This window comes from Vibrio sp. Vb1166, from assembly GCF_033338695.1.
GTDB lineage: Bacteria > Pseudomonadota > Gammaproteobacteria > Enterobacterales > Vibrionaceae > Vibrio > Vibrio alginolyticus.
Map to the genome: position 1 here is coordinate 403,701 of NZ_JAWOTE010000002.1, position 44,312 is coordinate 448,012.

Consider the following 44,312-nt stretch of genomic DNA (forward strand, 5'->3'; position numbering starts at 1 on the left):
CATGCCTGATTAGGCTTCGTTAGACTAAAACAACCTAGGGTTAATAAGTGATATCAACCCTGACTCCATCATCAAAATATAAAATACGAACTTCATCCCCTCGACTAAATAACATATTTTTATCAACATCTTGGATGACATTAATTAGCTTATCACCCTTCACTTTGATGAGTAGCTCAACTAACTTATATTCAACCGTGTATTGGTAATTACTTTGGTTTTGAGCAACTGCGGCACCTGCAAGCGCACCCACTGCCGTCGCGACTTCTCTTCCCGTACCGCCACCAAATTGATTACCGACTAAACCACCGATAGTGGCACCAAGTAGTGTCTTCCAACCGTTACTTTTCGATTGAACAACCTCTTGTTGAGTAATATAACGGACAGAGTCAATCTTCCCGTAAACTACTTCATTAACTGGCTTGGCAACATTTCTTTCATAGGCTGCGTTGGCGACAAGTGGTAAAAACAGTATGATCCCAAGCCATACTTTTACGATATTTCTTAACCAGGTCATCATAAACTCCTCTGACTCCAATGTTGGTAACGACTTCTTATGGCTATTTATTTAACTGAACTCGATGAAACGTTCAACTTCCCCTCACCCTATAAAGCACTCAGCGACCCCAATGGTTTGCTGGCTTTTGGTGGTGACTTAAACCCCATGAGAATCCTCAATGGTTACTATCAAGGCATTTTCCCTTGGTATGGTCCTGGTGAACCTATTTTATGGTGGAGCCCTTCTCCGCGCGCTGTGTTTGACCCATTGCAGTTTAAGCCATCTAAAAGTCTCAAAAAGTTTCAGCGTAAACATAACTATAAAGTAACACTCAATTTCGCGACAGAAGAAGTGATTAGACTATGTTCTTCAACACGCCCTGCAGAGGAAACATGGCTCAACGAGGAAATGCAAACTTCCTACATTGAGTTAGCCAAACTTGGTCACTGTCACTCTGTAGAAGTATGGCATGACAACAACCTGATTGGCGGACTATATGGCATTTGCGTGGGCCAACTTTTTTGCGGGGAGTCGATGTTTAGCCTAAAAGATAACGCATCCAAAATTGCATTGTGGTACTTATGCAACCATTTGGCGTCAAAGCAAGGTCAATTAATCGATTGCCAAGTTATGAATTCTCACTTGGCATCACTTGGCGCATTTGAACTTGAGCGTGACGAATTTATGCAAAAACTACTATCTTTAAGAGAAAAGCAAACACTATTTGATGCCTATCAGCCCCAAGTTTTGCAGGATTCAGTATGAGTACGGATATACAACATATTCGAATAGGGTTGACGAATAATCACCCTTGTAGTTATTTGCCTGAACGGCAAGAGCGGGTTGCGGTGGCGCTTGATGAAAGGCTGCATACTGAAGAAAATTACCAGTTGCTCATGGCTAACGGTTTTCGTCGTAGCGGAGATACCATATATAAACCGCATTGCGAGCATTGCACCGCTTGCCAGCCAATTCGAGTCTCGATTCCAGACGTTAGATTATCAAAAAGTCAGAAGAGGCTGCTTAATAAAGCACAGTCTTTACGCTGGGAAATGAAACCTGAAATGGATGAGGAATGGTTTGAGCTTTACAGTCGGTACATCTGCAAACGGCATAGAAACGGCACTATGTACCCACCAAAGCGTGATGAGTTTGCTCGATTTGCTCAAACCAGCTGGCTGACAACGTCGTTTTTACACATTTACGATGAATCAGATCAATTGCTCGCCATTGCAGTGACAGATTTGATGCCACAATGCTCGAGTGCTTTTTATACTTTTTTTGACCCTGACTACGAGTTATCTCTTGGCACGTTAGCAGTGCTTTATCAAATTAAATACTGCCAAGAAAACAAACAACAGTGGCTATATTTGGGATATCAGATTGATGAGTGCCCAGCAATGAGCTACAAAACACGCTTTCAACGCCACCAAAGGCTAGTAAATCAGCGTTGGCGAGGGTAGAATACGCCTCAACTTTACATAATTACTATTTAGCGGCAGAATATAGCCCGCTAATATTGCCTAATTTCTAAAGAGGATTAAATGGCTAAAGAAGACGTAATCGAGATGCAAGGCACTGTCCTTGACACTCTACCAAACACTATGTTCCGTGTTGAACTTGAAAACGGTCACGTTGTGACTGCTCACATCTCTGGCAAGATGCGTAAGAACTACATCCGTATCCTAACGGGTGACAAAGTAACTGTAGAGATGACTCCATACGACCTGTCAAAAGGCCGCATCGTCTTCCGCGCTCGTTAATCTCTGATTTTCGGATGCAATAAAAAACGGAGCAAGCTGCTCCGTTTTTTATTGCACAATTTTTTCCGATTTAGTTCAGATAAAAAAAAGCGTACGATCTTCTCGTACGCTTTTGCGTTTGTTACCGACTAACGATTAATGCATCGCTGTCTCTTTCTCACTTAAGTATTCAAACTCAAGCGTATCGTTGACCAGCGTTACCTTCACTGTACCGCCGTCAACTAAAGATCCAAACAACAGTTCGTTAGCCAAAGGCTTCTTAAGCTGTTCTTGGATAACACGCCCCATTGGGCGAGCCCCCATAGCTTTGTCATAACCTTTATGTGCTAACCAATGGCGAGCGTCTTGCGATACTTCCATTGAAACGCCTCTCGCATCAAGTTGCACTTGCAGTTCAACAATGAACTTATCAACCACTTGATGGATAACGCTTTCATCAAGGCTGTTAAACCAGATGATGTTATCAAGACGGTTACGGAACTCAGGAGTAAACACCTTCTTAATTTCCGCCATTGCATCATGACTGTTGTCTTGTTGAATCAAACCAATTGATTTCTTCTCGGTTTCCGCCACTCCTGCGTTAGTTGTCATAACAAGAATGACATTACGGAAGTCTGCTTTGCGACCATTGTTGTCCGTTAGCGTACCGTTATCCATGACTTGCAACAGCAGGTTAAAGATATCAGGGTGCGCTTTTTCAATCTCATCAAGTAATACGACTGAATGTGGGTGCTTAATAACAGCATCAGTTAGCAAACCACCTTGGTCATAACCGACATAACCAGGAGGCGCACCAATTAAGCGACTTACGGAGTGACGCTCACCATACTCAGACATATCAAAACGAAGTAGCTCGATACCTAGAAGCTTAGATAACTGCACCGTCACCTCTGTTTTACCAACCCCTGTTGGGCCTGCAAACAAGAATGAACCAACAGGTTTGTTGTCTACACCTAAACCTGCACGTGTCAGCTTGATCGCCTCGGATAATGCATCAATCGCATTATCTTGACCGAATACCAACATCTTCATTTTGCTATCTAAGTTTTTCAAAATGTCTTTATCTGAAGAAGAAACCGACTTCTCTGGAATTCGCGCCATTTTGGCAACCATTGATTCGATATCAGCCACTCCGACCGTTTTTTTACGACGGCTTGCAGGAGCAAGACGACTACGAGCACCAGCTTCATCAATGACATCAATGGCCTTATCTGGTAGATGGCGTTCATTAATGTATTTAGCCGACAGTTCTACCGCGGCACGCAGTGCTTTATTGGTATAACGTACTTCATGGTGAGCTTCGTACTTCGGCTTCAAGCCCATCAAGATTTTAGTTGTATCATCCAATGAGGGCTCTACAACGTCTATCTTTTGGAAACGGCGAGACAGCGCACGCTCTTTCTCGAAAATGTTGCTGTATTCTTGGTATGTCGTCGAACCAATACAACGCAACTTACCACTACTTAAAAGAGGCTTAATAAGATTTGCTGCATCGACTTGACCACCAGATGCCGCGCCTGCACCGATGATGGTATGTATTTCATCGATGAACAAAATGGCATCTTCTTCTTTTTCAAGTTGTTTCAAAATCGCCTTGAAGCGCTTTTCAAAATCACCGCGATATTTGGTACCAGCGAGCAAAGAGCCAATATCTAGTGAATAAATCACGCTGTTTTGAATGACCTCAGGGACCTGCCCTTCAACAATTCTCCATGCAAGACCTTCCGCAATGGCTGTTTTACCAACCCCTGCCTCACCCACTAGTAGGGGATTATTCTTGCGGCGTCGACAAAGTACCTGAATAGTGCGCTCTAACTCTTTATCACGTCCAATGAGTGGGTCGATGTTTCCATCTTTAGCGACTTGATTAAGATTCGTCGCAAAGCTTTCTAGGCGTTCTTCAGAATTAGGCTCTTCAACACTTTCTGAGCTAAACGAGTCTGATGATGAATCCTCACCTGCACCTGATGCTTTAGTAATACCGTGGGAGATGAAATTAACAATATCTAATCGGGAGATGTCATTTTTCTTCAGTAGGTAAGCGGCATGCGACTCTTGCTCACTGAAGATAGCAACAAGCACGTTGGCGCCTGTTACTTCATTACGACCAGACGACTGTACATGAAAGACGGCGCGTTGTAGTACACGTTGAAAACTCAAAGTCGGCTGCGTTTCACGCGTCTCATCACTATCTGGGATAAGAGGCGTAGTTTGATCGATGAAAATATCGAGTTCGTTGCGTAAAGCGTCAAGATCCGCCTTACAAGCTAGAAGGGCTTCCTTAGCTGCATCATTTTCCAACAATGCAAGTAGGAGGTGTTCGACAGTCATAAACTCGTGGCGTTTGTCGCGCGCCCGAGCAAATGCACCGTTAAGGCTTGACTCTAGTTCTTTATTTAGCATAAGTACCTCCCGAAAAAACAACTGGGGTTGTTCGAGCAAGTCTTCTTTGTTTACGCTTGCTCCATAGTGCAAAGTAGCGGATGTTCATTTTCCCTTGCGTACATCGTAACTTGCGCTACTTTTGTTTCGGCAATTTCTGCGCTGTATGTGCCGCAGATTGCCTTTCCTTCATAGTGGACCTGAAGCATGATTTGAGTTGCTTTATCAATATCATGTGAGAAAAATCGCTCAAGCACCTCTATGACGAAATCCATAGGTGTATAGTCATCATTATTGAGTACGACATTGTACAGCTTAGGTGGCTGGACTTTCGTACTTTCTCGCTCCAGAAGATCAGAGTCCGGAGTGACCCATTCAAAATTTTTACTCATGGCAATCTAAAGATATCGTATCAAAGGGTTGATGTTTTCGACCTATAAAAACAATCTACCACAAGCGTGCAGCGCGGTGTAGTGAGTTATGGCACCGAATTCGATCTTTGATCGATAAAAGTTGCTACCTAATATAGAGACTAATGCACGTCTTGATACGGCGCAAATAAAAGATGCTTGTCGATAAGTTACACATTTTTTCTTATAAAAGAACTTTCTATTTATTGCTTTCGGACTATTGCAAACCACCCCATCATCTTCTACCTGGATCACACATCCTCATTGAGAATACGGTAATTATCACGAAAACTTCATTTTTTATTCAGTTAGAGGATTCTTCTCCCATAAGCAACACGGACAGTATGGCTTTTTAAGTATGAGCCACTTCATAGGCAAATTGACTAAACTTCTGCGTATATACGAAAAACTGTTTGCAAATTTGTTAATCTCAAAAGTGATTTGTTTTCAATTATGTTTCTGTTTGTTGCTCACTGCTATTGACTGTCGAAATTCATTGACTACAGTGGAAAGTGTCGATGCATAAATCATCATTTTGAAACCTCTCTTCTTTAAGTGGTTTTTTGATGAATGTGACTTATCATTGATTTGACGTTTGTTGGCATTCGCTGACAATGGTAGTACCAAGTTAAAGGTATAACTTGGTTGCAGTAACAACATCAGTAAAAAATGCATGAGGGATGTAAAGCATGGCTACAGGTACAGTAAAGTGGTTTAACAATGCCAAAGGATTTGGGTTTATTTGTTCAGATGAAGAAGAGGGAGATATCTTTGCCCACTACTCAACTATCCAGATGGACGGTTATCGTACACTGAAAGCAGGCCAACAAGTCTCTTACGAGATTGAAAAAGGTCCCAAAGGCTGTCACGCGAGTAGCGTCGTGCCTCTTGAAGGCCAAGCCAAATAATTAGAGCGCTGTCGAAATATAAAAATATTGCTCTCGAAACGCCACGTTGATGTTTTGAAGAGAAAAATAAACCCGCCAAGATAGCGGGTTTCTTACTATTTAGAGCACGTGTTACAAAAGGAACACTTACAACGCACTTACAGGATAGGAAACACGCCGAAAACGACGTGTTTTTTAACACTAACTTACTTGTTAATGATTGCGTTAAAGGTTTCGCTTGGACGCATCAATTTAGAAACCAATGCATCGTCTAGTAAGTAGTAACCTCCTAGCTCACCTTTCACGCCTTGCGCATTATTTAGCTCAGCAACGATCGTTTCTTCCTGCTCTGACAGCGCTTTTGCAATTGGTGCAAATTCAGCAGCAAGATCCGCATCATCCGTTTGCTCTGAAAGCGCTTTCGCCCAGTAAAGTGCAAGATAGAAGTGGCTTCCACGGTTATCTAGCTCACCCACTTTGCGTGACGGAGATTTGTTGGTGTCTAAAAACTCACCGGTCGCTTTATCTAGTGTATCTGCGAGAACCTGAGCCTTAGGATTGTTTGTCGCTACACTTAAATGCTCTAACGAAGCTGCAAGCGCTAGGAACTCGCCCAAAGAATCCCAACGAAGGTGATTCTCTTTTTCTACTTGTTGAACGTGCTTAGGAGCAGAACCACCAGCGCCTGTTTCAAATAGACCACCACCATTCATCAATGGAACAATAGATAGCATCTTAGCAGACGTACCTAACTCTAGAATTGGGAACAAGTCTGTTAGGTAGTCACGAAGAACATTACCTGTAACAGAGATAGTATCTAGGCCCGCTTTCATACGCTCTAGTGAGTACTTACAAGCTTCAACAGGAGATAGGATCTTAATCTCTAGACCGTCAGTATCGTGATCTGGTAGGTAGGCGTTTACTTTCTTGATGAGCTCAGCATCGTGCGCGCGGTTTTCATCTAGCCAGAATACAGCTGGAACACCTGTTGCACGTGCGCGAGTCACTGCTAGTTTAACCCAATCTTGGATTGGTGCGTCTTTAACCTGACACATACGGAAGATATCACCTTCTTCAACCGCTTGCTCTAACAGTACGTTACCTGAAGCATCAACAACGCGAACAGTACCCGCAGCGTCTAGAATGAATGTCTTGTCGTGAGAACCATACTCTTCAGCTTTCTGAGCCATTAGACCAACGTTAGGTACGCTACCCATAGTGGTTGGATCAAATGCGCCGTGCTCTTTACAGAAATCAATAACCGCTTGGTAAATACCTGCGTAGCTACGATCTGGAATCATCGCTTTGGTGTCTTTTTGTTTACCATCTGGTCCCCACATTTGACCCGAAGAGCGAAGCATTGCTGGCATAGAAGCATCTACAATAATGTCACTTGGTACATGTAAGTTTGTGATACCACGATCAGAGTCAACCATCGCAAGTTCTGGTTGAGTTTGGTAAACCGCTTGAATGGCCGCTTCAATTTCTGCTTTTTGCGCTTCAGGTAGAGACTCAATTTTTGAGTAAACATCACCGATGCCATTGTTTACATCAACGCCTAGCTCTTCAAACAGCTTACCGTACTTATCGAAAACGTCTTTGTAGTAAACTTTTACGGCATGGCCGAAAATGACAGGGTCAGAAACTTTCATCATCGTCGCTTTCATATGAAGAGACAGCAGCACGTCTTGTGCTTTCGCTTCAGCAATCTCTTTCTCGAAAAATTCAACCAACGCCTTCTTCTTCATTACTGAAGTATCAATGACTTCTTTATCTAGTAATGGGAATGCAGACTTAAGCTCTTTAACTGTACCATCATTACCGACAAACTCGATTTTGACCTCTGTTGCACCAGAGATAGTTGTAGACTTTTCGCTACCAAAGAAATCATTGTCTGACATGCTCGCAACATGAGACTTAGATTCTGCTGACCATGCACCCATTGAGTGTGGGTTTTTCTTCGCATAGTTCTTAACCGAAGTCGGAGCACGACGGTCTGAGTTACCTTCACGAAGTACTGGGTTAACCGCACTACCTTTGATTTTGTCGTAAGCCGCTTTAATCGCTTTCTCTTCGTACGTGCTCGGCTCTTCTGGGTAGTTTGGTAAATCGTAACCTTTCGCCTGAAGCTCTTTAATCGCCGCTTTAAGCTGAGGAACTGAAGCTGAAATGTTAGGTAGCTTGATGATATTTGCTTCTGGAGTTTGAGCTAGTTCACCAAGCTCAGTCAACGCATCGCCAATGCGCTGTTCTTCTTTTAGATGCTCTGGGAAGTTAGCGATAATTCGACCTGCTAGTGAAATATCACGAGTATCTACATTGATGCCAGACGATGCTGTGAATGATTGAATGATTGGTAGTAATGAATAAGTTGCTAGCGCCGGCGCTTCATCAGTGATGGTGTAGATAATTGTAGGTTTTTCTGTAGGCATGAAATTTCCCTATTTTTTAATCAACTTGTTGGCTGATCAACTCAGCGTCTGAGTTGGTTTAATTGACGCATTGCTGCACGTTAGCAGTACATGTCTCCTCACTAACGCCACATGCGGTTCGCACTCTTTGTTGTAGTTTGAAGCTCTAAGCTCTGAATCCATGAGTGCACTGATATAATTAAACAAATAACACGAATTAGTCTATCATTCTGTGCGCGTTTGTTAGTTTTAGGCGCGCAAATCATATCCGATCATGAGAAAACTTAAAACTTTCAAACACAGTTCATTTACATTTTTGCAGGGTAGTTAACATGTCATCTCGTACAGGTCAGGAAAAAGGTCGCAGTCGTAACCAGTCTAAAACGGGCCATTTTAAACACTCAGGAGCTCGCAATGGTTCGAAGACTCGTACTCAGCAAGACCGCCGCCCTAATCGCCCAACAAAAAGCCAAAAGCCAAAAGTGGCCCCTAAAGAACGTAAAGTCATTATTTTCAATAAGCCTTACGATACGCTCAGTCAATTTACCGATGGCGATGGTCGCAAAACGTTAGCGGACTATATCCCAATCAAAAATGTCTATGCGGCTGGCCGATTGGACCGAGACAGCGAAGGTTTGATGGTACTCACTAACGATGGCATCTTGCAGGCGAAGTTAACGCAGCCAAAGTCAAAATCGCCGAAGACTTATTGGGTTCAAGTCGATGGCGCTCCTCAGGAGCAAGATCTTGAAAAATTGAGGAAGGGAGTAGAGCTAAAAGATGGTATGACTCTACCAGCCGAAGTTGAAGTTATTCCAGAACCACAAGTCTGGGACAGAACGCCTCCGGTTCGTTTTCGCGCAAATATCCCTACCACTTGGTTAGCCATTACCATTATCGAAGGAAGAAATCGTCAGGTGCGTCGCATGACTGCGCACATTGGCTTCCCTACTTTGCGCCTCATTCGTCATTCGATGGGTGATATCGTCCTTAACGACCTAATGCCTGGTGAATGGAGAGAAATCTCTCTCTAATAAGCAGAAAAGATAAAAGCAGGCTTAAAGCCTGCTTTTTAGATTCGTACTTTTTCAGTTAAGCCCTATCTAATGAACTAAGGGATTACTGCTCAGCAAGCCAGTTTTTAAATGCCTCTTTTTCCGCCGGAGACGCTTTCTGGTACATAGTCTTTAATACATCAACCATTGGGCTGTCGTTCGATGCGGCTGTTGAACGGGTATCACTAGTCTCAACTCGAGGCTCGATATCACTTACTGATTGTTGATGCTGATTCACAGTTACATAACTAACGGCAACACTCGCGATACCGCCAGCAATATTGTAGTTACGAGATTCTTGAGGGTAATTACGACCAATTTGAACACCATCTGACTCTAATACATCTTCGACCAAAGCAATAGGTTGGCCTTTGGTATCCAGTAATTGCCAATCTAGAGGCGAGATGTTGTTTTGCGCTTGGCGAAGAGTTTTAAACTCTGGCAGTTCAAACGTTAGCTTTTCGTTTTCAGCATCAAATTTAGCAACGATTACATCACTGTAAACCGTCTTAAGGTTTTCGTTAATTTCGAATGTAGGTTGATATTTGAAGACAATTTGATTCGTTCCGTCAGGTAGTTCGATTGTCTTCTCACTAGAAAAAAGACCACCTTCTAGCTCTGGCTTCTCCATGTTGACGGCCAATAACTTCACGTCTTCTGGAACCACTAAAGTCGCTGCAGCGTAGAGGTTTGTACTGGCAAAAATAGACAGTGCCATTGCCACTTTTAATGATAACTGCATAGAATTTTTCATCCTTATCTTCATAGTAAAAGACCCAGCATATAGCTGGGTCTTACAATATCAAACTGGGTATTGATTACCAGTAGAAACGAGCACCAACACCGAAGTTAGTTGCGTCGTCTGTGTCTTTGTTGTCGAAGTCAGTACCTTCGAAAGTGTAACCCGCTTCTGCGAATACACGTGCCCATTTAGAGAACTTGTATTCAACACCAGCGTAGAACCAAGAAGAGTCTGCGTCTACTTTACCTGCTTCGTCAGTAGACTGAGCTAGGTACTCGTAACCAGAGTATAGAGTTGTTTTAGGAGCAACAGCGAACATACCAGCTACAACGATGTAGTGTGAATCAACTGTTGATTTACCTAGCTTATCTTCGTTTTCGTTGTAGTAGTACGTAGCACCTAGAGTGTGCTCGTTTAGTGCGTACTCAGCAGTTACTTCAAAAGATAGGTTTTCGTTATCAGTACGCTCTGTGTGAGAAACTGTTTGCTCTACACCATTAAGAACTAGTTTTTTCTCTTTAGTTACGTTGATGTCGTTGTTCGCAGTAAGTACACCAGCGTGTAGAGATAGGTCGTTGAAAGATTTACCAACGAATACTTCTAGTACTTCTTCGTTAGAATCTTTTTCGCCTAGCGCGTAACCAGCTTTTAGCCAGAATGCGTCATTTTCGTAAGCGTATTTGATTTGAGAATCGTTGTTCCAAGCGTGACCGTATGCAGTTTCCGCTGCGTTACCACCGAAGAAGTAAGAGTAATCTGCGAAGTATACGTCATCAGCCCAAGTACCTTCTTTACCGAAGCGAAGAGTACCCATATCACCCATATCAAAGCCGATGATGTGGCGACGTACGTATACAGAGTCATCTGTACGCTCGCTTGAATCAGCACCTGCGTCGTAGTTGTCACCTAGAGCAACACCGATTTCAACTTCACCCAGAACTTTTAGGCTTTCGTCAACAACGTAAACCGCGTTCACACCAGTACGAGAAGAGCTAGTGTTTAGCTCTGCTGTGTGATCAGTTTTTTCTGTGAATAGAAGAGTTGGACGTAGCTGACCGTAGAAATCTACAGAACCTTCTTCAGATTTGAATACTTCAGCTGCGTTCACTGAAGTTGCAGACGCAACTACAGCTAGTGCTAATAGAGTTTTTTTCATAATTAATCCACTGCCTTTTCTTAGTTCGGGATATCCTTGTCCGGTTCCCTTTTTTTATATGTTTGAGGTAGAGCGTTAACAAAACGTTATACAGCACCTCCTCAAAATCTGGAGCTAAGAGTGCAAAAGATTATTCTGGCTGTCAAATTTTCTAAATACCAATGTAAAAAAAACAAAATACCATTACAAAACAACAACTTGATAAGTTTACCTTTATTTATTCGACGAACATCTAACCAATCCCCGTTATTATTTGTAATTTACAAAATTATTAGCAAATGGTTTTTTAATCCAATAAGTAAATTTTAAAAAAACAAAAAAAGAATAAAAACCTACAAATCAGGCCAAGTTGGAGTTTTATATTTTTCATATAATGAAATTAATTTCATTAAGATTAGGTTCAATATTTTTTTGTGAAGGAGATCTACATTCCTTATAAAAGCATTCCGTTTTGTGAACTACTGTACAACTAGTGATGTGTGCTACTATTCGCCTCCAACGCATTTGAGGCCCGTATGCTGACCAGTAACATTCAAAAATCGATTCGTAATAGCTATCAAAACCTTCAAGATCAACTTGATAACTTTGTGCCTAGAAGAGCACAAAACTACCTTGTTGCAGAGATTGCAAAAACGCTTTGCGGTCAGTATCACAAATCTAACCGAATACTCGTTGCAGAAGCAGGGACTGGAATTGGTAAATCGCTCTCTTATCTAATGGCGACCATTCCCGTGGCTGTACATAACAATAGGAAAGTGGTTATCTCAACGGCGACCGTCGCTCTGCAAGAGCAGCTCATAAATAAAGACCTCCCTCTTTTTCGTCGGATTACCGACCGAGAGTTTTCTTTTATTTTGGCAAAAGGCCGTCAACGCTATTGTTGTGCAGAAAAGCTCGCCACTGCTAGCGGTGCTGATGGTGGCCAGTTAGCCATGTTTGAAACCAAACCTAAGCAAAAAGATATAGAGCTGTTAGAAACAATGCATCGCTCTCTTGCGCAAGGTAAATGGGACGGTGACCGTGATTCTTGGCCTAACCCCATCGACGATAAGCTTTGGCAACTGATTGTCAGTGATAAACACAGTTGCAATAACAGTTTACCAGGCCACCGCGGCTGCCCATTCCAAAAAGCGCGCTCAGAGTTGGATAAAAACGATGTCATCATTGCTAACCACTCTCTCGTCATGGCAGACGCAGATTTAGGTGGCGGCGTGATTTTACCTGAGCCAGAAAATACGATATACGTCTTCGACGAGGCACATCACTTACCTCACGTCGCTCGTGACCATGCTTCAGCATCTGCGAGTTTAAAAGGTGCGGCAGCATGGCTTGAGAAGTTAAATCAGTCGATTAGTAAGTTTTCATCACTCGCAGACGAGAAACGCGTAGCTCGATTTCGCAACGACCTTCAAGACGCGGTTCAGAACTTGATACCGGCACTGACTCAATTGCCCAAACAGTTCGACCCAGCTCAATTTGAAGAGGGTATCTACCGCTTCGAACACGGTGAACTACCTGAGTGGCTAGAGAACCAATCCAAAGAACTAAAACAGTTCAGTAAAAAAGCAAATCAGAGCGTGGCAAAAATTGCCGACCTTATTGCGGAAAGAGTAAAAGACGGGGAGCTTGCGACAAGGTTGGCTGAACCAGCGCTTGCAGAGCTCGGTTTCTACATTCAAAGGTTAGAAAACCTAGCGCAAGTATGGCATTTAATGGCTGAACCAACTCGTGAAAAAGGTGCGCCTTTAGCTCGCTGGTTAGAAACCCACCCCGATCGCGAGGGTGATTTCATTGTGAGTGTTTCGCCACTTGAAATTGGATGGCAACTCGACCAACAGATTTGGAGCAGATGTATTGGCGCCATTTTGGTTTCCGCAACGATGCGTGCATTAAACTCTTTCCATTACTTTTGCCATCAGGTTGGTATTGATGGAAAACCAGAATCAGGCACTCAGTTTTTAGCGCTTGCGTCACCATTCGATTACCAAAACCAGGCAGAATTGCTCATCCCTGCGATGAAATATGAACCACCAGCGCCTCAATTTACTGAATATCTTATCGAGATATTGCCTAAGTACTTGGAAGACAAGAAAGCCAACTTAGTATTATTCTCATCCTATTGGCAGATGAACCAAGTCGCGAAGGCACTCTCTTCGGAGTTCATAAAAAAAGGCTGGGCGTTGCAAGTTCAAGGTGAAAGCTCACGTCAAGAAATTCTAAAAAAACATAAAAAGTTAATAGAATCAAATAAAACCAGCGTCTTATTTGGTACTGGCAGTTTCTCTGAGGGGCTAGACTTACCTGGCGAATTACTTGAAAACTTGGTGATTACAAAAATTCCATTTGGCGTTCCAACCTCCCCTGTTGAGCAGGCTCATTCCGAATACATTGAGAAAAAAGGAGGAAACCCGTTTATGCAAATAACTGTACCAGACGCAAGCAAAAAGCTGATCCAGAGCGTAGGTCGCTTACTGCGTAAAGAGAGAGATTCTGGTAGAGTAACGATTCTTGATCGACGCCTAGTCACTAAGCGATACGGACAAGCCTTAATCGACTCACTACCTCCATTTAAACGTAAAATAGAATATTAGAAGAATCACCATTTATGGAAATGATTGAGCCAACCATGCTGTTGGTGTTGGCGCTTGTCGCTTTTGTCGCAGGATTTATTGATGCAGTTGCCGGTGGTGGTGGCATGCTTACCGTACCTGCTCTACTTTCGCTAGGCTTGCCGCCTCATATTGCACTAGGCACCAATAAACTTGCCGCTACCTTTGCTTCTTCTACTGCGGCATTTACGTACTACAAAAAACGTCTATTCAAGCCTCAATGCTGGCGGCGTGCATTCGTGGCGACACTCTTCGGAGCGACATTAGGTACGCTATTTGTAGATGCGATTAGTACGGATTGGCTGGAAAAAGGATTGCCGCTTGTTATTTTGGCGGCAGCGTTGTATACCGTTTTTCATAAAACGCCCCACTCTGCTCATCAAAGTCCAATACCCGAGCCTTGCCCAAAACTTCATAAAAAACAGTACATGCAAGGCTTATCCATAGGATTCTACGACGGACTCGCAGGGCCTGGAACTGGGGCTTTTTGGACAGTAAGTTCAATGGCGCTGTACCGACTGAATATCTTGCTCGCCTCTGGCTTAGCAAAAGCAATGAACTTTACCAGTAACTTTACCTCTTTGATCACTTTTGCATTCCTCGGACACATCAACTGGGTGCTAGGCTTAACAATGGGAGTATGTTTAATGGCTGGTGCTTTTGTTGGCGCGCACTCCGCTATTAGATTTGGTTCTAAATTCATTCGTCCTGTATTTGTTACTGTCGTCAGCATACTAGCCATTAAATTGGCTTATGACGCATGGTTTGTAGGCTTGTCATGAACATTTCTCAACTCCAGGAAAATCTAGAACAAATGGCGAAGCAAGCCGCTGTTCTTGACCGTCAAAGAGGCGAACATCATGTTCCGCTTTTTGATGAGCGTTTATTTGGTTGCCGCTCTCGCTTACTTACTCCTTGCGTAAAAGAAGCAAAAGCCACGCTGGATGCGATTGTGCGTGAGCAAAATGAAGGTAAGCTCACCGCTTTGCGTGCTGAGTACCTCACTGAACGGTTAGTGGCGCAAATCGGTGCAATTCAACGCGAGATTTCTACCACTAAAATTCGTAAGAATGAAATCAAACATAGCAGCTATTTCCGCAAGCCTATCAACGTGCTTTATCAGGAACTCGCTCAACACCAAGAGTGGGCAAGACGCTTGCGCGAGATGGTGTTAGAAAAAGAACGTGCTGTCGAAAGCGCTCCGAGTTTTATGCGTGCCGACGCTCAAAAAGTATTACTAGCAACCGAGCAACGTTTAGCGCGTTGTGAAGCAGCACTTCTTAAGCTAGAGAACCAAATTACACATAGGGAAAAACATCAATAATGGCTGATCAACCAACCTCGCCTTTAGATGACGCACCTGAAGAGATCAAACTGGCTGTCGATTTAATCTATTTGCTTGAGAGCAATGAGATAGATCCAGAAGTTGCGCTTAACGCTTTAAAGATCGTGCAAAACGACTTAGAAAACAAATTAAAAGCAAAGTAGCTCAGAGCGTTTCAATCCTTTCACCGAGACTCATTTTCAGTGCTCTTACACAATGATACTATTCATAAAAAAGTACGCCCCCAAAAGGATAAATAATGAAAGTAATCAGCTTTAACATCAATGGACTACGTGCGCGACTGCACCAACTCCAAGCGCTAATCGACAAACACCAACCTGATGTGATTGGTCTTCAGGAAATTAAAGTTCACGATGAAGCATTCCCGATTGAAGCTGTCGAAACCATGGGCTACAAAGTGTATTTCCATGGTCAAAAAGCACATTACGGCGTAGCAATGCTTTGTAAGCAAGAGCCTCTACACGTACAAAAAGGGTTCCCGACGGATAACGAGGAACATCAAAAGCGCATGATCATGGCAACGTTTTTAAATGAAAACGGCGAAAAGGTCACTGTGCTAAACGGCTATTTCCCTCAAGGGGATAACATCAGCCACGAAACCAAATTCCCATACAAGCGCCAATTCTATAAAGATCTGATGACCTACCTAAACGATCATCACAATAACGACGAGCAATTGATTGTTATGGGTGACATCAACATCAGCCCTATTGATGCAGATATCGGTATCGGCGAACCAAACCGTAAACGTTGGCTAAAAACAGGTAAATGTTCATTCCAACCTGAAGAGCGCGAATGGTTGAAAACCTTACTAGACTGGGGCTTTGTGGACACCTTCCGTAAGCTATACCCAGAGGTGAACGATCAATTTTCGTGGTTTGACTACCGTTCTCGCGGTTTTGATGATAACCGTGGCCTACGAATTGATGTCATTTTGGCAACCCCTTCTCTAGCGGAAAAGTGTATTGAATCTGGTATCGACTATGAGCTTCGTGGTATCGAGAAGCCTTCAGATCACGCACCAATCTGGTCAACATTTAAGTAATATATTGCAAAGCTATAAGCGAGACTCAACGCTAAGCTTAGTCCAATAAAAAGGGAGACTCTGTCTCCCTTTTCATACAAATTACCAGTTAATCACTGATTCAGCGGCCAAACCGTTTGACCATCAATAGTTATCGGTGTTTGAGCAAATTCGTTCAGACAGTAGCCTGTATTACTACTTGCAAAGTAAGTGAGCGGCATCGGCGGTAGATTCAGCGCCACAACCTGCTGTTTCGCTTTTTCTGTGAACGAGAACCCCCACATATCGAGATAGTTAGTCATATCTCGCTGAGAGATGTAGCTCAGAGCAATAAGCAACCAGTCGTTGTTCGAGATGCTATTTGCTTCTTCCCGAGAGTAGTTGGCAAAACCAATGCTCAATCGTCTCTCATCCCAAAGCGCGTCGTCCGATTTTAAGCGGTTAAACTCACGTTCAATCAGGTGCAAGCGCGCCAATAAATGCCAACCATTTTTAAGCACACCTTCATGCTGCGCCGCCATCATCATTTGAATGTAAACACGAGCGCCCCAACTCCAACTGGTTTGATTTTGCGCAGCCATGTATGCGTTTGGATCCGCTTGAGTTCGGCTAGCTTGCAATAATTCAAACTGGCCTTTGAAATCCAAGCTTTGGCAAGTTGAAACTTTTCCCGTATTCTGGAAGAAACGAGACTTACTGTAATACGAGTAGTAATTGGTCGTTGAATGCCCTTCCCAGCCTGAAAATCGGAATCGACCTTTTTCTAAACCATGACCAAGCTCATGTAAATCACCGTGACCGAGTGGGCTGAATGACCAGTAAGCATCGTAAGGGTTACCCGAACAACCATAACCACACGTCGCTTGGTCAGCGTTCATGTGCTTCACTGTATCAATATTGGCGATTTCCCAACCTTGGTTTTGGGCGTATTGAATAATTTCAGGCACTTCATCTATGCCCGGCCCTTGGAAACCTGCCAGCACATGCGGGTAGTTGTGAACATATTCTTCTGTTGCAAGCGCCATTTCCGAAGGGGTAGACCACATTTCATCGTTGACCGACTCCAACATTTTGTCGCGCTTTGAGTGTACTTCAAACCCAGGAGTGATCAGCTCAGCCCAATCGAATAAATTGGCTTCTAACTGTTGAATAAAAGCGTCGTTGTCCTTCTCACTTCTCCAAACTGGATGCTGTGCCACATGATTAAATTTCAGTTCAACCGGAATATCATTTTTGTCAAAGTGAACCTGTACTGGGCCGCCATAAGGAGAAGTCAGCGTGATGGTTTCACCCGCTTTGACTTCGTAAGCAAATGAAGTCAGCAGTTTTGGTCGCGTGTATCCATCTTCGCTGAACTCATGAGTTGCACCACTTCTTAAAGTGTTGATGACAATCTTAGTCGCCACATCATTGCTGTCATTACGTTTAACCGTAAAAGTTTCCCCAGGAAGCGCATACACACCAGCCGAACGGAAGTTACGCTTTGATTCCATATTAATCGTTGCACTGATTCTCTTTATTTCAGGGCTAAACTCACTACGGCTGAAGTTCCCCATATTTGGTTGTTTTGGGTTCACGCTTCGGCTGTTGTATTGCACGTAATCGGCAAAGTACGACTTTAGGAATTCGGTCGTTTGGGTTGACTGTTTGTCCATCGGGAAGACAACCGTTTGACGATAATGATCAGCCAGCAATACCATGAGTTTTTCGTATTGGTAGCCGTTTTGATTAAACAAATCTACTTTTTGTTCATCAAGCTTTTGCAACCAATGGCGAATGCTGTTTGCCCCTGCATAAAATTGACTGTCCATATTCGCAGTGTCAGGGCAGGATTTGTCATCACACTTTGACAAGTCAACGTTGAAATTTTGAGATTCAAAACGAGACAACAGCGCTTGTTGTGTGATGACAGAGTCCGGCACAACGTTCATCAACGATGAAGGTTCCCAGTCGACCAAGCCTAACTTACGCCAATAGTTATCTCCCACATAATCAACATGGAATTTTTCCAAAATGTCTTGGCCAAGATCAGTTAGTCCTCCATCCCAATGCAGGTATAGAACAGGAATTTGGGCTTGCTCAGCGTATTCCAAAGCTTCGAGTACTGGTTTGTTGGTATCTCCAGATTGCAGATGCTGTGACAAGATCAATAAGTTTGGAGTATTGGTTTGCAAGCAGCTAAGTAGCTTCGAACCATCGCATAGGTTGGCCTCGTTAAACGCCAGCTCTTGTGAAACAGTGTCTTTCAGCCAATTGCGAGTCGCTTGCTCATCCGGAAAGTAATAAGACTGATCCATTTGCGCGATGACGACGTTTGAAGTAACTCCGCCCGACAACCAAGTGACCAGGTTACTTAACCATTGCGTCATCGCAGAGTTGGAAGAGTCGGGAAAACGTTGTGCCGTTCTAAATGGGTTACTCCCTAATAGTGCGTAACGTTGACCATTAGACTTTTCCCCGGCAACGCCAATTGACAGAGCTTGATCTTTGTAACCGCTTGCCATGGCCTTATTGGTCATCAAGATGGTGTCGTTGAAGCCATACTGAGGTGCCAAGATCGCGGCATCATGGGTTGGATCCCAATAAAGACCTGAAAGGTTTTTCGCAATTGCAGATTTGATCGTATTCGACTGCATCTTGTGAGCTTCTACAACCTGACGACTTTTACGAATGAATTCGCTCGGGTCAGAAACGAGCAGTGCATTACCAGTTTCAAGAGCTTGTTGAACTGGAGCTGGCGTTGGTTTTACTTGAGCATTAGGTTGTGATTCTCCCTCTCCCCCACTACATCCTGTGGCTAAGGCGGCAATGCCCAACGATAGAATTGTTTTTTTCATTTTTACTTACTAAACAATGAGTTTACCGAATGTTAATGTAAGTTGATGAATAATAAGAAAGAGTCTTTTACATCGACTGAAAAAATAGGAATGAAGATAACAAAATTATCAAAAGCAATAGCATCCACTCCGATGCTATTGCCTCTATTGATAATTAGCTTAAAGGACGCAGATAAGCTAAGAAACGCTTCTCTGCCACTTTGAAACACCACAAGATCATAAACGTCAGTGCCATGTAGAACAGCCCCGCCGTCAGGAAAGACTCAAATGGTGCATAGTAGCGCGAGTTAACTAGACGCGCAGCACCAGTTAAATCCATGATGGTAACGATGCCCGCGACTGCACTTCCGTGCAGCATAAATATGACCTCGTTTGAATAAGCTGGTAATGCTCGACGCAATGCACTCGGCAAGATAATACGTCTGTATGTCATAAACTTACTCATGCCATACGCTTTCGCAGCTTCCACCTCACCTTTCGGCAAACCATTAATCGCACCACGAATAATTTCTGCGGTGTAAGCCGATGTATTCAGAATAAAAGCGACCAAAGCACAGAACCAAGCGTTCTCCCATAAGGTATCTTTCACAGGGAAAAACTGATCCATGCCGTAGTAAATCAAATACAGCTGAACCAATAGCGGCGTTCCACGGAAAAAGTAAATGAATCCCCAAGAAGGTAAGCTTAGAGCGTAATTGTTACTATTGCGTGCCACGGCTAATGGGATAGAGACACACAAGCCAATAACCAACGCTAATCCCACTAACCAAACTGTTGTCCAAAGTCCCTGAAGATAAGTTGGAAAGCTTTCAATAATCAAAGAAAAGTCCATAACTTACCTCGCATGAATACTGAACTTACGCTCAACAAGCTTGAGTAGCCCGGTCGAAACGCTGGTAAAAAATAGAAAGATGAGCGCGACAGCCATGTAAAAGGTGAACGGCATTTTCGTTGTACCTGCTGCCAATGAGCTCATTCTCACCATGTCATCCAGACCAATAATGGAAACTAACGCTGTGGTCTTAAGTAACACTAACCAGTTATTACCAAATCCAGGTAATGCATGACGAATCATCTGAGGAAGTAAGATTCTTCTAAACGATAAAGCAGAACTCATCCCATAAGCTTTCGCCGCTTCTAATTCACCCTTGTCCACCGCCATGATCGCTCCACGAAAAGTCTCCGCCATGTAGGCGCCAAAGATAAAACCAATCGTGAGTACACCAGCTATAAATGGGCTGACATCAATATAATCAGGTAAGTAAGACGTCCATTCATGGTTTGGATCACTCGAGGCAAACCACTCGTTGAGCGTTTCGTTGATGGAGTAAAGGCTGTTATTTAAAAGTATTTGTCCACCAAAGAAAATTAGCATCATCAGAACCAAATCTGGAATGCCGCGAATGACGGTGGTGTAAAGAGTGGCAATCGCCCTTGCCCATTTGTAAGGTGCTAACTTAGCTAATGCGCCAAGCATGCCTAAGACCATGGCGAGAATGAGTGAAAGCACTGCAACTTCTATTGTTACTAAAGCTCCTTTCAAAATCGAAGCTTCGTATCCTTGTAAATCTAGCATAGGTGAGTTCCTAATCCCTAAACTCAAAAAATCGACCGTTGACTACTTCTAGGAACAAGCCAACGGTCGCTTAATTACGGTTTATTCACCGTACACATCGTAGTTAAAGTATTTACCAGCAATTTCTTGGTAAACACCTTTCTCACGTAGTGAAATAATTGCTGCGTCGAGTTTCTTCGTTAGATCTTTGTCTTGTTTACGAACAGCGATACCCATACCTTCGCCAAACCATTTTGGATCGGTTAACGATGGTCCAACAAACTCATAAGCTTCGCCACCTGCTTTGTTGATCACACCCTCTTCTAGAGCAGAAGCATCACCTAAAACAGCAGCAATTCGACCATTTTCTAGATCAAGATACGCTTCATCAAAAGAGCCATAACGCACAATTTCAACATCATCGCCGTAGTTGTCAGTTAAGTACTTGTCATGTGTCGTCGCACGTTGCACGCCAATTTTGACATCTTTAAGATTATCAAAATCTAGACCAGCACCTTTCTTAGCGATAAATTTATTTGGAATTTGTGCGTACTTGCCAGTGAAATCGACTTTTTTCTTGCGCTCTTCAGTGATAGACATTGCTGCGATGATGGCATCGTACTTACGTGCAAGCAGAGAAGGAATAATACCATCCCAATCTTGAGCGACGATTTTGCACTTCACTTGCATCTCTTCACAGAGTGCATTTGCCATGTCTACGTCAAAGCCTTTTATTGAGCCATCAGTTTCTGTCCAGCTAAACGGAGGGTAAGCACCTTCGATACCAAAGCGAACTGTTTTCCATTCTTTCGCTTGGGCAACACCTGATACTGCCGTTGCAGCAATCGTTGCTGCTAATAACCACTTTTTCATTTCCATACTCCTGTGATTGCTATTTTATTTCGTTTTGTTTGTTGTGTTGGCTTAGGAGGCAATAGTCTGCCGCCTAACAAATATTAGTAAATGGATGAGATAAACTGCTGTAATCGTTCTGAATCCGGGTTTGTAAATAGCTTAGCTGGATTTCCCTGTTCTTCCACTAAGCCTTGATGTAAAAACATCACATGGTTTGATACGTCACGCGCAAACGCCATTTCGTGCGTGACCACCAGCATAGTTCGCCCTTCATCTGCCAAATCTCTCATTACCCCCAGAACTTCTCCTACAAGTTCTGGGTCAAGCGCAGAAGTTGGCTCGTCAAACAACATCACCTCTGGGTCAACTGCTAGCGCACGGGCAATAGCTGCACGTTGCTGCTGGCCGCCAGATAAGTGCCCAGGGTAATAATCTTTACGCTCATACAAGCCTACTTTCTTAAGCAAGACTTCTGCATTTTCAATCGCTTGAGCTTTTGGCACGCCTAAGACATGAACAGGCGCCTCAATCACGTTTTCTAGTACGGTTAGGTGAGACCAGAGGTTGAAACCTTGGAAAACCATTGCCAGGCGTGAGCGAATACGTTGGACTTGCTTTTCATTAGCAGGAACAGATTCACCTGCTCTGTTGTTCTTCATTTGGATTAATTCACCATTTACCCAAATTTCGCCCGCGGTAGGCGTTTCTAGCAAGTTGATACATCTGAGAAAGGTACTCTTACCTGAGCCGGAAGAGCCAATGATGGAGATAACATCTCCTTTGTGCGCGGCAAGTGAAATGCCTTTTAAAACTTCATTTTGTCCAAATGTTTTGTGCAGGTCTTTTATATCTAGCGCTGGTACATCATTCATGCGCCCTACTCCCTGTGTTTTTGTCACTGCCATTAAGGGACTCCGCCCTCTCTAATTCGGAACAAATTAGCACCGCCCTTTGAAACTTGCAACAAATTATTAACCTAAATAATTCGAATAGAAAGATACTATAGACAAATTAATATGCAATATATAGCAACATATTCTTCAAAAGTTGAATATTAAATATAAAAAAGCCCCTTTCAAAGGGGCTTAGTAAATTTACAAAAGTGTTAATTGAAACCTATTCGAGGTCGCAATGAATTAATTAAAACGACTGACTACCAACGAGTTTGAAGTACGTAATGTCACCTCATTTTCTAAGCCTTCTTTTTCAGAAGTAATGATGCCATCTAGGTCTTCATCTAGTTCAGGCTCTGACGCTTCACCATTGGAGAAGAAGCTCATGAAAACTTTAGAATCAATATTACTATCTTCATTCACTACCAAAGCAGTGCGATTAAAATCGTCCGAAGCTGAAACTTTCAAACCGTTAACGGCCGATGTTGGGAAGTTGTAGTAATGCAATTCTGGAACAACAACAGAATCACTATCACTTGTTGTGAAAATGCGATGTGTGACCCTGTAGTCGCCTGAAGTTGCAAAGTAAGCGACACGAGTAAAGCCTTCAGTAGACGATGTTAAGCCCATGTCCAGATCAATCACGGACTCTGCACTTCCTTGCGTTGATACACTTGGTTTTGTGTTCGGCAGGTTATCAATATTTAAGTAAGCACTCGGATCAACGTCAATATCCCATCCGTCAGAGATCGTTTCGTTAAGTAGAGACTCCCAACCATTAACTTGATTCTCTGAGAACGCCATGTATACCCAAGTTTCTTTATTCGTTGCACTAGGGCGATTATATTCAACGGCCGTTTTATCCAGCTTCAACGCGTCATATGCAAAGCCGTTAGTAACAAAGCCAATGTTGAGCGAGTCGTAAGTATAGTCAGAAGACGAATAAATGTTTGACGTATTATCCGCTCTAACTAAGGCTATCTCACCAGTTCCCCACGAACCAATACCATACTGGTAAAGCGCTTTGTCGCTTGAACCTGATTCATACTGAAACAATGCCGTTGGTTCACCTTTAAGCCCCATCAGTTCATCAGTAGGCAACATATCAGGGTTCGGAGACGTGAAAATATCGGTTTGCGAGACAAAGTTGTAATCTCCGCCACCTGATTCAGCGTTTCGGTAATCTAAGTTAGTAAACTTATTGCTTGCTAAGTTACCGCCAGTAAAGCATTTGTTCAAAGAGTCTCGGTTTAGTGCAAAAGTAGCATTACGTAGTTTCTTATCTTGCAAGAACTCTTTTGAAAACGTGTTTACGCGAGCTTCTTTGCCGTTAAATTCTATTGCTTGAAACGTTACAAAGCCGCCGTCAGGGATATCTTCAAGATAAAACTTAAAGTTATCAGTGGTAGGTTTGATAATGTCTCCGGATCTTTTGCCATCGGCATCAGAGTAGTAACCGATAACATAGTTGGTCACTTGCTCTTTTGACGCTGCACTATAGGTTAAAACCGTTTTATCGCCGTTCAGCTCAGTTTTGTGGTCATATACAGTACAACCTTTCGTAGTTGCTTCACTTTCAGTCATTGTTGCTGGTATAGCAAAATCAAAAGTAAAGGCAGTTTTCGGCGCTGCACCACCGCCACCGCCGCCACCGCCGCCGCAACCGACCATTAACCCTGAGATGATTGCCACTAGTGGCAGTACTTTAAGCTGTTTCATGTCTTTTTCCTAAACTGAGCGGCAATGATTAGCCAAAAAATTGTCTTTGCTCTGTCCAAAGCAAGAATAAAGCCAGCTTTATATAATCACCGTGAATATTGACATTTAATCTGCATCTCGTGCAAAAGGACAAAAAGTTCTAATTTTATGCAACTTGTGTAATGAAATTACACAAGATCTCCGCATCTCATTCGCATGCCAGAAACTTTCTGTAGTTTTATTTCACAACCATTCTTAAAGTGATCTAAATCAATCACCCTAAATGGCTATCTTGCTAGACTCCTGCCAAAAGATGAGGCTTTTTTTTGCGCCTCAACACAATAAGTTATTAGCTATGCTTAGGCACAGTGTCGACGTGTAACAAATCTAACAATAGCTAGCATAAGCGTGCCGCAGGATGCGGATTAACACAATTGAATGAAGAATTCATAACTTTTAAATATATGAGGAATCTATGTCAGACGCAGTTAACAAAACGCACTCTGATTCAGATATCGAGACCAAGAGCTACCGTGAGCTTCATCGTCCAGCATCTGAGTTCGCAAGCCGTTCAGACTACCTAGACCACGAACTACAAATTATGAAGCCACGTCGTTTTGGCTTGAACTTGCCAGGTCGTGACTTCCGCTTTGAGCTTGAAGACCTTGTTCCAGCGCTTGCTGGTACTATCGGTATTATCGCAATGTACTCTGCGGTAATGATGTCTTGGGCTGAAGGTCTTACTGCAGCATGGGACCACGTAAACTTAGGCAAGGACTTTGCTATCGAAGTTGCGCGTGTAGAAATGCTCATCCCTGCACTTCTTTTCTGTGTACTTGCCTCTGGTTTTATTAACCCTAAAGCCAACCTAGCAGGAAACCACGGCCCAATGATCCCTCTTATTGGTACCATCGCTCTTGCTGGTGCTCATCCTCTTGCATTAGCAATTCTCATTGGTGTGTTTGGTTTGATTTTGAGCCTCTTAAAAGGTGGGTCAAAACTGGTTAACCTCACCTCTGAAGGTACGGCTGGTGGCCTTCTTATTTTCCTAGGTTTAACCGGAACCATGAGCCAAATTAACTCTATTCAAGCTTGGGCTGTTGGTTTGCAATCCGATACGGTTGCCGCTGGTAGCATGGGTTACATCGGTCTAATTGTTCTTGCGGTTACCATTGGCTTATACGCGTTCCTTGCTAAAGTGAACAAACGCTGGCTAGCGATCCCTGTTTGTGCCTTCACTGGGCTTGCAATCGCACTTGCTCTTGGCGCAGGCTTCGATATTAAATTCGTAACCGAGACAGGCCTTCCAAACCTAAATCCAATCTACTGGTGGGGTTCAACAGAAGAAGGTTGGATGCTTGGTCTTCCTAATATGGAACACTTCATCGCTTCACTACCATTCGCCATTCTTGCGGTAGCAATGTGGTCACCTGACTTCTTGGGTCACCGTATCTTCCAAGAGATGAACTACCCACGTAAGAGTGAGAAAGTGCTGATGGACGTTGATGACACAATGACAATGTGTTCCGTTCGCCAAATGGTCGGTACTGCAGTGGGTGGCGGTAACATCACATCATCTTGGGGGACTTACATGATCCCTGCTGCAATCGCGAAACGCCCTATTCCTGCTGGCGCCATCTTACTAGGCTCTCTATGTATTATTGTTGCAATCCTTGGTTTTCCTATGGACGTTGCAGTATGGCCTCCAGTTATGCGCGTTGCTCTTCTCGTTGGTGTATCTCTACCACTGCTTGAAGCTGGCATGCAGATGGTGAAGGACTCGAAAGACTCACAAGCAGCAGGTATCTGTATCTTTGGTTCTGCCGTTGTTAACCCAGTTCTAGCTTGGGCACTAACTATGCTTTTAGATAACAACGGTTTAATTGGAGATAAAGAGCGCGCGTCTCGCCTATCATTTGTAGACAAGATTGTGATCCCAGTAAGCGTACTTGTTATCTGTTTAGTTGCTATGCTTGCAGTTGGTATGCTTGAAGGCCAGTATGGCATCCAAGCTTGGCTATAAGCTAGCAGTCCAGAAATTTGTGGGTAGCGCTCGTCGCTACCCCATTTTTATCGAGATTTTTTGAGGATTTATTGATTTAGTTTAAGGTTTGCAAAAAAATTTTAGTTTAACCTCTAACTGTTGCTTAAAAAGAGAAACGTTAAAACTAGTGACAATATTTATAGTTTTGTAAATCGAATACGTAAATTTAAGACTATAAATATTGTTATTCATAAGAGTGTACTGTTCCCCTCTTTTATCTGGGGATAGCTGGCTCAACGGCGAAGCAGTACGTATTTTTTTCTACTAAAAAGGTAGGTATGTCATGGCAGAGCAATTTGCTAAAGCTTGGGAAGGTTTTGCTGCAGGCGACTGGCAAAACGAAGTAAACGTTCGTGATTTCATTCAGAAGAACTACACTCCGTACGAAGGCGACGAATCTTTCCTAGTTTCTGAAGGTACTGAAGCGACTAACAAGCTTTGGGCTAAGGTAATGGAAGGCATCAAACAAGAGAACGCGACTCACGCTCCTGTTGATTTTGATACTTCAGTTATCTCTACCATCACTGCTCACGATGCAGGCTACATCGAAAAAGACCTAGAAACTATCGTAGGTCTTCAAACTGACGCTCCTCTAAAACGTGCGATCATCCCTAACGGTGGTATCCGCATGGTTGAAGGTTCATGCAAAGCCTACGACCGCGAGCTAGACCCACAAGTTAAAAAAATCTATACAGAATACCGTAAAACTCACAACCAAGGCGTTTTCGATATCTACACTCCTCAAATCATGGCGTGTCGTAAATCTGGCGTACTGACTGGTCTTCCAGATGCATACGGTCGTGGTCGTATCATCGGTGACTACCGTCGTGTTGCTCTATACGGTATTGACTTCCTAATGAAGGATAAATTCGCGCAGTTCTCTTCTCTACAAGAGCGTTTTGAGAACGGCGAAGACCTACAAATGACAATGCAGCTTCGTGAAGAGATCGCAGAGCAACACCGTGCTCTAGGTCAAATCAAAGAAATGGCTGCAAAATACGGTTGTGATATTTCTCGTCCTGCTGAAACTGCGCAAGAAGCTATTCAGTGGACTTACTTCGGTTACCTAGCTGCTGTTAAATCTCAAAACGGTGCGGCTATGTCTCTAGGTCGTACTTCTACGTTCCTAGACATCTTCATCGAACGTGATATCGCGGCTGGTAAGCTAACTGAAGAACAAGCTCAGGAAATGATCGACCACTTCGTAATGAAACTACGTATGGTTCGTTTCCTACGTACTCCTGAGTACGATGATCTATTCTCTGGCGACCCTATCTGGGCAACTGAGTCTATGGGTGGTATGGGTCTTGACGGTCGTACGCTAGTTACTCGTACAAACTTCCGTTTCCTAAACTCACTATACACTATGGGTCCTTCTCCAGAGCCAAACATCACTGTTCTTTGGTCTGAGCAACTACCTGAAGGCTTCAAGAAGTTCTGTGCGAAAGTATCTATCGATACTTCTTCTATTCAGTACGAAAATGACGACCTAATGCGTCCAGACATGAACTCTGACGACTACGCGATCGCATGTTGTGTATCTCCAATGGTTGTTGGTAAGCAAATGCAGTTCTTCGGTGCTCGTGCGAACCTTGCGAAAACAATGCTTTACACCATCAACGGTGGTGTGGATGAGAAGCTAAAAATCCAAGTTGGCCCGCAAATGCCTAAGATCGAAGGCGATGTTCTTAACTACGATGAACTGTGGGAGAAAATGGACCACTTCATGGATTGGCTAGCGAAACAATATGTGACTGCACTAAACGCTATCCACTTCATGCACGATAAGTACAGCTACGAAGCGGCACTAATGGCTCTACACGACCGTGACGTTAAACGTACTATGGCTTGTGGTATTGCTGGTCTATCTGTTGCGGCTGACTCACTATCTGCAATTAAATACGCAAAAGTTAAGCCAATTCGTGACGAAGACGGTCTAGCAACCGACTTCGAAATCGAAGGCGATTACCCTAAATTCGGTAACAACGACCCACGCGTTGATGACATTGCATGTGAACTTGTTTCTGTATTTATGGGCAAAATCCGTAAGCTTAAGACTTACCGTGATGCAATCCCTACTCAGTCAATTCTTACTATCACTTCAAACGTGGTTTACGGTAAGAAAACTGGTAACACGCCTGACGGTCGTCGTGCTGGTGCTCCATTTGCTCCAGGTGCAAACCCAATGCACGGTCGTGACGAGAAAGGTGCTGTAGCATCACTAACTTCAGTTGCTAAACTGCCGTTTGCTGACGCACAAGATGGTATCTCTTACACATTCTCTATCGTACCTAACGCACTAGGTAAAGATGAGGGTTCACAACGCGCTAACCTTGCTGGTCTGATGGATGGTTACTTCCACCACGAAGCGGGTATCGAAGGTGGCCAACACCTAAACGTGAACGTTCTTAACCGTGAAACTCTAGAAGACGCAGTTAAGCACCCAGAGAAATACCCTCAGCTAACAATCCGTGTATCTGGTTACGCTGTTCGCTTCAACTCTCTAACTGCAGAGCAACAAGCTGACGTAATCGCACGTACATTCACTGAGTCTCTATAAGACTATAGCGAAATAACGTTCTAGTAATACAACAAAGGCTGATGCTAAGTAGCATCAGCCTTTTTTTATTTCTTGAATGAAAGTTGTGATATCGCGAAAGACTTTTGCCCGCATTCTTACGTATGATGCGAAAAAAGTTAGCAAATAAAGTCTATGAGATTTAGTAAATTAATTATTCTTACCCTTCTTTCTCCAGTTGCAATAGCATCCACTAAGTCTACGGTTTCTTTTACCATCGACAACGATGGTATTTTTGGCGTCGATCAAGACTATACGAATGGTGTTTTCCTTTCGTACGCGACAGACCAACTGATACAAGAAAGCCAATGGAAATGGCTGAGTCTAGCTAACTCAGAGCACGCCAATATCGATAAAATAGAGTTGGTTCTTGGCCACAAAATGTGGACTCCAAGCGACATTGAAGCCGATTATCCACTAATCAATGATCGCCCATATGCCGGTTACCTACACACCGAAATCAACTACCTTTCCCTAACGAGTGACAAAGCTGTACGGTACAATTTCACCATAGGAGCTACGGGTGAAAGTTCGCTATCAGAAAAGGCGCAAGAAATCGTTCACGGCATAACAGGATCGACGGACCCTCAAGGTTGGGATTACCAGATTGAAGATAAAGTTGCGTTCAGCCTTGGTTACCGCGTATTTAACAAATTGATGCGCAGCGAAGAACAAAAAACACAATGGGAGATCACCAACATTAACGACATCAATGCGGGTAACTTCCGTAGTGATGTCTCTCAAGGCGTCATGTTTCGTTGGGGTACAAACCTAGCGAATAGCATCGGAGCCGCCAATATCAGTGTCGAAAGCCCTTTTTCAGCAAGTATGATCGCTCAGAACACGTCGAGTTGGTTCTTGTTCACCGGGTTTGAAGGTCGTTACCGCTTTAATGACATGACTATCGAAGGAGATCGTCCTGGCATTCCTGAACCGTCAGCGCCATACGACGTCACACTGCAAAATTGGCAAGCAAGTGCCGTCGCGGGGGTATCTTGGTACAACCAAAATTACGGTGCAAGCATCACCTTTACAATTAAAACACCGGATTATGAAGAAGCCCAAACCGATGTTTATGGGACAGGCTCGTTCTCCGTGTTCGCCTTTTTCTAAAAACTGGATTATCCCAGCATCGAAGTCAATCTAGATACACGGCAAGTTCTCGGGGTAGGTATTAACCACCTCGTGTTCAAGCGTTTATGTAGATTGGCTCCATCTATTTTCTTTCTTCAAATAACCTTGCCTTTAGTACCGACAAAGCTGTTTTAACCCTGCTTTTTGTAATAAAATAACAGCTAGAATTTACTAGTAATGAGAGCAAAAGATGTCAACAGCTGGTCGTATTCACTCATTTGAGTCATGTGGTACCGTAGACGGACCTGGTATTCGATTTATCGTCTTCTTGCAAGGTTGTTTAATGCGCTGTAAGTATTGCCATAACCGCGATACTTGGGACACGCATGATGGCAAAGAAGTCACGGTTGAAGAAATCATTTCCGAAGCGAAAAGTTACCGCCACTTCATGAATGCATCAGGTGGTGGCGTTACTTGTTCTGGCGGCGAAGCGATGCTTCAACCGGAATTCGTACGTGATTTTTTCCGCGCAGCTAAAGCCGAAGGCATTCATACATGTCTAGATACTAACGGTTATGTTCGTAAGCACACTGATGTTATCGATGAAGTACTGGATGCAACAGACTTAGTCATGCTTGACATCAAACACATGAAAGACGAAGTGCACCAAGATCTCATCGGTGTATCCAACCGACGCACATTGGACTTTGCTCGTTACTTGCAAAAAATCGGAAAGAAAACATGGATTCGCTATGTCGTCGTGCCTGGTTACACAGATGACCCAGAAGCAGCACACATGCTTGGTGAATTTATTAAAGACATGGATAACATCGAAAAGGTCGAGTTACTTCCTTACCACAAATTAGGGGCTCATAAGTGGGAAGCGTTAGGCTTAGAATACCCACTCGAAGGCGTAAACCCGCCACCGAAAGAAACCATGGATGAAATTCAATCCATTCTTGCTCAATACAACGATAACGTAAAATACTAAGTGAACCGCAAGACTAACCTCTTTAAAATACCAGCTTATTGCTGGTATTTTTTTGATTATATCTAAGCCTTATCAGTGAGTTTCTCTGCGGTCATTTAGGTATAAAAAGAACGATAGAAATGATTGCGTCATGTTCGCATAGGAAGGAAGTAACATGGATTTGTTTAACTTAGGCTCTCTTGTTGTCTCAATTTGGATAGTAGTAGTCTACTGCCTACCAGATTGGAAAAAAGTCGTTTGGCCCAAACTGGAAAAAGAAAAAGGATTTCAGCACCTCGTTTTTGCAACGCTCTTCTTTTTCAGTATTTTATGGACAGCTCAAGCAGGTGTAAAAGAAGGATTACAGATTCATTTTCTTGCACTAACAACGCTGACGATGATGTATGGTTGGCGCATGGCATTTCTACTCAGCATTCCCGCTATGTTGGTCAACCACCTACTACATGATGTGTCCTTGCTACTCTTACCCACGTCGGTAGTTCTATCTGCCCTAATTCCGATTTTCATTAGTTACTTAGTGTTTCTTCTGAGTTACCACTACTTGCCACGAAACATTTTTGTTTTCGTCTTCGTTGCTGGATTTTTCAATGGCGCGATAACAGGAAGTCTGCACCTCATCATTAACTCTTTTTATCACCTATCAGTTGGTCACTACGATTGGGAAACCATTCAACATAACTACTTTGTTTTTGTGCCGTTGCTCGCCTTTCCAGAAGGTCTATTAAATGGTATGGCACTGGCGGTTTTAACCGTATTCAAGCCAGAGTGGCTGAGAGTATTTTCAGACCGAGACTACATATACAATCATTACCATAAATAAGTGTTTTCAAACTGGTCAAAAGTGACAGTTCTTGCCATTTTTTAGTATTAAATATGTGTTGAGATCATGTTTCACTCATGTCTTAAGCGTTAACCTAAGCACATTAAAAATGTATTAGATATCTAGTGAGGTCACCATGGAAATGTCAAACGCTCAACGTTTGATTCTATCAAACCAATACAACCTTATGTCTCAACTTGATCCAAGTAATGCGGCCAAATACAAACGCTTACAAACGATCGTTGAACGTGGTTATGAACTACAAATGCGAGAGTTGAACAAAGATTTCGGCTGCCTCTCAGAAGCAGAGTGTCGTGAGATCATCGACGTTATGGAGATGTATCATGCGATGCAAGAATCTTACAACATGCTAGACGATGAAGATCGCAGCAACGTAGATCAGCGCCGCTTGAAGTTCTTGGGATTTGATATTGCTTCAGAAGCGCAACAAGTACATTACGTACGTTTTCTCATCGATTCTGAAGGTTTGTACCCTCAGTTTGACAAGGCAGATCATCACTTTAACAGCCAAATGCCGATGCTAGATAAATACCGCCGTATGCTGCAAACTTGGCGTAACTGCCCTCGTCAGTATCATTTATGTGAAAACGAACTAGCGCAAATCTTCAGCGCATAAAATGGTCGTCTAAGAATGAGGAGAGCGCCCGCTCTCCTTGTTATTTACCCTGTCACAAACTTATCTAAGACTTTGCTCTCTTCCTACCTCTTTCACTTACCTTGCTCAATGTAGAACAACGAATCACTGAGACTCTTCTGTCTTTGCCAAATATTTGATTTCTATTGCACCTATTCACGACATAAATTCGTCCTTAATAAAAGAGTGATTCAAATGTCACTTTTACAATAAATTCATAATTGTTAAGCAAAATTGCAAATCCCCGACTAGGCTTAAGTAGAGAAAGGCTGTGATTGAAAAATTCATATCCACCGCTCACCGTTGTAACGAAAAAACCGTCCATAAAGCAAAGTCTTTGGTGTCGCCAATCTTACATTCTGTACGAACCAAATATGATAACAGGACGTATATTCAAACAACAACGAGCATAACTGTTGGTGGAAAGCCTGAATCAACGTTCGTCGGTAGACTGACTATTAAAGGGGAAAGCGACATGAGTATTTTCGACCACTATCAATCAAGATATGAAGCTGCAAAAGATGAAGAGATGTCGTTACAGGAGTTTTTAGCCCTGTGTAAAGATGACAAAAGCGCTTATGCTAATGCAGCAGAACGCCTACTGATGGCGATTGGTGAACCAGAGATAATCGATACGGCAAAGGATCCGAGACTAAGCCGAATCTTCTCGAATCGTGTTATCTCTCGTTATGAAACCTTTAAAGACTTTTATGGCATGGAAGATGCCATAGAACAAATTGTGTCTTACCTAAAACATGCGGCGCAAGGCCTAGAAGAGCGTAAGCAGATTCTTTATCTACTCGGCCCTGTAGGTGGCGGTAAGTCTTCGCTTGCAGAAAAGCTTAAGGCTCTGATGGAACAGATGCCTATTTATGTTCTTACTGCTAACGGCGAACGCAGCCCAGTGAATGACCATCCATTCTGCCTATTCAAAGCCACAGAAGATGGCGATATTTTGAAAAAAGAATATGGCATCGAGCACCGTTATCTTCGCTCGATCATGTCTCCTTGGGCCGCTAAACGTCTTCACGAGTTTGGTGGTGATATCACCAAATTTAAAGTAGTGAAAGTACGCCCTTCTATCCTTGACCAAATCGGTATTGCCAAAACTGAACCAGGCGATGAAAACAACCAAGATATCTCATCATTGGTTGGTAAAGTCGATATTCGTAAGCTTGAACACTATTCGCAAGACGATCCAGACGCTTACAGCTACTCCGGTGCTCTGTGTAAAGCAAACCAAGGTTTAATGGAATTCGTTGAGATGTTCAAAGCACCAATCAAAGTGCTTCACCCGCTGTTAACAGCAACGCAAGAAGGCAACTTCAACGGTACAGAAGGCCTTTCCGCGATTCCATTCGACGGTATGATTCTGGCTCACTCAAACGAATCTGAGTGGCAGACCTTCCGTAACAACAAGAACAATGAAGCGTTCTTGGACCGTGTTTATATTGTGAAGGTACCTTACTGTCTACGTGTTTCAGAAGAAGTCAAAATCTACCAAAAACTTCTTGAAAACAGTGAGTTGTCTCAAGCCCCTTGTTCACCAAGCACGCTCGAGACTCTGGCACAATTCAGTATTCTTTCTCGGCTTAAAGAGCCCGAGAACTCGTCCATCTTCTCTAAGATGCGCGTATACGACGGTGAAACGCTGAAAGATACGGATCCAAAGGCAAAAAGCTATCAAGAGTATCGTGATTATGCTGGTGTCGATGAAGGTATGAACGGTCTCTCAACACGTTTTGCCTTTAAGATTTTGTCACGCGTATTTAACTTCGACCAAACCGAAGTGGCAGCCAACCCTGTACATCTATTCTATGTGATTGAACAACAGGTTGAGCGCGAACAGTTCCCTGCTGAAACAGCAGAGAAATATCTCGAGTTCTTGAAAGGCTACCTAGTGCCTCGATACGTTGAATTTATCGGTAAAGAGATTCAGACCGCTTATCTTGAGTCTTACTCTGAATACGGCCAAAACATCTTCGACCGATATGTCACCTATGCAGACTTCTGGATTCAAGACCAAGAGTACCGAGATCCAGAAACTGGTCAGCTATTTGATCGCTCTTCACTGAATGCTGAGCTAGAAAAGATCGAAAAAACAGCTGGTATTTCTAACCCGAAAGATTTCCGAAACGAAATCGTTAACTTTGTGCTTCGTGCGAAAGCGAATAACAATGGTCAAAACCCGGTTTGGACCAGCTACGAAAAACTGCGCACAGTAATCGAGAAGAAAATGTTCTCCAATACCGAAGAGCTACTTCCGGTTATCTCATTTAATGCGAAAACCTCTTCTGAAGATCAGAAGAAGCACGACGACTTTGTCGCTCGCATGATGGAAAAAGGCTATACCGAGAAACAGGTTCGCCTACTTTCTGAGTGGTACCTACGAGTACGTAAGTCATCCTAACCCAGTATTGAGTTAGGTCGCTTGTGAAACATGAAGAGGGCTATTTCATGGCGCAATTTATAGACCGAAGGCTCAATGGCAAGAACAAGAGCGCTGTTAATCGACAGCGCTTCTTGAAGCGCCACAAAGAGCAAATAAAAGAGTCGGTAGCAGACGCAGTGAATCGACGCTCGATTACGAATACGGAAACGGGCGAAGACGTCTCTATCCCTCACAAAGACATCAATGAGCCTATATTTCATCAAGGCAAAGGTGGTGTTCGCGAACGAGTTCATCCCGGTAACGATCAATTTATTACTGGTGATAAAATTGAGCGTCCCAAAGGTGGCGGTCAGGGTAGCGGCTCAGGAGAAGGGAACGCCAGTCCAGATGGAGAAGGCCAAGACGAATTTGTATTCCAAATATCAAAAGATGAGTACCTCGATATTTTGTTCGAAGATCTCGAGCTGCCTAATCTAGAAAAAAACCAAATTGCCAAAATCACTGAATGGAAAACACACCGTGCAGGCTTTCAAACTGCCGGTATCCCTTCCAATATCGCCGTAGTACGTTCTCTGCAACAATCTCTTGCGCGCCGTACTGCAATGACTGCCGGTAAAAAACGACTTCTTAAAGAGTTAGAAGACGAACTTGCTCGCATCAAAAATATTGAACCTGCTCAGCAGTTTGAAGAGAACCGCTTGAAGGCTGAAATTGAAGAACTGCGCAAGAAAATCGAAAGCGTGCCGTTCATCGATACCTTCGACTTACGCTTCAAGAACTATGAGAAACGCCCGGTACCATCGAGCCAAGCGGTCATGTTCTGTCTAATGGACGTATCCGGTTCGATGGATCAGGCAACGAAAGACATCGCAAAACGCTTCTATGTTCTTTTGTACTTGTTCTTAACTCGTACCTACGAGAATGTCGAAGTCGTCTTTATCCGCCACCATACCCAAGCGAAGGAAGTGGACGAGCACGAATTTTTCTACTCACAAGAAACCGGGGGCACCATTGTATCTAGCGCACTCAAGTTAATGGATGAAATAGTAAAAGAGCGATACCCGATTGGTCAGTGGAACATATATGCAGCTCAAGCATCCGACGGTGACAACTGGGCAGATGATTCGCCAAGGTGCCGGGATCTATTAGTGAACAAATTACTTCCAAACTGTCAGTACTACTCTTACATAGAGATCACACGGCGCTCGCACCAAACTCTATGGCATGAGTACGAAAAACTCACTGAAGAGTTTCCTAATTTCGCAATGAAAAACATTCGCTCTGTGGAGGATATTTTCCCAGTCTTTCGTGAACTATTCCAAAAAGAAACGGCGTAAGGAGGCTAGCGATGAATACCGCAACGAGAAACCTCTCAGGAGAGGCGCCTAAGAAGCGTAACAGTAAAGTGTTGCCAGATGGACCAGATTGGACATTTGAGCTGTTAGAGCGATACCACAAAGAAATTAAGCGTGTCGCGGAGCATTATCGCCTAGACACTTACCCTAACCAAATAGAAGTGATTACTTCAGAACAGATGATGGATGCCTACTCAAGTATCGGCATGCCAATCAATTACAATCACTGGTCATTTGGTAAAAAATTCATCCAAACAGAGCAGAACTATAAACATGGTCAAATGGGGCTAGCCTACGAGATTGTGATTAACTCCGACCCTTGTATTGCTTATTTGATGGAAGAAAATACGGTAACAATGCAAGCACTCGTTATAGCGCACGCGTGTTACGGCCATAACTCTTTTTTCAAAGGTAATTACCTATTCCAAACGTGGACTGACGCCAGTTCTATTATCGACTATCTGCTGTTCGCCAAAAAGTACTTAGCCGAATGTGAAGAACGATATGGCGTAAAAGAAGTGGAAAAGCTGCTCGACTCTTGTCACGCGTTAATGAACTTTGGTGTAGACCGCTACAAGCGTCCAGAGAAAATCTCAATTACAGAGGAAAAAGCAAGACAAGAAGAACGCGAAGCATACCTACAATCTCAAGTTAATGAGCTTTGGCGCACGGTACCAACAGCCAAGACGAAAGAGGAAGACATTAAAGAGCGATTCCCAAGCGAGCCTCAGGAAAATTTGCTCTACTTCTTCGAAAAACATGCTCCGTTGTTAGAGCCATGGCAACGTGAAGTTGTTCGGATCGTCCGTAAGATCAGTCAGTATTTTTATCCGCAAAAACAAACGCAAGTCATGAATGAAGGCTGGGCAACGTTCTGGCACTACACCATACTCAACCATCTTTATGATGAGGGCTTGGTGTCTGAAAAGTTCATTCTAGAGTTCTTACATAGCCACACCAGTGTCGTGGCTCAGCCGCCTTATAACAGTCCTTACTTTAATGGCATTAACCCCTACGCGTTAGGCTTTGCCATGTTCCGAGATATTAAGCGTATCTGTGAAGAACCAACTGATGAGGACAAAGAGTGGTTTCCAGACCTAGCAGGAACCGACTGGTTAGATGCAGTGCATTTCGCGATGCATAATTTCAAAGATGAAAGCTTTATTAGCCAATACCTTTCTCCGAAATTAATGCGTGATTTCAAGTTGTTTGCGATCAACGATGATGATCATAAGAACTTTATTGAAGTCGCTGCGATACACGATGAGATGGGTTATAAACGCATTAGAGAAACCCTAGCCGCTCAGTACAACTTATCTAATCTTGAGCCAAACATTCAGGTGTTTAATGTCGATGTCCGTGGTGATCGATCGCTTACGTTGCAGTACGTTCCTCACAACCGCATCCCACTTGATGATAGTTACGAAGAAGTTCTAAAGCACGTGTATCGATTATGGGGCTTTGATGTCATTCTCCAAGAAGTGAAAGACACCGGTCACCGAGAGGTCTTAGCGACCTGCCCTAAACGGAACCAATACGACACTAACATTTAACTAATACCTCGATACAAGTAAAACAAAAAGGCTCCTAATTCAGGAGCCTTGTTTATTCTTAAATCTATCTGAGCATTTGTTACGCTTGCTTTGCAACAATCGCGCGCACGGCTTCTAGGTCTTCGGGCGTATCAACCCCTGCCGCTGGTGCTTCTTTCGCTACCGCCACATGAATTTTTTCACCGTACCAAAGCACTCGCAGTTGCTCAAGACACTCAATCTGCTCTAATGCACTTGGTGCCCAATTGACATACGTATTAATGAAACCAGCTCGATAAGCATAAATACCAATATGACGCATTAATGGGTTGGCAATGGTTTTGTCTTGTTTAGCAAAGTTATCACGATCCCAAGGGATGGTTGCTCGACTAAAGTACAACGCATAGCCTTGCTCATCTGCGACAACTTTAACAGCGTTCGGGTTGAACACTTCCTCTTCCGAGTCTATTTCTACAGCTAACGTCGCCATCGGGGCTTCACACCCAGATAAGTTATCAGCAACCTGACGAATGATGGACGGCGGAATCAAAGGCTCATCCCCTTGCACATTAACAATAATGTGGTCTGACGGAATAGCCATCTTTTCAACAACTTCGGCAAGACGCTCCGTACCTGATTCGTGGTGGGGAGAGGTCATACAAACTTTACCACCAAATGACGAAACCGCTTTCGCAACACGCTCGTCATCAGTTGCAACGATGACATCTTCCGCACCCGCTTGTAGCGCTTGTTCATAAACCCACTGAACCATAGGCTTACCACCAATATCCGCTAGCGGTTTACCAGGCAAACGGCTCGATGCGTAGCGCGAAGGGATGACAACCGTAAAAGACATTAGCGTCCCTCATCCATGCTCATAGTGCGAGCTTCAGGCTCTAGCAGAACTGGAATACCCTCTTTGATCGGGTAAGCAAGGCGATCCAATTTGCAGATCAACTCTTGATTATCTTTATCGTACGTCAGCTTACCTTTGCAAACAGGGCAAGCTACAATCTCAAGTAGACGGTGATCCATAAGCCGCTTTAACCTCTTTTATTCTATTTAAAATTTGCTCTGCATCGTTTGATTCAAACTGGGCAGATACAGGCAGATACCACCAATTATCTTGCGCATAATGGCTGCACTTGACGGCATCTTTCTCGGTCATAATCACATTGGTCCCTTGTTGAGCCAATGCTTCTAATTCTTGTTGATCAAAGTCTTGATGGTCAGCAAAACCTTTTGTGACTTTAACATCTGCGTTCATCGAGTTTAGTGTATGAAAAAAACGCGGAGGATGCCCAATGCCCGCAAATGCGACGAGATCTTTCAACTCCGAGACATCCACATGTTGCTTAGTCTTAAGATTAATAGCTTTAGAGGGTGCTAAAGCCATTGCGATTTCGCCCGTATGCGCTTGACCGCCATTGGTGATGATAAAGTCGACTTCTTTAAGTCGCTCAATACCTTCACGTAAAGGACCTAATGGAATCAGGCTTTCATTCCCAAACCGGCGATTCCCATCCACAATCACTAACTCAATATCACGGCCTAACGCATAATGTTGTAATCCATCATCCGTAATTATGATATCCACATCCAAATCTAGCAGTGCTTTCACTGCATTTGAACGCACAGGATCTACCGCAACAGGTGCTCCTGTACGGCGATGAATCAACTTAGGTTCATCGCCACAATGCTTCGCTGGCGTATCTTCTTTTAGCACTAACGGATAGGCAGGAGCCTTTGCCCCATAACCACGAGAAACAACCCCCGGCTTAAAGCCCATTTGCTGTAGTTGCTCAACAAGCCACACAACAACTGGTGTTTTACCATTGCCACCAGCAGTGATATTGCCAACCACAACAACAGGTATAGGCGCATTATAAGCTTGCTTGCGGCCAGTTTGGTATTGCTTTCGCTTTGACTTGCTTATCGCTCCAAATAATAAACTCAGTGACCACAAAAGCGGCCACAAGAGGTATTTTATTGGATGGTTTTCAAACCAGATTTTTTCAATCACCGCGCTTATTCACCAAACTGAATACGGTGCAATTGTGCATACGCACCATTTTTCTCAATAAGCTCAGCGTGGTTGCCACGTTCAATGATGGCACCATCATCAACCACAAGAATTTCATCGGCTTTCTCGATTGTGGATAAGCGGTGCGCTATTACAAGTACCGTTTTGTCTTTTTGCAGCTCATCAAGTGCAGCTTGAATAGCTCGCTCGGATTCGGTATCCAAAGCCGAAGTTGCCTCATCAAGAATCAGCACTGGAGCATCACGCAATAGAGCTCGCGCAATCGCAACACGTTGGCGTTGACCACCAGACAAGCTAGCACCATTTTCACCAATCATGGTATCAAGTCCATCATCCATTTTGCCGATGAACTCCATCGCATGCGCGAGTGTTGCCGCTTTCTCGATATCACTGCGCTCATATTGGCCATCCGTTGCGTACGCAATATTGTTTGCTATCGTGTCATTAAACAAATGAACATTTTGCGATACTAGTGCAAATTGCTGACGTAAATTCTTTAGCTCGTAATCACGAATATCATGCCCATCTAATGTGATAGAACCACTGTCAACATCATAGAAGCGGTTGAACAAGTTCGCGATGGTACTTTTACCTGAGCCAGAACGGCCAACTAGCGCCACCGTTTTTCCTCTTGGAATATCGAAGCTGACATTTTCCAATGCTGGTTTTTCTGCACCAGTGTAAGTAAAGCTTACGTTTTTAACTGAAACATCGCCATTTGCGCGTTCAACTGTCAACTTACCTTCGTTTTTCTCAGGCTCGAGGTCAATTAACGCGAAGAGCGTTTGGCTCGCGGCCATACCACGTTGGAACTGAGAAGTAACGTTAGTCAGCGCTTTAAGTGGGCGCATCAGACCAAACATTGCAGAGAACACAACAGTAAATGTACCTGGAGTCAGTTGCTCTTTAATCGAATCAATACTTGCTAAATAAAGAACGGCAACAATTGCAAGTGATGCAATCATTTGGATGATAGGGTTAGCCGCCGCTTGAGCCGTCACCAACTTCATGCTTTGTTGACGCATTTGGTTGCTGACTTTTTCAAATCGTTTACGTTCGATGTCTTGGCCGCCATAGCTCAACACAACTTTATGGCCTTTCAGCATCTGCTCTGCTGATGCAGTTACGTTACCCATCATGGTCTGCATATTTTTGGATATTTTTCTAAAACGTTTAGAAACAACACCAATACCCCATGCCACAACGGGAGCAACAGCAAACAGCACTAGCGACAATTGCCAGCTGTTGTAAAACATCAAGACTAACAGACCAATGATACTTGCGCCTTCACGCACAATGCTCACCAACGCTTGGCTAGTTGCCGCTGATACTTGCTCTGAGTCGTAGGTTATACGCGACAATAAGTTGCCCGTCTTTTCCTTATCAAAGTAAGACACTGGCATATGCATAAAGTGATTGAACACCATGCGACGGACTTGCATAACTACGTTGCCAGATACCCAGCTCAAACAGTAGGTGGAGACAAATCCACTTATGCCACGGATGAACATCATGGCAAAAATAATCAATGGAAGCGTGCGTAAAAAATCAGATTCAGCGTTCCCAAAACCTTCATCGAGTAGTGGTTTTAGTAGGGAAATCATATAGGTATCTGATATAGCATTAATAACTAATGCAATGACTGCAACGACAAGACCTGACTTATAAAGGCGAATAAATTGCCATAGACGCTTAAACGTCTGCCAAGTCGTTTCATCAGTATTTATCGACATAGAAGTGCTTTATTTTCTTACATTAAGACTCTCATTCTACTCCCTTACGCAGCATCTGCCTATACCAAGGCTCAAATGTATCGCTACGTTTGGTTTCTGAGCGCCAATTATCACGGTGAATAAAGAAGCTTACCTGACCACCCTCACCAGTATCAAGCCAAGTGACGCCAAGTTTTCGGTATGAAGCAACGACACTTTCCGCTGGCATTCCCCATCGATTGTTTTTTGCTAAAGAAGCAACCGCCACACTCGGGCTCACCGCCTCAATAAATCGAGGATTCGATGAACTTTTACTCCCGTGGTGAGGGACTAGCATCACATCGCTTTGTAACTTTCCGGGTTCTCTAAGCAAAATCCACTCGCTAATGGCCTCAATATCACCAGTAAAAAGCATACTAAAGTTAGAAATAGGGTCAGTAAGTCGTAATACACAGGAGTGCGGATTATACGCACGTTGAACAAGTGCAGGAGGCCAGAGCACTTCCATCTTTAATCCTTGCCATTTCCATTGGTCGCCTCTAGTGCAAGGCTCATATCCGATAAAGAATTGACTACTAAGTTTACGCTGTGGAGAAAAGGCATCTTCAATGAAAAAGCGGCCGCCTGCGTGATCATTATCGGAATGGCTTAGAATCAGTGTATCTATGCTTTCATAACCTCGTTGATGCAAAACCGGAGTGACGACCTGCTCTGCGATACTGCCGCTTTGCCATGCTTTACCAGTGTCATACAGCAACACCTTGTCGTCTTTTTCTACAACCACTGCAAGGCCATGACCTACATCTAATACATCGATACGCCAATGCGGTTCATACTCCGATGCAAGCTTGATACTAATAACGATGCCGAGTAACAAATACCACGCGTACTGAGACATGAACCGTTGAAATATTAAGCAAACCACTATAGCCATAACCAGCATTGTCATTTCCATGCTAATAGGTTGCCAAGAACCTATTGCGTACTGTATTGACGTGCTCAATGGCTGTAATGACCAGTCCACCAAATGCCACAGAGGCTTCGCTATCATTTCAAGAAACAAAGATGAGAACAGGGCTAGAAACATCAAGGGTACAACGATAAATCCGAACCAAGGAATAAATACCAAGTTGTAGGCTATTGAGGACAAACTAAAACCGGAGAAGAAATGGCCACTGACAGGTACGATTAAAGCGCTCAACATCAATTGAGTAAGCAATAACGCTTTTAACCTCGCTTTCCAACCTCCCCTTTGATGTCGAATCAAATTAATTGCGAGCAATACCGCACAAACGGATAGGTATGATAACCAAAAGCTCATACTGTAGGATGCAAAAGGTTGGACAAGCAGTTGTAGAGATACTGCAAGCAAAAGAACTCGCCAAGAAGTCCAGTGCACCAGAGTATACTTCAGGAGAACGTAAACAACGCATACCGACACTGCTCGCGTAGTAGGCAGAGAGAAATCCGCTAACCAAGCGTAGGCAACAGCAAAGATCAGCCCATATAAGCTAGGCAACAACTGGTATTGGGGTAATAGATAACGAACGGTACCGCCCACGACTAGCCCAAAAGTAAACGCCATACCAATATGTAAACCAGAAATGGAGACCAAATGCAGTAAACCACTGTCCCTGAGCGCTTGCCAATCTTCCTTAGACAACCAAGAACGGTCAGCAAAAACTAACGCACTTATTAACGAGAAATGATGAAGGGAAGACACATCATCAGCGACATCGGCAATAATGGATTGACGCAGAGATACATTAGAACGAACAATCCACTTAGCATCTTTGTTAACAACCGCTCGGGCGATAATATTTTTACCCATCGCGTGCTTTTCAGCATCAAAGCCAGCTTCGTTGCGTAGACCTGTAATCGGCTTTAACGAGATGGATGTCGTAAACTCACTGTTAACATCGAGTGGAAAAGGCGTAATAAGACGGATTTTAGGTTTAAGAAAAGGTAACAGAGTTTGAGAATTTACCGCTTCTATAGCGACAATACCTTCATAACCGTGACTTATTTGCGTAAAAGGGCTGTCAACTTTACCAATTATGGTAATATTCTCCCCTGCTTGAAAAAGGGCTTGTCTCTGAGACTCCAATACATTGCCGTGGACGATGACAACCATAAAGCCCGCAATTGCGCCTATGCTAATTAAGCCACGACGTAATTTGATTATTGAGCCAGTGGTTATTATTCCCAGCAGCAACCAACGCCAATCTGGTATTGTCGGCCACCAAGCTGACGAGATTACGCTCGCTACAAATAACGCCAAGGTCCAACTTTTTTCTGAGAGAGTCATGCTGTCCTATGCCTAGAAAGCTGATAAAACGCTTCATGCCAGATCATGAATTGATCAAACGCCAAAAAGCATTGAAGGTCTTCGGCAATGTGTTGTACAACCCAAACTTGTGGTGCTTAAACCGACGCTCGGCATCAGGGGCTTTTGCTGTCGGGTTATTTATGGCTTTTGTTCCGCTGCCGAGCCAAATGATCATGGCCGCTGGTTTGGCCATTATGTTGGGTGTCAATCTGCCCCTCTCCGTCGCTTTGGTATGGATCAGCAATCCTATCACTATGCCTGTGCTATTTTACTTTGCGTACAAGCTAGGTGCTCTAGTGATGCGTCTTCCCCCGCAACCTTTTCACTTTGAACTATCGTGGGAATTCATCATGCAGCAAATGAGCACCATTGGACCTCCATTTCTATTGGGCTGCGCAATTTGTGGGGTTGTATCCGCGATTATTGGCTACTTCGGAATTCGAGGGCTTTGGCGCTACTCCGTGGTACGGAGCTGGCAAAAACGCAAAATAAGATAAGACCTTACTGCGTAAAAATCAGCATTTGAGCTATCAGTTGAGGGGCATCTAACAGTTAGAATGAAACGCGATGTTACTCAAGTCGGATAAATGACCCGTCCTGATATGGGTTGACACTTTTTAACTAAAACGCTCGATGTACTTCATCGGGCGTTTTGTATTTTAAAG

At 43.5% G+C, this 44,312-nt stretch carries 37 protein-coding genes; 20 read left to right on the forward strand and 17 right to left on the reverse strand.

Annotated features, from left to right (window positions below; translation table 11 throughout):
- Positions 1-40 precede the first annotated feature (40 nt).
- The gene (locus tag R7E51_RS04240; protein ID WP_005378348.1) at positions 41-517 is read right to left on the reverse strand and encodes a glycine zipper 2TM domain-containing protein; all 477 of its coding nucleotides are present in this window, start codon (positions 515-517) and stop codon (positions 41-43) included.
- A gap of 39 nt (positions 518-556) precedes the next feature.
- Here R7E51_RS04240 and aat point away from each other — a divergent pair, with 39 nt between their 5' ends.
- The 3 genes from aat (at position 557) to infA (ending at position 2,262) form a co-directional block, all read left to right on the forward strand.
- Positions 557-1,264 carry a leucyl/phenylalanyl-tRNA--protein transferase gene (gene aat / locus R7E51_RS04245; protein ID WP_005378347.1) on the forward strand — a complete coding sequence of 236 codons (708 nt, stop codon included), beginning with the start codon at positions 557-559 and terminating at the stop codon, positions 1,262-1,264.
- Complete coding sequence (locus R7E51_RS04250) at positions 1,261-1,962, forward strand: arginyltransferase (RefSeq protein WP_047100846.1); 702 nt, start codon at positions 1,261-1,263, stop codon at positions 1,960-1,962. The genes aat and R7E51_RS04250 overlap by 4 nt, the downstream gene beginning before the upstream one ends.
- Positions 1,963-2,043: 81 nt before the next feature.
- Positions 2,044-2,262 (forward strand): translation initiation factor IF-1, encoded by a 219-nt coding sequence (infA, locus tag R7E51_RS04255; protein WP_001040192.1) that lies wholly within the window; start codon positions 2,044-2,046, stop codon positions 2,260-2,262.
- A gap of 135 nt (positions 2,263-2,397) precedes the next feature.
- Here the strand turns inward: infA and clpA are convergent, their stop codons facing one another.
- Complete coding sequence (gene clpA / locus R7E51_RS04260) at positions 2,398-4,665, reverse strand: ATP-dependent Clp protease ATP-binding subunit ClpA (RefSeq protein WP_005387879.1); 2,268 nt, start codon at positions 4,663-4,665, stop codon at positions 2,398-2,400.
- 50 nt (positions 4,666-4,715) lie between these two features.
- Positions 4,716-5,036: an ATP-dependent Clp protease adapter ClpS gene (clpS, locus tag R7E51_RS04265; RefSeq protein ID WP_005378419.1), complete on the reverse strand. Its 321-nt coding sequence runs from the start codon at positions 5,034-5,036 to the stop codon at positions 4,716-4,718.
- A gap of 707 nt (positions 5,037-5,743) precedes the next feature.
- On the opposite strand from clpS, the gene cspD reads away from it, so the two are divergent.
- The gene (gene cspD / locus R7E51_RS04270) at positions 5,744-5,962 is read left to right on the forward strand and encodes a cold shock domain-containing protein CspD (RefSeq protein ID WP_005378407.1); all 219 of its coding nucleotides are present in this window, start codon (positions 5,744-5,746) and stop codon (positions 5,960-5,962) included.
- A gap of 185 nt (positions 5,963-6,147) precedes the next feature.
- Here cspD and R7E51_RS04275 read toward each other — a convergent pair whose 3' ends face one another.
- Positions 6,148-8,373: an NADP-dependent isocitrate dehydrogenase gene (locus R7E51_RS04275; protein ID WP_005378404.1), complete on the reverse strand. Its 2,226-nt coding sequence runs from the start codon at positions 8,371-8,373 to the stop codon at positions 6,148-6,150.
- A gap of 311 nt (positions 8,374-8,684) precedes the next feature.
- Between R7E51_RS04275 and R7E51_RS04280 the strand changes: the two genes are divergently transcribed.
- Positions 8,685-9,386, forward strand: a complete 702-nt coding sequence (locus R7E51_RS04280; protein WP_206957394.1) for a pseudouridine synthase — start codon at positions 8,685-8,687, stop codon at positions 9,384-9,386.
- Positions 9,387-9,471: 85 nt separating this feature from the next.
- Here the strand turns inward: R7E51_RS04280 and R7E51_RS04285 are convergent, their stop codons facing one another.
- Both R7E51_RS04285 and R7E51_RS04290 read right to left on the reverse strand, forming a co-directional pair.
- Positions 9,472-10,149: a DUF2057 family protein gene (locus R7E51_RS04285; protein WP_206957396.1), complete on the reverse strand. Its 678-nt coding sequence runs from the start codon at positions 10,147-10,149 to the stop codon at positions 9,472-9,474.
- A gap of 76 nt (positions 10,150-10,225) precedes the next feature.
- Positions 10,226-11,305: a porin gene (locus tag R7E51_RS04290; RefSeq protein ID WP_005378424.1), complete on the reverse strand. Its 1,080-nt coding sequence runs from the start codon at positions 11,303-11,305 to the stop codon at positions 10,226-10,228.
- Positions 11,306-11,820: 515 nt separating this feature from the next.
- Here R7E51_RS04290 and dinG point away from each other — a divergent pair.
- The 5 genes from dinG to xthA all read left to right on the forward strand — a co-directional run bounded on the left by dinG (position 11,821) and on the right by xthA (position 16,304).
- Positions 11,821-13,896, forward strand: a complete 2,076-nt coding sequence (gene dinG, locus R7E51_RS04295; RefSeq protein WP_170890546.1) for an ATP-dependent DNA helicase DinG — start codon at positions 11,821-11,823, stop codon at positions 13,894-13,896.
- 14 nt (positions 13,897-13,910) lie between these two features.
- Positions 13,911-14,696 (forward strand): sulfite exporter TauE/SafE family protein, encoded by a 786-nt coding sequence (locus R7E51_RS04300; protein ID WP_005378430.1) that lies wholly within the window; start codon positions 13,911-13,913, stop codon positions 14,694-14,696.
- Entirely contained in the window at positions 14,693-15,238 is a 546-nt protein-coding gene (locus tag R7E51_RS04305; protein ID WP_033905048.1) for a primosomal replication protein, read from the forward strand. The genes R7E51_RS04300 and R7E51_RS04305 overlap by 4 nt, the downstream gene beginning before the upstream one ends.
- The gene (rsmS, locus tag R7E51_RS04310) at positions 15,238-15,402 is read left to right on the forward strand and encodes a pleiotropic regulatory protein RsmS (RefSeq protein WP_005378432.1); all 165 of its coding nucleotides are present in this window, start codon (positions 15,238-15,240) and stop codon (positions 15,400-15,402) included. The genes R7E51_RS04305 and rsmS overlap by 1 nt, the downstream gene beginning before the upstream one ends.
- A 95-nt stretch (positions 15,403-15,497) precedes the next feature.
- Positions 15,498-16,304: an exodeoxyribonuclease III gene (gene xthA, locus R7E51_RS04315; RefSeq protein WP_170893719.1), complete on the forward strand. Its 807-nt coding sequence runs from the start codon at positions 15,498-15,500 to the stop codon at positions 16,302-16,304.
- Between the two features lie 92 nt (positions 16,305-16,396).
- On the opposite strand, the gene R7E51_RS04320 is transcribed toward xthA, so the two are convergent.
- The 6 genes from R7E51_RS04320 to R7E51_RS04345 all read right to left on the reverse strand — a co-directional run bounded on the left by R7E51_RS04320 (position 16,397) and on the right by R7E51_RS04345 (position 24,142).
- Positions 16,397-19,120, reverse strand: a complete 2,724-nt coding sequence (locus tag R7E51_RS04320; protein ID WP_206957398.1) for an ImpA family metalloprotease — start codon at positions 19,118-19,120, stop codon at positions 16,397-16,399.
- A gap of 154 nt (positions 19,121-19,274) precedes the next feature.
- Positions 19,275-19,952 (reverse strand): ABC transporter permease, encoded by a 678-nt coding sequence (locus R7E51_RS04325; RefSeq protein WP_206957400.1) that lies wholly within the window; start codon positions 19,950-19,952, stop codon positions 19,275-19,277.
- 3 nt (positions 19,953-19,955) lie between these two features.
- Positions 19,956-20,696 carry an ABC transporter permease gene (locus tag R7E51_RS04330; protein WP_005378436.1) on the reverse strand — a complete coding sequence of 247 codons (741 nt, stop codon included), beginning with the start codon at positions 20,694-20,696 and terminating at the stop codon, positions 19,956-19,958.
- An 81-nt stretch (positions 20,697-20,777) separates the two neighbouring features.
- Entirely contained in the window at positions 20,778-21,548 is a 771-nt protein-coding gene (locus R7E51_RS04335) for an ABC transporter substrate-binding protein (protein WP_005378437.1), read from the reverse strand.
- Positions 21,549-21,631: 83 nt separating this feature from the next.
- Positions 21,632-22,402: an ABC transporter ATP-binding protein gene (locus tag R7E51_RS04340; RefSeq protein WP_005378438.1), complete on the reverse strand. Its 771-nt coding sequence runs from the start codon at positions 22,400-22,402 to the stop codon at positions 21,632-21,634.
- Positions 22,403-22,666: 264 nt separating this feature from the next.
- Complete coding sequence (locus R7E51_RS04345) at positions 22,667-24,142, reverse strand: hypothetical protein (protein WP_017820023.1); 1,476 nt, start codon at positions 24,140-24,142, stop codon at positions 22,667-22,669.
- 454 nt (positions 24,143-24,596) lie between these two features.
- On the opposite strand from R7E51_RS04345, the gene R7E51_RS04350 reads away from it, so the two are divergent.
- The 9 genes from R7E51_RS04350 to R7E51_RS04390 all read left to right on the forward strand — a co-directional run bounded on the left by R7E51_RS04350 (position 24,597) and on the right by R7E51_RS04390 (position 37,583).
- Entirely contained in the window at positions 24,597-26,144 is a 1,548-nt protein-coding gene (locus R7E51_RS04350; protein ID WP_005378441.1) for a DUF3360 family protein, read from the forward strand.
- A 304-nt stretch (positions 26,145-26,448) separates the two neighbouring features.
- A complete protein-coding gene (gene pflB / locus R7E51_RS04355) occupies positions 26,449-28,725 on the forward strand; it encodes a formate C-acetyltransferase (RefSeq protein WP_206957402.1) in 2,277 nt (758 codons plus the stop codon).
- Between the two features lie 153 nt (positions 28,726-28,878).
- Positions 28,879-29,856, forward strand: a complete 978-nt coding sequence (locus R7E51_RS04360; RefSeq protein ID WP_053303245.1) for a lipid A deacylase LpxR family protein — start codon at positions 28,879-28,881, stop codon at positions 29,854-29,856.
- A gap of 211 nt (positions 29,857-30,067) precedes the next feature.
- A complete protein-coding gene (gene pflA / locus R7E51_RS04365) occupies positions 30,068-30,808 on the forward strand; it encodes a pyruvate formate lyase 1-activating protein (protein WP_005378444.1) in 741 nt (246 codons plus the stop codon).
- Positions 30,809-30,962: 154 nt separating this feature from the next.
- On the forward strand, positions 30,963-31,628 hold the full coding sequence (locus R7E51_RS04370; RefSeq protein ID WP_206957404.1) for an energy-coupling factor ABC transporter permease: 666 nt from the start codon (positions 30,963-30,965) through the stop codon (positions 31,626-31,628).
- Positions 31,629-31,764: 136 nt separating this feature from the next.
- Positions 31,765-32,265 carry a YfbU family protein gene (locus R7E51_RS04375; RefSeq protein ID WP_005378446.1) on the forward strand — a complete coding sequence of 167 codons (501 nt, stop codon included), beginning with the start codon at positions 31,765-31,767 and terminating at the stop codon, positions 32,263-32,265.
- A gap of 493 nt (positions 32,266-32,758) precedes the next feature.
- Entirely contained in the window at positions 32,759-34,693 is a 1,935-nt protein-coding gene (locus tag R7E51_RS04380; protein WP_005378447.1) for a PrkA family serine protein kinase, read from the forward strand.
- Positions 34,694-34,740: 47 nt separating this feature from the next.
- The gene (locus R7E51_RS04385; protein ID WP_005378448.1) at positions 34,741-36,012 is read left to right on the forward strand and encodes a YeaH/YhbH family protein; all 1,272 of its coding nucleotides are present in this window, start codon (positions 34,741-34,743) and stop codon (positions 36,010-36,012) included.
- A gap of 11 nt (positions 36,013-36,023) precedes the next feature.
- Positions 36,024-37,583: a SpoVR family protein gene (locus tag R7E51_RS04390; RefSeq protein ID WP_005378449.1), complete on the forward strand. Its 1,560-nt coding sequence runs from the start codon at positions 36,024-36,026 to the stop codon at positions 37,581-37,583.
- A 79-nt stretch (positions 37,584-37,662) separates the two neighbouring features.
- Here the strand turns inward: R7E51_RS04390 and kdsB are convergent, their stop codons facing one another.
- Genes kdsB through R7E51_RS04415 form a run of 5 tightly spaced genes read right to left on the reverse strand, consistent with a single transcriptional unit; the run spans position 37,663 to position 43,626 of the window.
- On the reverse strand, positions 37,663-38,418 hold the full coding sequence (gene kdsB, locus R7E51_RS04395) for a 3-deoxy-manno-octulosonate cytidylyltransferase (protein WP_005378450.1): 756 nt from the start codon (positions 38,416-38,418) through the stop codon (positions 37,663-37,665).
- Complete coding sequence (locus R7E51_RS04400; RefSeq protein WP_005378451.1) at positions 38,418-38,597, reverse strand: Trm112 family protein; 180 nt, start codon at positions 38,595-38,597, stop codon at positions 38,418-38,420. The genes kdsB and R7E51_RS04400 overlap by 1 nt, the downstream gene beginning before the upstream one ends.
- The gene (gene lpxK / locus R7E51_RS04405) at positions 38,578-39,585 is read right to left on the reverse strand and encodes a tetraacyldisaccharide 4'-kinase (protein ID WP_182038228.1); all 1,008 of its coding nucleotides are present in this window, start codon (positions 39,583-39,585) and stop codon (positions 38,578-38,580) included. Before lpxK ends, R7E51_RS04400 begins: the two co-directional genes overlap by 20 nt.
- Positions 39,586-39,590: 5 nt before the next feature.
- Positions 39,591-41,339, reverse strand: coding sequence for a lipid A ABC transporter ATP-binding protein/permease MsbA (msbA, locus tag R7E51_RS04410; RefSeq protein ID WP_042522131.1), 1,749 nt, complete (start codon positions 41,337-41,339; stop codon positions 39,591-39,593).
- A gap of 31 nt (positions 41,340-41,370) precedes the next feature.
- The gene (locus R7E51_RS04415; protein ID WP_064376275.1) at positions 41,371-43,626 is read right to left on the reverse strand and encodes a DNA internalization-related competence protein ComEC/Rec2; all 2,256 of its coding nucleotides are present in this window, start codon (positions 43,624-43,626) and stop codon (positions 41,371-41,373) included.
- 8 nt (positions 43,627-43,634) lie between these two features.
- On the opposite strand from R7E51_RS04415, the gene R7E51_RS04420 reads away from it, so the two are divergent.
- Complete coding sequence (locus tag R7E51_RS04420; protein WP_005387834.1) at positions 43,635-44,144, forward strand: DUF2062 domain-containing protein; 510 nt, start codon at positions 43,635-43,637, stop codon at positions 44,142-44,144.
- Positions 44,145-44,312 lie beyond the last annotated feature (168 nt).

What these genes read in the sequence shown, in the direction of transcription:
- R7E51_RS04240 (WP_005378348.1), bottom strand. Translation starts at nt 517, where the DNA reads ATGACCTGGTTAAGAAATATCGTAAAAGTATGGCTTGGGATCATACTG.
- aat (WP_005378347.1), top strand. Translation starts at nt 557, where the DNA reads ATGGCTATTTATTTAACTGAACTCGATGAAACGTTCAACTTCCCCTCA.
- R7E51_RS04250 (WP_047100846.1), top strand. Translation starts at nt 1,261, where the DNA reads ATGAGTACGGATATACAACATATTCGAATAGGGTTGACGAATAATCAC.
- infA (WP_001040192.1), top strand. Translation starts at nt 2,044, where the DNA reads ATGGCTAAAGAAGACGTAATCGAGATGCAAGGCACTGTCCTTGACACT.
- clpA (WP_005387879.1), bottom strand. Translation starts at nt 4,665, where the DNA reads ATGCTAAATAAAGAACTAGAGTCAAGCCTTAACGGTGCATTTGCTCGG.
- clpS (WP_005378419.1), bottom strand. Translation starts at nt 5,036, where the DNA reads ATGAGTAAAAATTTTGAATGGGTCACTCCGGACTCTGATCTTCTGGAG.
- cspD (WP_005378407.1), top strand. Translation starts at nt 5,744, where the DNA reads ATGGCTACAGGTACAGTAAAGTGGTTTAACAATGCCAAAGGATTTGGG.
- R7E51_RS04275 (WP_005378404.1), bottom strand. Translation starts at nt 8,373, where the DNA reads ATGCCTACAGAAAAACCTACAATTATCTACACCATCACTGATGAAGCG.
- R7E51_RS04280 (WP_206957394.1), top strand. Translation starts at nt 8,685, where the DNA reads ATGTCATCTCGTACAGGTCAGGAAAAAGGTCGCAGTCGTAACCAGTCT.
- R7E51_RS04285 (WP_206957396.1), bottom strand. Translation starts at nt 10,149, where the DNA reads ATGCAGTTATCATTAAAAGTGGCAATGGCACTGTCTATTTTTGCCAGT.
- R7E51_RS04290 (WP_005378424.1), bottom strand. Translation starts at nt 11,305, where the DNA reads ATGAAAAAAACTCTATTAGCACTAGCTGTAGTTGCGTCTGCAACTTCA.
- dinG (WP_170890546.1), top strand. Translation starts at nt 11,821, where the DNA reads ATGCTGACCAGTAACATTCAAAAATCGATTCGTAATAGCTATCAAAAC.
- R7E51_RS04300 (WP_005378430.1), top strand. Translation starts at nt 13,911, where the DNA reads ATGGAAATGATTGAGCCAACCATGCTGTTGGTGTTGGCGCTTGTCGCT.
- R7E51_RS04305 (WP_033905048.1), top strand. Translation starts at nt 14,693, where the DNA reads ATGAACATTTCTCAACTCCAGGAAAATCTAGAACAAATGGCGAAGCAA.
- rsmS (WP_005378432.1), top strand. Translation starts at nt 15,238, where the DNA reads ATGGCTGATCAACCAACCTCGCCTTTAGATGACGCACCTGAAGAGATC.
- xthA (WP_170893719.1), top strand. Translation starts at nt 15,498, where the DNA reads ATGAAAGTAATCAGCTTTAACATCAATGGACTACGTGCGCGACTGCAC.
- R7E51_RS04320 (WP_206957398.1), bottom strand. Translation starts at nt 19,120, where the DNA reads ATGAAAAAAACAATTCTATCGTTGGGCATTGCCGCCTTAGCCACAGGA.
- R7E51_RS04325 (WP_206957400.1), bottom strand. Translation starts at nt 19,952, where the DNA reads ATGGACTTTTCTTTGATTATTGAAAGCTTTCCAACTTATCTTCAGGGA.
- R7E51_RS04330 (WP_005378436.1), bottom strand. Translation starts at nt 20,696, where the DNA reads ATGCTAGATTTACAAGGATACGAAGCTTCGATTTTGAAAGGAGCTTTA.
- R7E51_RS04335 (WP_005378437.1), bottom strand. Translation starts at nt 21,548, where the DNA reads ATGAAAAAGTGGTTATTAGCAGCAACGATTGCTGCAACGGCAGTATCA.
- R7E51_RS04340 (WP_005378438.1), bottom strand. Translation starts at nt 22,402, where the DNA reads ATGAATGATGTACCAGCGCTAGATATAAAAGACCTGCACAAAACATTT.
- R7E51_RS04345 (WP_017820023.1), bottom strand. Translation starts at nt 24,142, where the DNA reads ATGAAACAGCTTAAAGTACTGCCACTAGTGGCAATCATCTCAGGGTTA.
- R7E51_RS04350 (WP_005378441.1), top strand. Translation starts at nt 24,597, where the DNA reads ATGTCAGACGCAGTTAACAAAACGCACTCTGATTCAGATATCGAGACC.
- pflB (WP_206957402.1), top strand. Translation starts at nt 26,449, where the DNA reads ATGGCAGAGCAATTTGCTAAAGCTTGGGAAGGTTTTGCTGCAGGCGAC.
- R7E51_RS04360 (WP_053303245.1), top strand. Translation starts at nt 28,879, where the DNA reads ATGAGATTTAGTAAATTAATTATTCTTACCCTTCTTTCTCCAGTTGCA.
- pflA (WP_005378444.1), top strand. Translation starts at nt 30,068, where the DNA reads ATGTCAACAGCTGGTCGTATTCACTCATTTGAGTCATGTGGTACCGTA.
- R7E51_RS04370 (WP_206957404.1), top strand. Translation starts at nt 30,963, where the DNA reads ATGGATTTGTTTAACTTAGGCTCTCTTGTTGTCTCAATTTGGATAGTA.
- R7E51_RS04375 (WP_005378446.1), top strand. Translation starts at nt 31,765, where the DNA reads ATGGAAATGTCAAACGCTCAACGTTTGATTCTATCAAACCAATACAAC.
- R7E51_RS04380 (WP_005378447.1), top strand. Translation starts at nt 32,759, where the DNA reads ATGAGTATTTTCGACCACTATCAATCAAGATATGAAGCTGCAAAAGAT.
- R7E51_RS04385 (WP_005378448.1), top strand. Translation starts at nt 34,741, where the DNA reads ATGGCGCAATTTATAGACCGAAGGCTCAATGGCAAGAACAAGAGCGCT.
- R7E51_RS04390 (WP_005378449.1), top strand. Translation starts at nt 36,024, where the DNA reads ATGAATACCGCAACGAGAAACCTCTCAGGAGAGGCGCCTAAGAAGCGT.
- kdsB (WP_005378450.1), bottom strand. Translation starts at nt 38,418, where the DNA reads ATGTCTTTTACGGTTGTCATCCCTTCGCGCTACGCATCGAGCCGTTTG.
- R7E51_RS04400 (WP_005378451.1), bottom strand. Translation starts at nt 38,597, where the DNA reads ATGGATCACCGTCTACTTGAGATTGTAGCTTGCCCTGTTTGCAAAGGT.
- msbA (WP_042522131.1), bottom strand. Translation starts at nt 41,339, where the DNA reads ATGTCGATAAATACTGATGAAACGACTTGGCAGACGTTTAAGCGTCTA.
- R7E51_RS04415 (WP_064376275.1), bottom strand. Translation starts at nt 43,626, where the DNA reads ATGACTCTCTCAGAAAAAAGTTGGACCTTGGCGTTATTTGTAGCGAGC.
- R7E51_RS04420 (WP_005387834.1), top strand. Translation starts at nt 43,635, where the DNA reads ATGCCTAGAAAGCTGATAAAACGCTTCATGCCAGATCATGAATTGATC.